We start from the raw sequence: 49,576 nt of genomic DNA, 5'->3' as shown, positions 1-49,576 counted from the left end.
GGTCCTTCACCGTGGTGAGCGAACCGCCCAGTTCGTACATGCCGGGGCGGTAGACAGCCCCCTCAATCTCCACACGGTTGGCAAAGCGGTCGAGTACGGCACCCACCGACACCGAGTCGCCGTCGGCCAGGCTCCAGGACGGATAGGAAGACGCCTGCACACTGAACAGGCTGTTCTCGCGGCCGCTGCGGCGCACCACCGTCACTTCCTTGTTATAGGCATCGCCCGCGAAGCCGCCCGCATAGCCTATCAGGGCCGAAAGGGGTTCGCCGGACTTCATTTCGTAGAACATCGGACGTTTCACACGGCCCTGCACCTGCACCAGCTCTTCATAGGGAGGCACCAGGATGACATCGCCTTCCTCCAGACGGACATCGTCGTTCAGCGCCCCCTTCATCAGGTAGGCATAGACGTCCACCGAGGCCACCTCACGGCCCGCACGCATCACCCGGATGGCACGCAGCGAACCGATGGGCGAAACACCGCCCGCCCGGTAGAGGGCGTGGAACACGGTGGCGAACGACGAAAGGCGGTATGTGCCCGGAACGGCTACCTCGCCCATCACGTTCACCTGGATGGTGCGGATCTGCCCCAGCGTCACCCGTACCTGCGAGGCGGGGCTGTCGCCCGAAACACCCGCATACTTGCGCGAAAGCGTCTCGCGGATGGTACGCTCGGCCTCCGAAATACTCAGCCCGTTCAGATAAACGGGGCCGATCTGGCTCACCATGATGTTGCCTTCCGGAGAGATTTCCTGACGGATGGACGTCTCGTTGGCTCCCCAGATGTCGATGATCACCTCATCACCGGGGCCCAGACGGTAGTTGCTCGGCGTGGCCATATTTTCGTTGGGCTCGAAGGTGAGCTGCCGTCTGCCGAAGAGGTCGTGTCCGTAGATGCGCCGTTCGGGCGGAAGCTGCTGTTGTGTTCCGGTCGAGTCTGCGTAAATCTGCATCCAGGTGGCACTGCTGTCCATGGCGGCCGTGGCCACGAAGTTCTGCACCAGGCGGCGTTCACGCAACCGGCTCTCCGGGCGGGGGGTAGGGTCATTGGGATTGGCCTGCTGGCTTTTCTCGTAATTGTCCTTGATGCGCTGTACCTGCTCGCGCGTCACACCGCGCGACACCAGCATGCGGCCTATCTCCTCGTCGCTCTTGCCGGCCGTCTTCTGCTCCTTCACCAGCGCTATCACCTGGTCGTCACTCATCTGCTGTGCATACAGTGGGGCCGAAAGACCCATGACAAGCAAGGCCAGGCCTAAAATACGAAAGATCTTCTTCATGAAAAAAGTCGGAATAATGATAAATGGTTAATGGTTAATGATAAATGGTTAATGGTAAATCAGGGTTCGCCGATTGCTTCGACAATCAGGCGGACATGCACCGGCATGTAGACGCGGGCATGGGGATTGCAACCGGCCTCCCGAAGACGTTCGCGCAAGTGGGGATAGTAATCGATCCAACTTTGCAGCTTGCGGTGGGCCACCTGGGGATTGAGAGTCGGAAAGTAGCACTGGGCCAGCTCGGTGCGGCCATAGGCACGGATGGTGAAATGTTCCATAAGGCGTTTGCGGTATTTGTTCGTTATGGACATAAAGATACTGAAAATCAGCGAGACAACCATGCCTGCCGGCTACAATAATCAACGATAATCAACCCTAACGGAGGGTAACCTACCGGAACGGATTTTCCGGGAAAAGGAGGTGCTATCTTTGCTTCAGCAAATTGAAAATGGAAAATGGAGAATGGAGAATTATTCATTTCCGCTCCATCACCTGCTTTCAACGAGCTAAAAATTATCAATTATCAATTATCAATTATCAATTCACTATGATTCTCTACAGAAAAGTTCAAATCACCGGCGAGAACCATCCCTGCAAGGGACTGTGGTATGCCCGCCCCGTCATCAACGAGACGCTGGACATCGAAATGCTGTCCAAGCACATGTCGAAACACAACACGCCTTTCTCGCCGGGCGTCATCAAAGGTGTACTGGCCGACATGGTGGCCTGTATCAAGGAACTGATACTGGATGGCAAGAACGTGAAACTGGACGACCTGGCCATCTTCTCGGTGGGCATCGTCAGCGACCACGGCGCCGCCAGTGCGGCCGAGTTCAAGGTGAGCGAGAACGTGGCGGGACTGAAGCTCCGCGCACGCGCCACCGGCGAACTGAGCAACGCCAAAATCAACCTGGAGGCCACGCTGCGCGAGCAGAACGAGTATTCCGTTGAGGGCGGCAGCACGTCCACCACGCCGGGCGGCAATGAAGGCGGTGGAGGCGACGACGGACAGGACGAGAGTCCGCTGTAAGACAGCGGTAAACGGTTAGGGGTGAGTGGTTAGTACCCATTCGGATGAAATACTCACCGCTAACCGTTAGCCACTAATCACTAAATTATTTTTTCAATTCTCAATTTTCAATTCACCAAAAAATGGCTCAAACCAAGAAAAACGTATGGAGCATTGTGCTCAAAGCAATTGTGGCCGTGGCTACTGCCCTGGCCGGAGTGTTCGGTATCTCATCGTGCATCGGAGGATGAGGACCGTTACCCTGATCATTGTCCATTGTTCTGCCACCCCCGAGGGGCAGGACTTTGGTTTTGAGGCCTGCCGCACGGACCACGTGCGGCATCGCCGTTTCTGTGACATCGGCTATCACTTCTACATCACCCGCGACGGCGAAATTCACCGCGGACGGGCACTGGAGCAAGTGGGTGCGCACTGCCGCAACCACAACCGGCACAGCATCGGGGTGTGTTACGAAGGCGGACTGGACCGCCAGGGGCGGCCGAAAGACACCCGTACCCTGGCCCAGAAAGGCAGCCTGCTGGCACTGATGCGCGAACTGAAGCGCCGGTTTCCGAAGGCGCTCATCGTGGGGCATCGTGACCTGGACCCGATGAAGAGCTGTCCCTGTTTTGATGCGGTAAAGGAATATGAATTTTAACCCAAATTACGAACCCTTGGAAGTTAAGAAGTTACAGAAGTTATCACTTCGCTACGCTTCATTAGAAGTTAAAGCCAATAGTTCCGCAAAGGGAAAACATCAGAATTTCTTTCCGAAAACGATATTGAAGAACGTCATCCAGAGTATCTTGAAATCGAAGCCCCAGGAACGGTGTTCCAGATAGAAGAGGTCGTAGCGCAAACGGCGCAACATCTTCTCGATGGTATCGGTATAACCGTTGTAAAGCGTGGCATAGGACGTGACTCCCGGACGGATCTGGAACAGATAACGGTAACGGGGGTCACGCTCCATAATCTGCCTGATGTAGAACTCGCGCTCGGGACGGGGACCGATGAAGGCCATCTGCCCGAGGAATACGTTCCACAGCTGGGGCAGTTCGTCCAGATGATGTTCCCGCAGGAACTTGCCGACTTTCGTCATACGGTCGTCCTTGCTGCCGGCATAAAGGGCCGGACCGGCTTTCTCGGCATCGAGCTTCATACTGCGGAACTTGTAAATATAGAAAGGACGGCCGAAACGCCCGATGCGCTCCTGCTTGAAAATGGCAGGACCGCCGTCTTCGCGCTTCACGGCAATGTAGCAAATCAAAAACAAAGGGGAAAAAACAATCAGCGCCACCATAGCGACCAAACAATCTATCACACGCTTGGTATTGCGCTCGAAACCATTCATGCCGTCGGGGATGAAATGGTCGTCATTTTGAATGTTTTCGAAGTCTATCATAAGTTTTTGTTTAATAATGTAACCTAAATAGCGATGAGGAAGGAGATTGTGGCTCACCACCTCACAACGACCGGTTCCTGCTTCGGCAGGAAGGAAGTACCGGGCACAAAAGCTCCGTCCGTAACAGAGAGGCGCAGAAGCGACTCGCAAAGATGGACGGCATAGCCGGACAAGGCATAGAAAGCTGCATCGCCGTGCGGAGGACAGATGCGGGACAGGTCGTCGAAACGGCCGGCCACGCGAAGCGTCCAGACGTCGTGACGCGGACAGGCATTGCCCTGCCGGAGAAGATCCTGACAGAGAGACAGGCAACGGAGTTCGTCGCTGCTGCCAAGCGCGGCATCGAATGCGGAAAGCGAGGCATAACGGCGGCAGGCCCGACGGACGGTGGCATCGAAACGGCTGTCGAGGAACAGGTAGGAATAGCGGTTCATCACCTCGATACGCTCCAGCGCCGCAACATCGGCAAGCCCCGGCCAGGTACCGTCCGGCTGAAGCCGGGAAGCCCAACGGCAGACAGCATCGGACAGGAGACAGGCCCACTCGTCGTCGTCCCACAAGTCGGGATAGAAATAGCAGGCCAGGCAACGGCAGACGGTGGCTTCGGCCAGCACGCTGTCGGCTTCGGCCGAAACATAGCGGTCCATCAAAGCGGAAACGGCTTCCTGAAACGGCGCGTCGGACACGGCCGGGCAAAGAGGGAAGGCTTCGGACTGAAGGTCGTAGAGGGCGGCCACCAGACGGGCCCTGTCCACCAACGGTAGGTCAGGACGGGACAGACGTTCCTGCAACAGACGGACCAACCTACCGGCCATCCGTGCATGGGCGTGACAGTCGGGGTACACACGACGGGCTGCACCAACCGCCTGAAGACGGCTGACGGCCGCATAAAGCCGGGCATGTGCCTGCAGACGAAGCACGCTGTCGGCCGGTGAAGGCACCGCAGACAGGAGGCGCGGCAAAAGTGCTTGCAAGGACTGTTCGACGGATGACATGGATGGTAGTGGTTAGTGCTGAGCGGTTTGGTTAGTGCTGAGGGGCTCGATGAGCGAGGGGTGGATGGTGGCCAAAGCCACGGCAATGACCCCCTGGACCTCGATGACCACACGACGGTCGCGCGCACCCTTGACCCGCAGGAAGACCCCCTCCTGCCCTTCGAACTCGCCACCGGTGATACGTACGCGCGTACCTTTGGACAAGTTCAGTTCTTCGGGGGTAAAATATAGGAGCTGGTCGCTATAGGTACCCGCCACGGCAATGAAGCGGCGCATCTGCTCGTCGGGGACAATAATCTTCCGGCCCGTGCGACGGTCGGTGATGTACTGCAAATAGGTGACCGTTGACTTGAGCTGCTGGAGACGGGACGGAACCGCATGGACAAACAACAGGTTACGGACTACCGGAACCAGCTGGCGCACCTTACGGCCGTGACGAACCACTTCCCTGTATTGCATGGGAAGAAAGCACCCCATGCCTTCGGACTCCAAAAGCTGCACGGCAACATCCTCCCTGCGATACGTGGCGCGCATGGCATGCCAAACGGCCGCGTTCGCAGCAGGTGCCGGAACGGAAGTTTCCATCAATAAAATTCAGGTTTAAGCATTCTCTTGGGGCTTTGAAAAACAGATAAAAGACTGTTTTCCAATCATTTACAGACATTCTTGCAGAAATATACAACGAAAATAGAGGTGTCTGTTTTATTTGTCAAATACACAATTGAAAAACAATGTATATTATTGACGGGACAAAAGTAGACAAAAAGAATATAATGAACAAATAAAAAACTTTATTTTTTAAGAGACGAACTTAAAAACATACATTTAGGTGACGTACGATACTTTACAAAACAGGACAAAGACATATAAAGAAAAAGCACAAAACAGTCTTTCGCTTACCGCTACTATTGCCTTTCACCATCTTTTAATAAGACAGGAGGCGGCTCGGGATAAAAATTTCACTATCTTTTCATAAAATAGGATACGGTTCGGGATAAAAAATATCTGAAACGAGTTTCAATATTTTGTTCTCCTCTCACCTTTCACTATCTTTGCCGCCGGATTATAACATTCTACTTTTATGAACAAGAACAAATCGCTGATAATAACCGGTATCGTACTGGCTGTGCTGCTGGTGGGAGTAACCGTGCTGCTGGTCATGGAAAAGACGACCAACAAGGAACTGGTACAGGAATTCGAACTGGAAAAGGAAGATCTGGAAAACGAATACACCCGCTTTGCCCAGCAGTATGACGAGCTGAAACTGACCATCTCGAACGACTCGCTGTCCGTGCTGCTGGAGCAGGAACAGCTGAAGACACAACGACTGCTGGAGGAGCTGCGGACGGTAAAAAGCAGCAACGCCTCGGAAATAAGAAGACTGAAGAAGGAGCTGGCCAGCCTGCGAAAGGTGATGATCAGCTACATCAACCAGATAGACTCGCTGAACCAGCTGACGGCCCGCCAGCAGGAAGTGATAAAGGACGTGACGCGGAAATACAACGCTGCCTCGCGCCAGATAAGCAGCCTGGCCGAAGAGAAGAAAAACCTGAACGAAAAGGTAGCCCTGGCCGCCCAGCTGGACGTGACGAACATCCGCATCGAAACGCAGAACAAACGCGGGCGCGAAACGGACAAGGTGAAGAACGTGGTGAAATTCAAGATTGACTTCAGCATCGTGAAGAACATCACGGCACAGACGGGCGAAAAGACCATCTACGTGCGCATCGCCAAGCCGGACAACAGCATATTGACCAAGAGCGACGCCAACACCTTTGAGTACGAGAACCGCAAGCTGACGTACTCCATCAAGAAATACATTGAATATACGGGCGAGGAACAGGCCGTCACCCTGTACTGGAACGTGGAGGAATACCTGTATGCCGGGAAATACCGCGTGGACATCTTTGCCGACGGGGTGATGATCGGTTCGGGGTCGTTCAGCCTGAGATGAAGATAGCGGTTAGTGGTTAACGGTGAGCGGTGAGCAGCCATGCGGGTGGATACTAACCACTTACCGCTAACCACTAACCGCTCACCGTTAACCACTAACCGCTAACCACTAACCACTATTAACTGTAATTGTCGCAAACCTTGTTGTAGGCATCGCTGATGTAGCTGCCCCGATAGCTGCAATAGCCGCCGCTGTAGTGGCTGCAGTTCTTGCAGCACCTGCGGGTGTTGCTGCTCTTTCCCAAAAGGGACAGCAGGAAATAGGCTACAAGAACGATGATGAGCAGCACGACAAAATGGGCAAGCACCCACAAGGTGGCTACAGAACCCAACAGATAGACTGCCGTACAGAGGAAGGCTTTACCCCAGCCTCCCTGCGGAACCACTCCCCTGAAAATCAGAACAATCTGTACAAGCTGGCACACAACAAAGGCTACCAGCACAAACGGTACGGCTGCCTGAAAGAAAAACCCCGACACAAGGCCGCCTACCACCAGACCACCCCAGGAATAGAGTCCCCAGCGCTTGTCGAAAGAGCCGTAGCTGTTGTACTCCGTATCGGCCAGCGTATTGAAATAGCACATGAACTGATTGTAGACCACAAAAGCAAAGATGATAAAATTGATGACGGTCCACAGCCAGCCCACGGTGTCGGGCATACAGAACCAGGTGGCCCGGGTACCCATGAGGGCCAGATAGACCAGCTCGACCACAGTGACCGCCAGAAACAGAATCCAGTTGGCAACATACAGACTGCCTTCCAGGGGTTCCTCGCCCCTGCTCTTGCGGATGAAGAACAACACCAGGGAAAGCCCGGCAATCACAAAGACCATCCACTCGACATCAGCGGAGAAAAGGCCGTCCAACGAAAAGTTGAACAACGGACTATCGGCTTCGGCGGCAGCGGCTACGGGTGTTTCCACCTTCCGGATATAATCGGCACTGACATAGGCAAAACCGTCATCGAAACCGATTTTGGCCCAACCGTCCGCAATTTCGTAGACGTCGACTTTCCCGCCCTTATCGATGGTTCCGATGACGGGAGCACTGGCATCCGCAGCGCTGCGGATATTCAAAAAGGTACTGGCCGTAACCTCGTACTGTGTCTGCGCGCTGCACCACAGGCTGCAGCATACCATAAAAATGATCCATGCAAATGTTCTCATACGTATTCTATTTTAAAGATCAGTCAATTCTTCCGTACATCTTCGGCCGAAGGGGTGATGACAACCGTCATGGGGACTTCGACCAGAGGAATGAGCTTCTCCAGGTCCTCGTTCTTGAGCCGGACACATCCTTCCGTAGCCCGGGTGCCGATGGAGAGGGAATCGTGTGTACCGTGGATGCCAATGCCCTTGTGACCCGGCACGTCGAGCCGGATGAAATGCGGACCGTAGGCCCCCTTTATTTCACCTTTCCCATCACGGAAATCGTGGGTCCAGCTACGGGAATCGTGAATGTCAGAAACGGTGAAGACGCCCTCGGGGGTCTTCATGTCGCCCGGCTTCTGCTTGTCGCCATAATTGAGTCCGCAGGCTATACCGGCCGTGAACAGCTCGGTGCCCTTATAGTCGATGACCCGCAACTTCATCTCCTGCTTGGAGATGAGCATCAGTTTGGCCTGCTGTGCCCGGCGCAGCTGGCCGCCGTAATGAAAACGGCAGGCCAGCCCCGCCAACAAGGCACCGAGAGCCGCACAGGAAAGAGGCAGCAACAGACGTTTCATGACCTCAGTTCAATTTGAAAGCCACAGGAAGTGTATACCTTACACGCACGGGCTTGCCGTTCATCGTACCGGGTTTCCACTTGGGCATACTCATGACTACACGGAGCGCTTCCTTGTCGAGAGCAGGATCGACGCTCTGGACAATCTTGAAATCCGTCAGACTGCCGTCCGTCCCAACAACAAACTGCACACGGACGGTACCCTGGGTACCGTTCTCCTGCGCCGACTTCGGATAATCGATGTTCTTGCTGAGGTAGCGTATCATACCGGACATCCCCCCCTGAGGGAATTGGGGCATCTGGTCCACACGGTCGTACACGCGGTTGTCGGGTGCCGAAGTCACTGCGGCAGCCTGCTGTTTTGCCTTGACATCCACCTGGGTGGAATACAGTTTCTGTCCGTCGCACCAGATTTCGTAACGGTAGGTGCCGGGAGTATAGAAACGGCCGTCGGGATTTCCCCATCCCATCAGCTCGAAGGAACCTTCCTGATGACCGAAATTGATGGTGTGCAGGAAGGTGTAGCCCACCGGTGAAGACTGTCCCCGGACAAGATTGCCATCGGGCTGATAGATCTTCACGCCGAATTCGATTTTTTCCTTATCGGCTGTCTGTTTCTTGAAGTAAACCCGCGAGCGCAGATACTGAATGTCGGAATAAAGCTGCAGACCATATCCGGTGAGTATCTTACCGTTGTCGTCAACATTGGCAAACTGAACCGAACGGATGGTAACCTTATCGGCTGCAGCGACTTCAGGATTCTGCGGTTCGCGCTCGACAACTACGGAACTGCGTGCCTGAGGAGCGGCTCCCGAATAGTTCACCTTGTACTTCTTGCTCCACTGGTTGTAGGTGATGGAACGGATGTCGCCAGACTCGGGCGCATCTTCGGCATAACGGAACACCGGCGTCTCATTTTCCTCGAACGCATAGAGCACCAGTTTCCGCTGACCGGTAGCATTGTCTTTCAGGATAAAGGCAAACTCGGTGAAATGGTCGTAACCATCGTTCAGACGCGGGAAGAGGATACTGTTGGGCTTCACCTCCTTTTGCTTGGCAAACAGCTGCCAGGCTGTGCTGCCTGTCTGCAGGTTGTTCGACTTCAGGTAATCGAAAAGCGCCAGCCTGCACTTGGCTGTAGAGACTGCATCACGGGCTTCGTCATTGCCCCAGACACCGTTCAGCAATTGGAAGTCGGCCGCCTCGAGAATGTAATCGGAAGCGACATAGCCGGATTCTCCACCACTCTTTACATAGGCCCAGCCGTTCTCGTTCGAGAAGGTAATCAGCTCCGAACCATAAGGAAGGGTGGTCTTGCGGTTGTATTCCACATCGGCAACGGCCGACGAACGCAGAAAGAGGTTATCGGCATAGACGTAGTAGCGCGGGGCATCCTTTTCCTTCTTATAGTCCTTGTACCAGTACTCATAGCCACCCCACAACAGCGCAGCCAGCACCAGGAACCAAACCCAGCGGTGACGCTTGGGAGGAGGAGGGGCGGGCTTATCGGTAACACGGAACTGCGAACGATAGAGCAGATGGTCTTCTTCGTAGAACTCGATGGTCCAGGTACCGGTAACAGTGAAGGTGTTGCACGCATCGCCACCGAATCCGCCCAAAGCAACGGTACCCGAAGCTGCCAGACCGACAAATCCATGCCAAGTATAACCGTCGCGTCCGCCCTGGGCCGTCATCAGCATGCCCGACGGAGAGAACAGCTTGTACCAGATATCGGCCTGTCCACCACCACTGCGCAATACCTGATAGGAGATGCGGGGAGTGAGATAGGCCATGTTGGTATAAAGGGGACTGCCGAAACTGGACAAAAGGTTTCCCTTCACATCGCCGTTGGCAAAATCGACCCGCGTGATGCGGATGGAAGGCGAAAAAGAAGGATTGGGACGACGGGGCTGCTGTGGCGAAGGACGTACCGGCTCTTCCCGACGGGGTTCTTCCCGACGAGGCTCTTCCCGACGGGGTTCCTCAATCCGTGGCGCAGGCAACGGATTGGAAGCCAGGTAGTCCGACAAGGACTTACGGAAAGCCTGAAAGGTTTCCAGATCCTTGAGGTACTGACGGCAGATGCCCCGCAGTTCCTTGCTCTGGACGATGATGTCCTTGTTGGCCGCATGCAGTTTGTCGGATCCGGCCAACACATTGACACAGCGCTCCAGCAGATTCTTGTCGTTCCACTCAGCATTGCAGATGCGTAGCAGCAACTGGAGGGCTTCCTGTTCGTCACGACCCAGTTCGCCCCACACACCCAGCAGATAGACGGCTGCCTTGTGCCACTTCTGCAAGTGCTGCTTGAGCAGGATGTTGTTGACAGGTGCAGGCGACGGTGCCGACGGACGTTCGGGCGCGGGACGGGAAGGCTGCGGACGGTTGGCACGGTTGAACTTCTTCATGGCCTCACGGAACTGCTCGAAGGTCTCCTTGTCCTTGGTGTACATGGCCTTGGCTATGCCCCGGAACTCCTTACTCCAGGTTATGATGTCCAGATTGGCAATGTGCAGCTTATCGCAGGCCGAGAGGGTGGCTATCAGGCCCTCGCACTCGGCCACGCTGTCTTCGTCGAACGAACGCTCGCGCCAGAAGTCGGCCAACAGTTCGACAGCTGTCCATTCCTCGACGGACAATTCACTCTGTTTCCCTTTCAGAAATCGGCAAGCTTCGTTCCACTTGCTGACTTTCTGATTCATCATTATTTCGTTCATAAATGTCTTTCGTATATTACTGAAGGATTCGCTACTGACAAAACTTGACAAGAGAGTGTGTCCCAATCTGGAATAAGCCGGAAACTCCGCTTATTTTCAAAATGGACACACCCTCTTGCCGTTTATAAAGTGCGCCTCCGCTTATTCGAGCGTGGCCTTATTGACAATGGCTCTCGACTTGGACAGTTCTTCTTCGCCTTTGACACCGGTAATCTTGAGCTGGAAGTCGAGCACGTCTTTCTCCACAAATGCATTCACATAAAGGATACCCTCGTTGTCGATATTGAACGTTACAGAAATGGGAGTGCCCTTCGGCCAGTCCTTGGTAAGGGTCAGAACATGGTTGTCGATGAGGTTGCAGAACTTGTCTTCTACCACTTCTTCGGTCGCTTCGTTGGTGAAATCGCTCTCAAAGACTTTCATCGACACGCTACGCTGGTTGGGGACACTGGTCGTAAAGGTCACCGTGCGCTTGGCAGGAAGCGAAGTGTTGGCAAAGATGAGGTTCTGCACTTCGTTCTTGTTCACATCGGTACCATAGGTCTTACTGGTGACATTCACCACCACTGCACGGTCGCCCCTCAAAGGAGCCGGCTTGAAGTCGCTTTCGCCTTCCTCGTAATCCTGAATGGCCTGCGAATAGGCGGCATTCATGGCATAGATGGCGGCACCCTTGGCTACGCATTCGTCGGGGTCGGTGAGCTTGGAGTCGCAACCGAATTCGCGGTCCAGGCGTTCCTTGATCTGAGGCATACGGCTACTACCGCCCACCAGCAGATATTCGTCAATGTTGGTATAACCTTTGTTCTGGGCAATTTCAATCACCTTGCGGGTAGCATCGATCGTTTCGTCCAGACGACTCTCGGTCAACGAGTTGAAGAGGTCGCGGTCGATTTCGATGCGGGCCGTCATGCCTTCGTACTGGATGTTGGCCTTGACCGACTGCTTGGCCGTGAGCTGTTTTTTCTTCTGTTCGGCTTCGAGCAGCAGGGTGTATTTCAGTTCGGGAGAATCTTCGAGGCTATAGGAAGTGCCGTTCTGTTCGTTGAAGACACCCAGCATGTATTCGGCCAATGCCGTATCCCAGTCGACACCACCCAAATGGTGGTCACCTCCGGTAGCGATAACCTTGATGGCACCGCCGTTGACGTTGATGATGGTCACGTCGAAGGTACCACCACCCAGGTCGTAAACCAACACGGTCTTCTTCTGGTCGGTCTTCACGCCGTAGGAAATGGCGGCTGCGGTAGGCTCGTTAATGATGGCGAGCACGTTCAGTCCGGCAATTTCACCGGCCTGCTTGGTCTGCATGCGTTCCTTGGTTCCAAAATAAGCGGGACAGGTGATTACCACATCCTTGATGGGTTCGGGGTTATCGCCCAGGTCGTTGGCGTCCTTCACCAGCTTCTTCAGAATAAAGGCCGAGATTTCTGCCGGATCGTAGTGATGGGGCAGTGTATTGGTAGCCTTGTCGAAGCTGCTGTCCACGCCGATTTCGCGTTTTACGAACACTACGGTCTTGCCGGGCTCGGTAGCCAGCATACCTTTGGCTTCCTTGCCGACCACCACATGTTCCTGGTCTTCAAAATAGACTGCAGAAGGCGTGGTAGCGTCACCTTCGAAATTTCTGAGAACGATTGCCTGATCGAATTTGTCCACTTGCGCGATGCAGCTGTAAGTGGTTCCTAAGTCTATGCCGTATACGGCTCTTGTACTATCCATAATGTATTTAATTATTATTTTCGTATTTATAAACGGTTACTATCGCACTCTTGAACACCTTGCCGGTATTGGCGTCGCGGAAACCACCCTGGCGGCATTCGATGATTTTTCCACCCTGCTCTTTCTGACGGGTTGCAACACTCTGCACGGCAGTGTGTTCCTTGGGCAGGTATTCGCTTCCCGCTTCGGGTTCAAAATAGACCATGTCGTATTCGTCGCCGAGCAGATCCTCTATCATGAGTTTGTCGTTCTCGACGGCCCGAATGGCCAGTTCCAACGCATTTTCCTTTCCTTTGAATTCTTCGCGATTCAGGCTTTTATAGGTACCCGATATACGTTCGAAGATCTTGATGATATTCTTCAGGTAGGGTTTGGCTATGTCCGCATAGAAATCACGGCTGCGCTTCTGAAGTTCATCGTGAAGCTCCTTGATGATCTTGTCCTTATACTGGTTTTCATCCAACATTTTCCGGATTTCCTTTATTTCTTTTTCGAGCCCGGCCGAGGGTATGGAAGAAGCTTGTGCGTGCTGCGTCACATCGGCAGCAGGCTCGGCCGGTACCGGCCGTTGTTCCAACGCTTTTTCACGTTCCTGCAACTTCTGTTCCCATTCCTGCAGTTTCTTCTCGCGTTCGGCCAGTGTCTTGCCGCCGTCCTCCCATTGGGCGAGCTTTTCTTTCAATGAGTCATTTTCGGCCTGCAAGGCTTTGCTCTGTTCTTCCAGTTCCTTGCGCTTCGCCTTCAACTCCTTGTTTTCGGCCTTGAATGCGTCCAAAAGACCAGTCAATTCTTCATTCTGAGCCTGCAATGCAGCTGTAGTACCCTGTTCTTCCGGATGATCGTTTTCCGACGGACCTGTAGAATTCTCTCTCTTGTTCCAAAACGGTGCCATACATTTATTATTTAAAGTTACTCTTATTTAAATGTCAATTCTGAGATTTTGCTTATGCGATTCATGAAAATGTTTACATGGTAAAAGATATCTACTTATCTTAAATTTATAGTATTCACATTTAAGATCCAAACAAAATCCTACGAAATCAAACCGCCCCAAATTTATATATTACACCTAAAAAGTCCAACTATTTACTAATTATATTTTTCAATTTCTCCCTATTTTTATCCCATTTGTAACTAAAAACCGTGACAAGTTTAACAGATTCATTTCAGAAATGTTTAGAACCGGATTATCAAAGTCCAATAAACGTCCACGCCAAACACGTACCGTTATTCCCTTTGAAAATCCATACTCATATCCGTCCATAACAGCCCGCCTTTTCTTTTTTTATCGAAAACTGCAAAGATTTCGAGAACTTTTCTATCTTTGCATTGTTGTTTATGCAATCATTGTCGCCGGAAGGCGGCCATCCAAAAGAAATGAAAATAGCAAGGAATGCAATGAAAAAGTTCTTATGTACCACCTTATTAGCCTTAACGGCCTATACAGCAGGCGCGCAGCAGGTGCTGAGTCTGGACAGTTGTCGTGCACTGGCCATGGCCAACAACAAGGAGCTGCTGATAAGCCAGGAAAAAATCAATGCCGCGCATTACCGGAAGAAGGCGGCATTTGCCAACTACCTGCCCAAGCTGGACGCAACGGGCGCCTACATCCGTAACCAGAAAGAAATATCGCTGCTGAGCGACTCGCAGAAGGATGCCTTGTCCAACATCGGCACCAACCTGAGCGGAGCCCTGCAGAACGGGGTGCAGAACATGATTGCCCAGAACCCGGGCCTGCTGCAGAACCCGCAGTTCGTGCAACTGCTGCAGGCCTTCGGGAGTGTGGACCTGGCCGGACCGCTGAACCAGGTGGGCAGTTCGCTGGCCGACGCCCTGCGCACCGACACGCGCAACATGTTTGCCGGCGCCGTCACGCTGACACAACCGCTGTATATGGGCGGAAAGATAAGAGCTTACAACAAAATCACGAAATATGCGGAAGAACTGGCACGCCAGCAACACAGTACCGGCATGCAGGAGGTGATACTGAACACCGACCAGGCCTACTGGCAGGTGGTGTCGCTGGTACACAAGAAAAGGCTGGCCGAAGGTTACCTGGAACTGCTGAAGAAGCTGGAGGGCGACGTGGACAAGATGATCAACGAAGGTGTGGCCACTAAAGCTGACGGCCTGTCGGTGAAGGTGAAGGTGAACGAGGCCGAAATGACACTGACCAAGGTGGACGACGGCCTGAGCCTGTCGCGCATGCTGCTGTGCCAGCTGTGCGGACTGGACCTGACAACGGAAATCGTACTGGAAGACGAACGGGAAGAGAACCTGGGAGAAGCCGGAATAGCCAGCAACCAGGTGAATATGGAAAGCGTATACGCCATCCGTCCGGAAGTGCGCAGCCTGGAGCTGGCCTCCAAAATCTATGACCAGAAGGTGAACGTGACCCGTTCGGAAATGTTACCCTCCATCGCGCTGATGGGAAGCTACATGGCCACCAGCCCGTCGGTGCTGAACAGCTTCGAAAAGAAATTCAAGGGCATGTGGAACGTGGGGGTGATGGTGTCGGTACCCCTGTGGCACTGGGGCGAAGGCATCAACAAGGTGAAGGCTGCCAAGGCGGAGGCCAACATTGCCCGCTTCCAGCTGGCAGAGGCAAAAGAAAAGATACAGCTGCAGGTGAACCAGTCGGCCTTCAAGGTGAACGAGGCTGCCAAGAAGCTGGTGATGGCTGAGAAGAATCTGGAGAAGGCGGACGAGAACCTGCGCTATGCCACCCTGGGATTTGAAGAAGGAGTGATACCGGCCAGCAACGTGCTGGAAGCCCACACGGCCTGGCTCTCGGCCCAGTCGGAAAAGATAGACGCCCAAATCGACGTGAAGCTGACGGACCTCTACCTGAAGAAGGCGACGGGAGAACTTACTTCAGTTGAGAGTGGAGGGTGGAGAGTGGAGAGTGGAAAGTGAATCATTACTAACTCTCAACTCTCAACTCTCAACCCTCAACTCAATAAAACCCTCAACTCAATTGTCAATTATCAATTTTCAATTATAGAAATGGATACAAAATCGCAAAACAGTAACATGCTGCTGGCCTTCCTGACACTGGTAGGCGTCATCGCAGTAGTGGCCCTGGTAGGCTTCTTCATGCTGCACAAAGGGCCGGAAATGGTTCAAGGACAGGCAGACGTCAACGAATACCGCGTATCGAGCAAGGTGCCGGGACGCATTCTGGAATTCCGCGTGAAGGAGGGACAGGCCGTGAAGGCAGGCGACACCCTGGCGCTGCTGGAAGCGCCGGACGTACAGGCCAAGCTGGAACAGGCACAGGCTGCCGAAGCCGCCGCACAGGCACAGAACGAAAAGGCCATCAAAGGGGCACGCCAGGAACAGATTCAGGGTGCCTACGAGATGTGGCAGAAGGCACGTGCGGGCGTGACCATCGCCGAAAAATCGTACAAACGCGTGAAGAACCTGTACGACCAGGGAGTGATGTCGGCACAGAAGCTGGACGAGGTGACGGCACAGCGCGACGCGGCCATCGCAACGGAGAAGGCGGCCAAGTCGCAGTATGACATGGCCCGGAACGGTGCCGAACGCGAGGACAAGGCTGCCGCAGCGGCCCTGGTTCAGCGTGCACGCGGAGCCGTGGCCGAAGTACAGTCGTACATCAAGGAGACATACCTCATTGCCCAGACAGCAGGAGAGGTTTCGGAAATCTTCCCCAAAGTGGGCGAACTGGTAGGCACGGGAGCGCCCATCATGAACATCGCCGTGATGGAGGACATGTGGGTGAGCTTCAACGTACGCGAGGACCTGCTGAAGGGACTGACTGTGGGTACGGAATTCGAAGCCTACGTCCCGGCACTGGACCGTGACATCCGATTGAAAGTGTACTATATGAAGGACCTGGGCACCTATGCCGCCTGGAAAGCCACGAAGACCGCCGGCCAGTTCGACCTGAAGACGTTCGAAGTGAAGGCCAGTCCGCTGGAGAAAGTCGAAGGACTGCGGCCGGGGATGAGCGTGGTGCTGGAAAAATGAAGAATGGGAAAAATGAAGAATGAGGAATGAGGATTACTTCCATTTTTCCATTCTCAATTTTCAATTATCAATTTTCAATTAAATAAATGAACGCAACGAAATACAAAGCCTTGTGGAACGTGATGAAACGCGAGGGGAAACGCCTCGTGTCACGGCCGCTCTACCTGTTCTGCATGGTGGTGGCTCCGCTGTTCTGCTACGTGTTCTTCACCACCCTGATGGACTCAGGGCTGCCGCAGAACATGCCGGTGGGCGTAGTGGACGAAGACATGACGACCACCTCGCGGCAGCTGGTGCGTAACCTCGACGCCTTTGAGCAGACGGCTGTCGTGGCCCACTATCCCAACGTGACCGAGGCACGGCAGGCCATGCAGCGGGGCGACATCTACGGCTTCTACTACATTCCCGACGGTACCACTGCCAAGGCGCAGGCCCAGCGGCAGCCCAAGGTGTCGTTCTACACCAACAACACGCTGCTCATTGCCGGCTCGCTGCTCTACAAGGACATGAAGATGATGAGCGAACTGGCCTCGGGAGCCGCCGCCCGCTCGGTGCTCTACGCCAAGGGAGCGACGGAAGACCAGGCCATGGGATTCCTGCAGCCCATCGTCATCGACACACATCCACTGAACAATCCGTGGATCAACTATTCGGTCTACCTGAACAATACGTTTGCACCGGGCGTACTGATGCTGCTCATTTTCATGGTGACGGTATTTTCCATCGGCGTGGAAATCAAGGACCGCACTGCCCGCCAATGGTTGCGTACCGGCAACAACTCCATTCTGATATCACTGACCGGCAAGCTGCTGCCCCACACGGCCGTCTTCTTCCTGATGGGTATTCTGTACAATGTCTACCTGTACGGTTTTCTGCACTTCCCGTGCCAGAGTGGCATCCTGCCGATGCTCTTTGCCACCCTGTGCCTCGTGCTGGCCTCGCAGGGCATGGGTGTGCTGATGATCGGCACCTTGCCCACACTGCGCCTGGGACTGAGCTTCGCTTCGCTGTGGGGCGTGCTGTCGTTCTCGATGTGCGGCCTGTCGTTCCCGGCCATGGGTATGCACCCCACCCTGCAGGCGCTGGCCAACCTCTTCCCGCTGCGCCACTACTTCCTGATCTACGTGGACCAGGCGCTGAACGGGTATCCGATGATCTATTCGTGGACCAACTACGTAGCCCTGCTGCTGTTCATGATGCTGCCGTTCTTCATTGCCCACCGGCTGAAGGCAGCCCTCATTTACTATAAATACGTACCGTGATGAAAAAGGAAATAACGCTGAGACAACATATCAGAGAAGGTATCTGCGACCTGTTCTACATCTGGAAGCAGGAATTCCGTACGACCTTCCGCGACCAGGGGGTACTGATTTTCTTCATCCTGGTACCGCTGGTCTATCCGCTGATCTACTCGTTTATCTACACCAACGAAACACTGCGCGACGTGCCTGCCGTGGTGGTGGACGACTCACGCAGCACGCTGAGCCGCCAATATGTGCGGATGCTCGACGCCAGCCCCGACATACGCGTGGTGGCCCACTGTGCCGACATGGAGGAAGCCAAGCTGGCCCTGCGCAACCGCGACGCCTACGGCATTGTCTACCTGCCCGAAACCTTCAGCGACGACATTGCCGCCGGACGGCAGACGCAGGTGAGCATCTTCTGCGACATGAGCGGACTGATGTACTACAAGGCCATGCTGAGCGCCAATACGGAGGTGTCGCTCGAGATGAACACGGAAATCAAGATAGCCCGCGCCGGCAACACAACCGACCGCCAGGACGAGATAACGGCCTATCCCATCGAATACAAGGACGTGGCGCTGTACAACCCCACCAACGGATTTGCCGCCTTCCTGATTCCGGCCGTGCTGATACTGATTATCCAACAGACACTGCTGCTGGGCATCGGCCTGTCGGCAGGAACGGCCCGCGAGAAGAACCAGTTCCGCGACCTGGTGCCCATCAACCGCCACTACAACGGCACGCTGCGTATAGTCATGGGCAAGGGGCTGAGCTACTTCCTGGTGTATGCACTGGTGTCGGCCTACGTGCTGTGCGTGGTTCCCTGGCTCTTCAGCCTCAACCAGATAGCCCTGCCGGGCGAACTGATACTGTTCACCCTACCCTACCTGAGCGCCTGCATCTTCTTTGCCATGACGGCCTCCATCGCCATCCGCAACCGCGAGACGTGCATGCTGCTGTTTGTCTTCACCTCGGTACCGCTGCTGTTCCTGTCGGGTATCTCGTGGCCGGGCTCGGCCATTCCACCCTTCTGGCGCTATTTCTCGTACCTGTTCCCGTCGACATTCGGTATCAACGGTTACGTGCGCATCAACAGCATGGGAGCCACACTGAACGAAGTGCAGTGGGAATATCAGGCCCTGTGGCTGCAGACCGGCATCTACTTCCTGACCACCTGCCTAGTGTACCGCTGGCAGATTATCCAAAGCCGCCGGCACGTGATCGAGGCTTACAAGCGGTACAAGGAAAAAGGGACGAAATAACGGGAGACCGACTTCCCTTTGTTTTCAGACACAGACAACGCGGAGTATAGACACATCCCCGGTACAGCAGGAATCGCGTTCATTTTAGACTAATTAACAATATATCCTTTGTATTGTTACGACGGTTACGTAGATTTGTAGAGAATTCAAACTAAAAACTATATTCCATGGAAAAATTAACAAAGCAAGAAGAAGAAGCCATGCTGTACATCTGGAGTCTGGAGTATTGTTGCATCAAGGAAATTCTGGCCAAATATTCGACTCCCAAACCGCCCTACACAACGGTAGCCTCGATTGTGAAAAACCTGGAACGGAAAAAGTACGTGAAAGCGTCGCACGTAGGAAACACCTACTATTACAAACCGCTGATTCCGGAAAGTGAGTACAAGCGGACGTTCATGAGCGGCTTTGTACGCAACTATTTTGCCAATTCGTACAAGGAAATGGTGTCGTTCTTCGCCAAAGAACAGAAAATTTCGGCCGGTGAGCTGAAAGACATCATCGACATGATAGAACAAGGGAAGGAAAAGGACTGATAAATTATAAATGATTTAATGGTAAATGATAAATGGTTAAAAGAGGTCTGCTTACCGCTTATCATTAACCATTTATCATTTACCACTAACCACTCAAACCATGGTCTACTTCCTGAAAATCAATGTGGCGATTGCCTTGTTCTACGCCTTCTACAGGCTGTTCTTCTACAAGGATACGTTCTTCGGCTGGAGACGGACGGCACTGCTGTGTTTCTTTGCCGTATCGGTTGTCGTACCGCTGCTTGACATCCAGAACTGGATAGAGCAACAGGAACCCATGGCAGCCATGGTGGACCTGTATGCATCGGTGGTTCTGCCGGAAATCACTCCGGCCATACAGGAAGGAACAGACTGGAAACAGCTGCTGGCCGGCAGCATGCGTATCGTTTACTGGCTGGTGGTTACCCTGCTGGCGGCGCGCTTCCTTATCCAACTGACAGGCATCATCCGCCTGGCACGCCACTGCCTCACACAGAAGATAGACGAAACCACCGTACACCTGCTTCCCGATGCGGAAGGACCGTTTTCCTTCTTCCACTGGATATTTGTCTGCCCGGATGCACATACCGACGAAGAGCTGAAAGAAATACTGGCACACGAAAAGACCCATGCCTGCCAATGGCACTCCATCGACGTACTGGTCGGCGAACTGGCGTGTATCTTCTGCTGGTTCAATCCGTTTGTCTGGCTCATGAAGCGGGAGATACGGACCAATCTGGAGTATCTGGCCGACGAAAAGGTGCTGGAGACCGGTCACGACTCGCGTACCTACCAATATCACCTATTGGGCCTGGCACACCAGAAGAGCGCGGGTACCCTCTACAACAGCTTCAATGTCCTGCCCCTCAAAAGGCGCATCATGATGATGAACAAACGGCGGACCCGTGCCATCGGAAGGACCAAATATGTAATGTTCTTCCCACTGGCCGCCCTGCTGATGGTTGTGAGCAACATCGAGGCCGTAGCACGTGCCACGCAGAAGATTACAACCGAAGTCATCGAACCGGTCAATCCGGAAGAGTGGAGCCTGTCGAGAGAAAAGATTGTTGTCATGGACGACGAACCGACTCCCATGTTCCGCGAAAAGGAGAAAGACAGCACAGAGGAGGATATTTTCGAAGTCGTGGAAAAAATGCCCCGCTTCAAGGGAGGCACAACGGCCTTGATGCAATACTTGTCCAAAAACATCCATTACCCCACAACAGCCATGGAAGCAGGTAGACAAGGACGCGTCACCGTGCAGTTCATCGTAACCAAGGACGGCAACATCGAACAGGTAAAAATCTTGCGCGGCGTCTCCCCCGAACTGGACACAGAAGCCATCCGCGTCATCAGCAGCATGCCCAAATGGATACCGGGTGAACAACGGGGGAAAAGGGTCAACGTGAAATATACCGTTCCCGTGATGTTCCGCCTGCAATAATCCGCCAGCCACACCCCGAACAAAAAAAACATTCACCACCGGTTACACAGATTGTCACAGATTATAAAACAGCTATGCCAATCCGGGTAATCAGTGGTGAATCAGAAAACGCCTCTATTACTCGGCAGTGAATGGTTATTTCTTTACCTGCACAATTCGTGTGGGTTCCATCTCGATGTTGCGCTTGTCTACCTGACGTACCACGGCAGCAGCCAGCTGCAGGAAGGCACGACCGGTAACGGTATCCGAATCGAGAGCTACGGGCGTACCCTTATCACCGCTCTCGCAGATGCTCTGCACAATGGGAATCTGCCCCAGCAAAGGTACTTTCAATTCCTCGGCCAGCTGCTTGCAGCCATCCTTGCCGAAGATGTAATACTTGTTTTCCGGCAGTTCGGCGGGAGTGAACCATGCCATGTTCTCCACCAGTCCCAGGATGGGTACGTTCACCTTCTCGTTGGTATACATGTCCACGCCCTTACGTGCGTCGGCCAGGGCTACCTGCTGCGGCGTGCTGACGATGACGGCACCCGTAATGGCAAGTGTCTGGAGCAGCGTCAGGTGGATATCGCTCGTGCCCGGAGGAGTGTCGAGGATGAAGTAGTCCAAGTCGCCCCAGTCGGCGTCGCCCACGAGCTGTTTCAGGGCGTTGCTGGCCATACCGCCACGCCACAAGGTAGCCTGTTCGGGGTTGACGAAGAAGCCGATGGAAAGGAGTTTCAGGCCGTACTTCTCGATGGGAATGATGAGGTCGCGGCCGTCGATGCGCTCGGCATAGGGACGGGCGTCTTCCACCTGGAACATCTTGGGGACGGAGGGACCGAAGATATCGGCATCGAGCAGGCCGACCTTGTAGCCCAGCTTCACGAGGGCCACAGCCAGGTTGGCGGCCACGGTGCTCTTGCCCACCCCACCCTTGCCGCTGGAGACGGCGATGACGTTCTTCACACGGGGCAGCATCTTGCCCGGTTCGGGGCGAGCGGCCTGGCGGCTTTCGGTCGTAATCGTCACTTCCACATCGGGCGACACGTAGGTATGGATGGCCGTCTCGGCCGATTTCAGCATGGATTTCATGAAGGGGTCGGTGGGCTTCTCGAAGATGAGCGAGAAGCTGACCTTCATGCCGTCGATGCGCAGGTTGTCAGCCACCATTTCGGCTTCGACAAGGTTCTTGCCGTTGCCCGGATAGCGCACGGTGGCCAGTGCGTCGAGAATGAGTTTCGGATAGAGAGTCATAATATATCTGTTTTTTATTTGCTTGTCTGAAGTCCGCTCCGCTTGCTGCGGTTGTAGCTCCGGTAGTCGTCCAGCTCGATTTCCACGTCGGGCTCGGTGAGCGTCCCTTCGTGCGGCAGGCGGAAGCGGAGGTACTTGATGTTGAGCCCACGGTCCAGCCATTGCTGCTCGTAGTAGGTGCGGATGCCGAGTATCTCGTCGGCCAGGCCGGAATGGTAAAGATCCTCGGTCATCACTTCGACGGGCAAGTGGTTGTGCTCCACCATATACCGGGTGTAGGTGAACATGAAGTTACTGTCCGTCTTGAGGTGTACCAGTCCGCCGTCCACGAGGAATCGGCGGTAGCGTTCCATGAAGTAGGTGGACGTCAGGCGCTTGGTGGCCTTCTTCATCTGCGGGTCGGAGAAGGTGAGCCATATCTCGCTCACCTCGCCCGGTGCGAAGAAGCGGTCGATAATCTCAATCTGGGTACGCAGGAAGGCGACATTGGTCATGCCTGCCTGGAGCGACTCGGTGGCTCCGGTCCACATACGCGCGCCCTTGATGTCCACCCCGATGAAGTTCTTCTCGGGGAAGAGACGGCCCAGGCCTACGGTGTATTCGCCGCGGCCGCAACCCAGTTCGAGCACGATGGGACGGTCGTTCTTGAAGAACCTCTCGCCCCAGTGGCCCTTCATGTCGAAGGGTACATCGTCCACAACCGAATAGGGGTATTCAAACACGTGCGGGTAATCCCGCATATCTGCAAACTTAGCTAATTTTCCTTTTCCCATAATTTAGAAAGTCTCCACCCAGCCGGTGTAGTTGTAAAACAGCCGGTCGGTGAAGATTTGGTGAAACAATGCATATTGGTCGATGCCCGTACAATGGCACACACCCAACCGTTGAGGCAGGTGGTCGACCAGGTAGCGGGCTATCACTTCGTTCTTCCCTGCCCCACACGTGCGGATGTGGAAACCACCCAGCACCAGCCTCAGATTGGCGTCGGGGAAGGTGTCCAGCACCGTGCGGAGAATGTTGGTGATGCCGCGGTGCGAGCAGGCACTCAGCACGGCCACGTCGCTTCCGCGCTTCAGCACCAGCGCCAGTTCGTCGTCGAAACGATCGGGGCGCCGTTCTCCGTCGGCCAGCGTGTAGAAACGGTCGAAGTGGGTATCTTCCTCGTCGGCTATGGGCAGACGGGGAAAGACGAAGACACCCGGCAAGAGTTCCTCCACCTCGTCCACAAAGCGGAAGCGGGTGGTGTCGAGGGTTTCGGGATGCATCAGGCCGTTCTCGCGCTCGTCCTTGAACTTGGGACGCAAGGCTTCGCGCTTGCACACCACCGTGGCTCGTTGGTTCAGCCGCAGGAAATGGTGCAGGCCGCCCGTATGGTCACGATGTCCGTGCGAAAGGACCAGGTAGTCCACCTCGCCCAGGTCGATGCCCATCAGCCGCGCGTTGCGGATGAAAAGGTCGGACGCTCCCGTATCGAACAGCACCTTGCGGCCCCCTACCTCAACAAGCAGGGAAAGCCCGTGCTCTCCCTGCAATCCCTTGCCGTAAACAACGTTCTCGACGAGGGTCGTTATCTGGATGTCTCCGTTCACGCCTGTCATTCTACGATGGTTACCCAGCCATGTACGTCGGGCTCGTCACCATACTGGATGGCGCGCAGCTTGTGATAGAGCTTGGAGCTGATTTCACCCGGCTTGCCGTCTTTTGAGATGACATATGAGCGGTTGTTCTCGGGGTCGTCGATGCGTTGGATGGGGCTGATGACGGCTGCCGTGCCGCAGGCGCCTGCCTCTTCGAACGTGGTGAGTTCCTCTTCGGGGATGGGACGGCGTTCTACTTTCAGGCCCATGTCTTCGGCCAGCTGCATCAGGCTCTTGTTGGTGATGGAGGGCAGAATAGAGGTAGAAAGCGGAGTGATGTATGTATTGTTCTTGATGCCAAAGAAGTTGGCGGCACCACATTCATCCATATACTTCTTTTCCTTGGCGTCTAGGTAGAACTCAGCCGAGTATCCTCCTTCGTGGGCTTCCTTGCTGGCGCGGAGGCTGGCTGCATAGTTGCCACCTACCTTGAACGTACCGGTACCGAGCGGAGCTGCACGGTCGTACTTGCGGGTAATGACGTAGGGAGTGGTGGCAAATCCGCCCTTGAAGTACGGGCCTACGGGAGTGACGAATATCAGGAAGAGGTATTCATTGGAAGGTTTCACACCTACCTGTGCTCCTGTACCAACCAGCAACGGACGGATGTAGAGGGATGCACCGCTCTCATAGGGCGGGATGAAGCGTTCGTTCAGCTTCACTACCTTCAATACGGCCTCACGGAAACGTTCGGTCGACAGCTCGGGCATCAGGATGCCGCGGCAAGTAGATTGCAGGCGGGCAGCGTTCTCTTCCAAGCGGAAGATGCGCACTTTTCCGTCTTTGCCACGGAAGGCTTTCAACCCTTCAAAGGCTTCCTGTCCGTAGTGCAGGCAGGTGGCTGCCATGTGCATGGGGATGGTTTCTTCGCTGCATACTTCCAGCTCTCCCCACTGACCGTTACGATGATAAATTCTCACGTTGTAGTCTGTCTTCATGTATCCGAAGGACAGATTTGACCAATCAATTTCTTTCATATCTTTTGTATTTTGAGTATTCCTATAGTACAACTTGCAACAAAAATACTCTTTATTCTTCACTTTCTTGCTTTTCGGCCAGTATTTTTTCGATTTCCCGGTCGGCTTTCGTCAGTTTGCTCTCGCAGAAGGCGATGATTTCGTTGGCTTCCTTGATTTTTTCGGCCAGCTGGTCAATCTCCAGTTCGTTGTTGTCAATCTGGTTGACAATCTTTTCCAGGCGGGCCATAGCCTGCGAGTAGGTTTCTTTTTTCTTGGGTACGGGCATATCTTGATTGCTATTTGATGTTTTTTACAATGGAGGTGAATGTTCCCTTATGAACCTGCGTCACCAGCACGTCGCCCTCGTGCAGCCGGGAGGCGTCCTTCACGGCACGCCCGTCCTTCAGCGTCAGGCTGTAGCCGCGGGCCAGGAGTTTCTCGGGCGAAGCGTCAGCCAGGCGTTGGTGGAGCAGCTCCAGCCGATGGCGGTGGCGTGCCAGCAGCGTCTCCACGGAGCGGTGCAGGTCTTTGCGGGCGGTGAGCAGCTCCAGCTTGGCGGACGACACGCGGCGGACGGCCGACGCGGGGATGCGGTTGCGGCATTGGTACAGGCGCCGGCGCTCCTGCTCCAGGCGGGCGGTCACACCTTCGTGCAGGCGGACGGCCAGTTCGTTCAGGCGGTCGGCAGCCTCATCCATACGGGCGATGAGGTATTCGGCGGCGGCGGTCGGGGTCTTCACGCGGACGTGGGCCACGGAGTCGAGCACGGTGTCGTCGCGTTCGTGCCCGATGCCGGTGATGATGGGCAGGGGGAACTGGGCGCAGGCGGCGGCCAGCAGGTAGGTGTCGAAGCACGAGAGGTCGGACGTGGCGCCTCCGCCACGGATGATGACCACCACATCAAACTGGTCCACCCGGCTGTTGATGGCATCCAGCGCCTCGAGAATGGATGCCTCCACACGGTCACCCTGCATGGCGGCGGCAAAGAGGGTCACCTGGAAGGTATAGCCACGCGGATTGTGCTCCAGCTGATGGCGGAAGTCGCCATAACCCGCCGCCGTGGGCGAAGAGATGACGGCCACACGCCGGGGCAGCACGGGCATGGGCAACTCCTTGTTCAGCGTCAGCACACCCTCGTCCTCGAGCTGCTTCAGTATCTCGCGGCGGCGGCGTGCCATGTCGCCCAGCGTATAGGTGGGGTCGATGTCATGCACGGTCAGGCTGAAGCCGTAGAGTTCGTGGAAAGAGACGCTGACCTGCACCAGCACCTTGATGCCCGCCTCGAAAGCCTGCCCCGTGCTCTCCTCGAAGTAAGGACGGAGCAGGCGGAAGACGTTGCTCCAGATGACGCCGCGCGCCTTGGCCACGAGGTTGTTGCCCCGCGGGTCCTTCTGCACGAACTCCACGTAGCAATGGCCCGTGGCGGGATGCATGCGCACCTCGCTCAGCTCGGCCTGCACCCAATATTCATCGGGCAGACACTGCTCCAGGCTGCGTCGCACCAGGGCGTTGAGGTCGTATAGGGATAAAGCTTCCGGCATATTCTTTCAAAAAAAGATTACTTTCACAAAAAAAGTTTCAATAGTTGTCATTACAACGAAACTAGTAGTTCCAAGGTAGTTCCATTTTATGAAACTACTGGTTTCATTGAATGAAACCGGTAGATTCATTGAACGAAACCGGTGGTTTCATTGGATGAAACCATTCCGAACCTTCCTAATCATTTATCGGGATGTTGGCGAAGGTATTCCTGATAAGCCTTCCAAAGGTCGGGCACGCCATAACCATAAATATTGTCAGGATAAGCGGCGCGGTCGCCCGAACGGCGTACCAGTTCAATCACCTCTTTGGCCGTCAGCTTGGGGCAGGCCTGCCACAGACAGGCCACCATGCCACACATGATGGGCGAAGCGAACGAAGTACCGTTGGCCTGGCGCAGGTTACCGTCGGTACCCATCACGTCGGCCTTGTAGCCCACAGCCACCACATCGGGCTTGATGCGGCCGTCCGCCGTATTGCCGATGGACGAGAAAGAGGCCAGCACGCCATTCTTGCCCACCGCTCCCACGGTCAGCACGTTGTCGGCATCGCCCGGAGGGGTGATTTTCTTCCACGGACCGGCTCCCGCATTGCCTGCGCTGCATACCAGCACCATACCCTTGTCGGCCACGTGCGAAGCCTGACGCGACATCAGTGCGTAACGGCCGTCCAGCTGGCGGTACTCATAGTTTTTCTGCTTGTCGTCGAATTCATAGTAGCCCAGCGAAGTGTTGATGACGTCCACGCCCACACTGTCGGCAAACTCGACGGCGGCCGACCAGTAGTCCTGCTCCACCAGATTCTCGGAGTAGTCGTCCTCGCTGCGCAACAGCCAGTAGGAAGCCTCGGGAGCAGTACCCACCATCACCTTCGGACGGTTCAGCCCCATGCACGACCACACGGCCATGCCGTGGCTCTGCTCGGCAAAGATGTCGGCACGGGGGTTGACAAAGTCCTTTGTACCCAGCACACGGTTCATATCGAAGGCCGTGATGCGGTCGGCGTTGTGATAACCGGCGTCGATGACGGCGATGGTCATCCCCTGTCCGCGGAAACCCGCCTCGTGCAGCTTGTCGCCATGACTCAGCTGAATCTGTGCAGCACCTGCACCGTAGTAACTTTCAGGATGCTTCTCGGGACGGTTCACCAGCGAATCGCGTTGGGGCGTCACCACCTCCTTGGCAGGGCGCATCCACACCCGTTCGGTGGAGCGTACGAAAGGCAGGGCGGCGATGCGGCCGATGGCCGACGAGTCGTTGCACGACACCGTCACGAAGTTTTCCCACTTGCCCGTCACCACGATGTTCACTCCCTGCTGCCGTATCTTGTCCACGTAGCTGCGGCACACAGGCAGGTCGGTAGAGTCCACCTCCAGCCCCTGGCGGTGGCGGCGTTCCAAAGCCTTCGCAGACAAAAATTCTTCAGGACGTTGCAAGGAGTACTCTGTAGCCGCCTTGTCCTTCAGGCAGATGCGGAACTTCAGCGTATCCTGTTGCGCACCCGCCGACAGGACGGCCAGGGTGCAGACCAATAAACCAATCATTCGTTTCATATCATTTTCAATTATCAATTTTCAACATACATTCCAATTCCCCGTTGCGAAGCGATAAACGCTCCGCCCACCACGCGGCGACCGATATAGAACACCGCCGACTGGCCGGGTGCGATGGCCGACGCCTCTTCCTGGAAGTGCACCAGCAGGCGTCCGTCCTCCAGACGGCTCACCGTGCAGGGAATGGGACGGCTGCGGTAGCGGATGCGCACCGTCAGGCTGTCGCTTCCGAATACCTCCGCCTCGTCCGTCAGGCAGTCCTGCTCGGCCAGCATGTAGCGCGTCTTCAGCTGCTCGGCGTCACCCAGCATCACGGTGTTCTTCTGCGGATTGATTTTCAGCACGTAGGCCGGCTTGCCCAAGGCTATCTCCAGCCCCTTGCGCTGACCGATGGTATAATACGGAAAGCCTTTGTGTTCGCCCAGCTTCACGCCCTCGGCGTTCACAAACCACCCCTTGCCCACCTCGGTATCTATCTCGGGGCTATGCTCGCGCAGGAAGTCACGATAGTCGCCTTTGATGAAACACACTTCCATGCTCTCGCCCTCGTCGGCCTTCAGCGTGTAGCCCTTGTCGCGCAGGTAGTCGCGCACCTTCAGCTTGGTATATTCGCCCAGAGGGAAAAGGCAGCGGCGCAGCACGTCCTGCCCCAGCCGCCACAGGAAGTACGACTGGTCCTTCTTGTCGTCGTCGCCCGCCACGATGTAGCGTTTGCCGTTCCGGTCCTCCAGCCGCGTATAGTGGCCCGTGGCGATGTAGGCACAACCCAAGCGGTCGGCCCACTCCGTCAGGATGCGGAACTTAAACAGCGGGTTGCACATCACACAGGGGTTGGGCGTGCGTCCCGCGCGGTATTCGTCGATAAAATATTGTACGATGGTGCGGCGGAAGCCTTCGCGCTCGTCGGCCACGTGGTGCTCGATGCCCATACTCTCGGCCAGGCGGCGTGCCTCCACCGGCTCGTCGCCCCACACCCACATGGTGAGACCCACAATCTCGTAGCCCTGCTCGCGCAGCATCAGGCACGTGGCGGTACTGTCTATACCGCCGCTCATGCCCACCAAAACTCTCTTTTCAGGTACGTTCATAAACTGTAGTTTCTATTATATGGAAAGCAAAGGTACGTTTTTTTGCCCATTCTTCCGCATCCCCTATTCACAAAATGGTCAAAGCGATGCAGGCACAGGCCTCGGCATCGGCCAGGGCATGGTGGTGGCGCGTCAGGTCGTAACCGCATCGGGCAGCCACCGTCTGCAACTGGTGGTTGGGTAGCTGCTTGCCGAAAGTGCGTCGCGAGGCACGGCAGGTACAATAGAAAGTATAGTCGGGATAGCCCATGCCGAAAGCCTTGAAGGCTGCCCGCAGGCACCCCTCGTCGAAGGGGCTGTTGTGAGCCACCAACGGAAGGCCCTCCAGCCGCGGAGCCACCTCCTGCCAGACGACGGGAAACTCGGGTGCACGGTCGGTATCTTGTCGCGTCAGCCCATGCACCTGCGTATTCCAATAGCTGTAATAGTTGGGAAACGGGCGTATCAACCGGTATATTTTCTCCCTGACCACTCCGTCCCTCACAATGACGATACCCACGCTGCACACGCTGCTCCGTTCGCCGTTGGCTGTCTCGAAATCGATGGCTGCAAAGTCTTTCATCGGAATATTCTCCTCTTTTGTTTCGGGCAAAAATATAAAAATATCCGCACTCTCATCGTTGTAACACAAACGAAATACATCTGTCACACCTTCATAACACATATTTCCGAGCTTTGCACCCGAAAATCAATGAGCAAAACCATTCAAACGATCAAGATGAAGAAAACAATCCTCCTGCTGGCGGCCGCGCTGATGGCCGCGTCCACCCTCTCCGCCCAAAGCGCGGGAAACGATGAAGACGGGAAGAAAATCGACAAGGAAAAGCTGGAAACCAAAGACTACCTGCCCAAGGTGAACGGAACCATCCGTGCCAAGCACGAATACCAGACGGGCATGGGAGCCGGCCGTTTCGAGGTGCGCAACGCACGCGTCAGCCTGACGGGCAACATCCTGCCCATCGTGGCCTACAAGGCGGAAATTGACCTCTCGGACGAAGGACAGATCAAAATGCTCGATGCCTATGCCCGCATCTTCCCTGCCAAGGGACTGACGGTGACGGCCGGACAGATGCGCGTGCCTTTCACCATCGACGCTCACCGCTCACCCCACCAGCAATACTTCGCCAACCGTTCGTTCATCGCCAAACAGGTGGGCAACGTGCGCGACGTGGGCCTTACCTTGGGCTACGAACTGCCCACCACCCTGCCCGTCAAACTGGAAGGAGGACTCTACAACGGCACGGGACTGACCAACCAGAAGGTGTGGCACAAGGAGGTGAACTACTCTGCCAAGGCCGTCGTCCTGCCCACCGAAGGACTGAACCTCACCCTGAGTGTGCAGGGCATCAAGCCCGAAGACGTATGGATGCGCTCCTACGACATCGGCACCTACTATGAGGCAGGCCGCTTCCACATCGAAGGCGAATACCTCTACAAGCAGTATTCGGACAACGCTTTCAAGGACGTGCACTCCGTCGACGCCTTCATCAACTACGACCAGCCTCTGAAGAAAGTCTTCCAGAAGATGTCTTTCCTGGCCCGATACGACATGATGACCGACCAAAGCGACGCCAAGACCCGCGACGAAGCCACAGGTGCCCTGACCATTACCGACTACAAGCGCCACCGACTGACGGGCGGCATCACCTTCAGCCTCAGCAAGGCCTTCCGCACGGACATCCGCCTGAACTACGAGAAATATTTCTACCCCGAAGGCAGCATCGCCAAGGAATCGGAGCAGGACAAGGTGGTGCTGGAACTGATGGTCCGCTTCTGACGAAATGACACTTTGATTTCCCGACCGCCTGAGAATCGCGTATTTCCACCCAAAGGCAAGGCCGTCGCCAAAGAACGAAGTGTTTTTCCGTATCAAGCTATCCATCAGAAGGATAGCAAAATCTTTACATTTGAAATAGAAGAAAACGACCGCCGCCAGAGAAGAAAACAACAGAAATGTGGCACTTTGGCGGCGTAACTATGGACTTCAGCGGCGTAAAGTGGCACTTCAGGAGCAGAGAACATACACTTTTCCGATGCAGAACATACACTTTTCCTGCGGAAAACATACACGCTGACGAGGGGAAACATGCAATGGGAAGCCCACAAACAGACTTCCATCCCACAGAAAAGCCGCATTCAGCCCCGTTTTTCTTTCTATTTCAAGCTCTTTACAAAAGGCACGTGTCAGCAAAAAAGTCCATCCGGCAACCTTTTGCCGATATTCAGCCACAATCTGCGACACTTTGTCCTTTACCGAAACGGCACTTACCTCCTGCTTGACCCTCACTTTTCCGCCCGAAGGCTTGCTTTTTTCAAAAAAAATCCGTATCTTGGACGAAAGAAAAAAACAGCTTATGGCCCAACCTAAACTACCGAACCTATCGGACAACGAACAGGCCCTGCTGTACCAGAAACTGAACCTGTACAACCGGGGCAGAGCCTCCTACAAGGAGGCCGGAGCCTATCTGGTCGTGCTTCCGCGCGAGGGAAAACCGCAGTACACCCTGTGGGTCTACTCTCCCCTGCCCAGCCGCCAGTCCATCTTCTACCTCTGCGACCTCTCGGCCGACGTCCACGAAGCCCTGCGCATGGCCAGCACCCTCTGCTTCTACTCCACCCGCAGCCTGTATCTGACGGAATACAACGCCAAGCGCATGCAGAGCAGAGGCGACGACCTTATCCCCTTCGGCAAATACCGTGGCCACTTCCTGCACGAGATACTGAACATCGACCCTGCCTATCTGGGGTGGATAGCCTACAAGTTCGAACCGCGCATCCCCAAGCAGGCACGTTTCGTGCTCATCGCCCGCATCTACCACTCCGCCTACCTGGACATCCAGCGCCGCAAGATGCACCAAAAGCCCACCGGCTCTTTCCTGGGCAAGGAAGGCGACAGGCTGGAAAACCTGACGCTGAGGGTCACCACCGTGCGCGTGGAAGACAATCCCTACAAGACGCAGGTGCGCAACGGCACGGCCTTCTTCTACGTCCGCCAGCAGCTCCGGCTGAAGGACGCGTCGGGCAACTGCGTCGCGCTGACCGTCAATGCCCACACGGCCAGCCGCCACTCCTGCACGCTACCCGCCACCGAGCACGCCTATCAGGTGGGCGAAACCATAAAAATAGCCTCGGCACGGGTGGCCCGCACCTATATGGTGGGAGCTACACCCTGCACGAGGCTGCATTACGTCAGGCTTCAATAAACGATTATTTCTTCACAAAACTGTCAGGATAGGTCGAACGGTTCACCTGCTGGCCGCCGGCCAGGTCAATCCATGTATCAAACGTACGCTGCCCTTCCTTCAGTACGATGACACGGGCACCGTTGGGCAGGTGGTTGTAAACGGTATTCCCGCCTGTGTAACGTCCGTAGGCCAGCAGGATGCCGTGCCACATCACAGCATAGTCGTTGTCATGGTCGTGGCCCACGAAGACGCCCATCACATCGCCCGCTTCCTTCATGGCGGTGAACATACCCGTATTCAGGGCAGGCGCACAGGCTCTCTCCATACGCGTACCTATCAGAATGGCTCCTTCGCTGGAGGCAGCCTGGTTGTATTCGGGCAGCGGAATGTGGAAGAAAGACAGGGCAGGCAGCGGTTGGCCCCCGTTGGCCTCCGTAAACGCAGCGCTCTGGCGGCGGTAGTTCTCCACCTGGTCGAACGTCAGCCAGTCGTATCCCTTCACATCCTTCAATTTGGAATAGGAATGGGAGTCGAAGAAATAGAGTGCGGCCGCATGGCTTCCCTTGCCGTCGGACGACTGCACCGTCAGGGTATAGTCCGGTGAAGCCTGCTCTCCACGGTCGGGCATCAGACAGCCGGGTACGGAGCGGATAATGTCATACAGCTGTGTACGAGTCATGCCCTGCTCGTCGTCATGGTTTCCGAACGTTACGACAAACGGCACGTTGTGGGCCGCTACCCGTTCGAGCACCGTACGCATTCCCTTGTCGGCCGGCTTGGCATAAATCACGTCGCCTGTCAATACAACCAGGTCGGGACGCTCGGCCTTCAGCACTTCATCAATACGCTCCAGCGCAATGTCCGAAGCCGGATTGCCATACTTGAAATGGACATCGGTAAACTGAACAATCTTGAACTCACCCGCCTTGTTGAACTTCAGGGCGGCATTCTGGGCATGCAGGGTAACGAACCCCATACCCATCAGAAACAGAAAAAACAAAATACGTTTCATGGAGAATTAAACCAAAGATATAAATTAATGAATAATGAATGCTTAATGCCTGATATCTACTCCCTGACCACCAGCACCGTCGCATAGGCCGAAATGCCTTCTTCGCGACCGGTAAAACCAAGTTTCTCGGTTGTGGTAGCCTTGATGGACACATCGTCTACATCCACTCCCATCACACGGGCCAGTGTTTCCTGCATTTCCGGAATATGCACCTTCAGCTTGGGACGCTCGGCGCAGACGGTCGCGTCGATGTTGCCCACCGCATAACCTTTTGTGGCTATCAGCTCCACGGTCTTCTTCAGCAGCACCTTGCTGTCGATGTTCTTGAACTCACCTGCCGTATCGGGAAAATGGTAACCGATGTCGCGCATGTTGGCCGCCCCCAGCAGGGCATCGCAAATGGCATGTATCAGTACGTCGGCATCACTATGCCCCAGCAATCCTTTTTCGTGTTCCAGGCGGATTCCGCCCAACCACAATTCACGGCCTTCCACCAGCTGATGGACATCGAAGCCGAAACCTACTCGTATTTTCATCATTGAGAATTAAGAATTGAAATTATTCAGTCCCTACTCCGGAACTATCGGATATGGAAGTCAAGCAGTTTCTCGTTGCCCAGATAGCCTTCCAGATGTTGCCCTATGCTCACAGGTCCTACCCCCACGGGCGTGCCGGTAAAGAGCAGGTCGCCAATCTTCAGCGTCATGAAGCGGCTGACGTAGGCAATGATGTCGTCCACACGGAACAGCATGTCGGCCGTATTTCCACGCTGAACGGTCTGCCCGTCAATGTCGAGATGGAAATCCAGCCGCTGCACCTCTCCTCCTGCTTCGGCCAGCGGCACAAACCGGCCGATGGCAGCCGACCCGTCGAAGCCCTTGCACAGTTCCCACGGATTGCCCGTCTCGCGGAACCGGCGCTGCATATCGCGGGCGGTAAAGTCAATGCCTACCGTCACCGCATCGTAATAGCGGTGGGCGAAACGCGGAGCAATGCACTTGCCCAGGCGGCAGATGCGCACCACCACTTCAGTCTCATAGTGCACCTCGTTCGAAAAATCGGGAAGGAAAAAAGGTTTGCCGTCCTTCAGGATAGCCGAGTCGGGCTTCAGAAAAATCACCGGCTCCTTGTTTTCCTGCTCATGTCCCAGCTCACGGTTGTGCAGGGCATAGTTCATTCCTACAGCTATAATCTTCATTACTTGATTTCGTTAAAGTTAAGGCGGTTGAACATTACCGCCAGATGGGCATACAGCGAAGTGTTCTGCACGACAATGGACTCCGGCACACGGATGCGGAAAGGCGTAAAGTTCCACACAGCCTTGATGCCGCCCTCCACCATATAGTCCGTTATCTGCTGGGCAATCTCAATGGGCACGGTCAGCACCCCGATGTTCACGTCGTACTCCTGCATCTTCCGACTGAATTCATCGGTATGGAAGATGGGAATGCCGTTCAGCTCCGTACCTACCAGCGCGGGATTGACATCGAAGGCCGCCACAATCTCCAAGCCGAAATGACGCAGACCCGAATCGTGTAGCAAGGCTCCTCCCAGACTACCTACGCCGAACAGGAAAGCCTTGTGCAGATTGGTGAAGCCCAGAAAGTCTTCGAGCACGGCAATCAGCGTATCCACCTCATAACCTACCCGGGTACGTCCCGAGATGTTGACATACGACAAGTCCTTGGCTATCTGCGAAGCGTCGATATTGATTTCCTTGGATATTTGGGTGGAAGAGACGAAGCGTTCCCCTCTCTGTTTCAACAACTTGACATTGGACAGATACCACGGCAAGCGTCGCAGCGTAGGCTCCGGCACCCGCAAAATCTCCCTGTCCTGCAACAAACCGCTCATTGTATTCTCGCTATTATCAGATTTATGAAAGACAAAAGTACATTATTTTTTCCAATGTCTCGCAGGAAGAGTCGAAAAGGTTAACATAATTTCTACGTCGCATTGCAAAACTCACCGTAAAGCTGTACTTTTGACAACAGATTCACCAAAACAATGATTCCTTATGGCAAAAAATACGAAAAACAACGACTGGAAAGACCGCCTGAATGTGGTCTATTCCACCAATCCCGACTTCCGTTACGAAACGGCAGATGAAGAGGAAACTGCCACCCTCCCTCCTGCCCAACAGAAACTGCGGGTACAGCTCGACCGCAAGAACCGTGGCGGGAAGGTTGTAACCCTGATTACCGGCTTCGTCGGTACCGACGACGACCTGAAGGAATTGGGACGAATGCTGAAAAGCAAATGCGGCGTGGGCGGTACGGCCAAAGACGGCGAAATCATCGTACAGGGCGATTTCAAACAGAAGGTGCTGGAACTGCTGAAGAAAGAAGGCTATACTCAAACCAAACCGGTTGGTTAAAAAAAGGCAGGGCGTGCTGACACGCCCTGCCTACAACAAGCTCATTTTCCACATTATCTACCCAACAATTGTACAAGCGCTTCCTCGGCAGGAACGGCCCATCCGTAATCGGCTACCTTAAAGATAGGAGCGGAAGCATCGGGGTTGATTGCGATGATTTTCTTGGCTCCACCAATGGCCGATGTATGTTGAATCTGTCCGCTAATACCGATTGCAATATAAACATCGGGAGAAATGGTGTGTCCCGTCTGTCCGATTTGTAAATGCGCATCCACCAGTCCGGCCTCTACAGCAGCACGCGATCCGGCCACAACAGCGCCAATCCGATCAGCCCACCGGTGAATCAGTTCCAGGGTCTCTTTCTTTTTCACCCCACGGCCTACTCCTATAATAACGCGGCTGTCGTTCAGCGAATCGCCTGAGGTTTCCTCTTCTTCCTCACCCAGTAACCGGATACGTGCATCGGTTGCCAGTGAAGACATGTCATGAAGGACCACCTCACCCGTTTTCCCCCCATCGGGAACCAACGGTGTCATGATACCCGGACGGACCGAAGCCATCTGAGGTCTATGGTATGGTGTCGTGATTGTTGCCATCAGATTACCTCCAAAAGCCGGACGTATCTGCAGCAACAGTCCTTTCTCCGGATCAATGTCCAAACGGGTACAGTCGGCCGTAAGTCCGGTATGAAGCAAGGCGGCCAGCCGGGCAGACAGTCCCCTGCCCCGAGGAGTGGCCCCCACCAGAAGAATGGCAGGATGCAGCCTACGCACCAGTTGTGCCACAGCTTCCGCATAGTTTTCTTCAATAAAAGCCGCCAGCCCGTCCGACTCCAGCAGATGGACCCTGTCAGCTCCATAGGCCACCAATTCCGACGCGACTTCCGACACATGCTTACCGACCAGCACAGCCTCGGTTTTCTGTTGTAACTTCGCAGCCAGTTCCGAAGCCTTTCCCAGCAATTCTTTTGTCACATGAGACAGGCTACCGTTCTCTGTTTCGGCCAGTACCCACACTCCCGCTGCCGGTTCTTCATCTTTCTGTATGCAGCCCACAGCCTCATCCATCATCCATGCACCGACGGGACAAGTCTGCACACACGTTCCACACAGACGGCAATCGGATTCATCCAACCGGGGATATCCGTCCATACTTATCACTCCGAAAGGGCAACTTTCGGCACACAGTCCGCACTGTGTACATATATCTCTTCGTAAATGAAGCGTAAAATTATCATTCATTGTCACTACACTTTATTATTTCTGATGCATACAGGATTCTATCACTTGCATTACCGCCCGACCGTCGGACAGCCATTCCAATGTCTTGTCACTTTGGGGCACTTCCGTCGAAACAACCTTGGTAGGCGAAGCTTGAAGTCCCACGGTAGCGGGATCCAGGTTCAAGTCATACTCGTTCCAACGGACAATCTCCTTGTCACGGGCTGTCCGCCATCCGGCCAATGTAGGAGGATCTACTTCATAATTTTCCTTGCTGACCATCACAGCACAAGGAAAATCGACCTCAAAGTGCTGCCGACGGTCACCCGCCTTCTTCGTAACCCTTATGCCGGAAGCGGAAATGGCGTCGATACTGACCAGTTGGGTAATTTGGGGGATGTCCAGCTGACCGGCCACACCAGGGCCTACTTGAGCCGTATCTCCATCGATGGCCATACGGCCAAAGAACAACAGATCGTAATTCCCGATCCGGCGTACGGTAGCAGCCAGTACTCTACTGGTACACCACGTGTCACTGCCGGCAAATGCCCGAGAAGACAAGAGGACCGCCCGATCGGCTCCATGCTGCAACGCTTCACGCAAAACAGCTTCAGCCGATACCGGCCCCATACTGACCGCCCATACTTCGGCTGCGGTTTTCTTTTTCAGTTCCAAAGCAGCCTGCAAGGCACACAAATCATCTGGATTCGTCTTGCAGAGTGCAGAGGCCCGTTTCAATGTTTTGGTTTCCGGATCAATCCCTACATGAGTGGACTGAGGAACCTGTTTCAAAAAAACAATATACCGTTTCATCATCTTTACTTTATCACAGATATTACACAAACATGGACGTCCCGATTATCAACCGCCTTTCTTGTTCGAACGAGCATCGGCACAGCGCTTCTGAAATTCCAAGGAGAAAGGATCGACCACTCCGAAGCGGTCCGGAGAAAACAGGTCCGGATTGACAAAAGGTTTATCGCCCATTATCAGCTCTGCCGCCAGGCGTCCCATTCCGCCGCCAGCCGCAACCCCGCCACCACAACATCCGGTCACCGTATACAATCCTTTATAGGACTTTATCGGACCGATGATGAACTTGGCATCCGGTACATAGCAGGAAGGCCCGGCCATATAATGGGCTATAGGCAGTGTGTCAATATCTTTCAGATACTTTTTCAACAAGGGAGCACATTCATCGAGCACCGTCCACTCTGCATCCTTATGGAAATCGAAGTCTTCCAGTCTGTCTGTCAGTGTAGAAGGATCGAAAGCCTGGCATTGACTCTCACGCAAACCTACAATCAGTGCCCCTACATCCGACCGGGTGAAAGCCCGGGCATCGGGAATGACCGTAAACGGATGGTTGGCTGGGAACCGTTTCTCATCAATGGAAGTAATCCAGAAATGACTCCGAACAGGTATGAAAGGCAAACCAACCTGTAAAGGCCTCATCAAAAGATTGGCCCATGAACCGGCAGCATTGACAACGACAGATGCAGTCAGTACCTCACCGGACATCAGCTCCACACCTTCTACAGCTCCATCCTTGACCCGTATTTCCTTGACCTTGCAGTTGGAGCGAAGCACCGCCCCCAACTTACGGGCAGCTCTAGCATAACCGGAGCATAAAAGTGCCGAATCGATAAAAGCGTCCGTAGGCATGTATAAAGCCTCGTCTACAGCTTCCGCCTCTATCCAGGGAAGCAATTCTTTCACACGTTCCCGGCCAATCCGTTCATTGGGAATCCCGAAACGTTCCGCCGCTTCTTCCAAGGCTTCCAGTTCCTTCAAGGACGCTTCGGAAGAGGCAATGGTAACGCTGCCGCACATCTGCAGCTCAAGCGATTCTTCCAACAACGCCTCCATCTCATGGATACAGTCATAGGTTTCCTGGACCAGTTCCATCAATGCCGGTTTGGTGCGCGCCCGTGTCAACAGACATGCCGCACGTGACGAAGCCTGCGACGCAATCTCGTTTCCTTCCACCAACAGGATGTTTCCTGCATTCCGCTTTGCCAACTGGTATGCAGTGGCACAGCCCAGCAGTCCGCCTCCTATAATGATAATGTCATAATCCGCTTTCATATTCTTAAATTGCATTATATTGAAAATTCATATAATAATTTACACGTTCTGTCTTCCGGCTCTGCATATACTTCCTGTAAATCAGCACTCCGGCTATGACAAACAGAATCGAGCAGATTCCTCCAACAAAACAAGCGATATGGTTGAACCAGACGAACCACTCCAAATCGATATCCAGCAATTCCTTCACAGAAAGCAAGGACACCGTTCCCAGATACCCGATGAAATCAATCAGGGCGATAAAGAAACCTACATTGCCCTTTATCCTGAAACAGGCAATGAAACGGTCGAAAAATATAGTTTGGAAAGTCAGGTACGCAATATACAGCGACAAGCTTTGTATGAACAGCCAGGTTATCGGTCTGGACACAAACGCTTCGTATTGAAACGAGACATAGGTCATTGTCAGACACCCCGTTATCACCAATACCATCAGAGACAGCAGAGCCTTGATATTACTCCGGCAGAAAATGAACAGGGCAAAAATTCCCAAAATAACGAGTGTAACAATCGTATCGATGCGGGCAAACAGCCAGGACGACTGGTTGCTCATATCCAAAATATTGACCAGAAAATCTTCCTTGATGTCACGCAGAACCAGCAACATGAAATTGCAGGCAAACAGCAGCGACAAAATCGGAGCATACTTCCTGAACAAGGCAACCCGCCCTTTTCCGTCGAGCACCACCCTCTCATTACGCAAAGCTATATCTTCGGCCGTCGGCTGGGGCAACCGCTTCAGCATGTAGCCCGTAAACGCCAGAACAGGAAGTGCCAGACCTCCAATGACAGCCGGCATCCAGAACGGACCGACCTGCATTTCGTTCATGACAAACAACCCAAGACTTTTGGCCAGCCCGGAACTGAACACCATACTCACCCCCAACAGACTGGCCAGAATATCGGTCACTTTCCTGCCTTCGATGAAACTGAAGATAACTCCCCACATGCACCCCAAAGAAAGTCCGTTGACAAACATCGCAACCACATTGTAGGGTGCGCTCAGCAGACCGAACCCGATCAAAGCCGCTTCCGCAAGTATTGCCGAACCGACAAAGAAGCGGAAACGGTTTTCCTTTTTCAGTTCCGAAATGATTTTGATTCCAAAAAACTTGGCAATGACATAACCCAAAATCTGAATGGTCGTTACCGCCACCTTATAATCGGTCCCCAAAAAAGTCAGCCCATCGAAAGAAGCCGCCGTATAAGGTTTGCGCAAAGCATACACCAAAGAATAAGAGAGCAAGGCTGCCCCACCGGCCCAAAGTATCAACAACGTATCGGATAATTGTTTGTTGCCTGTTGTCTGTTTCATGTCTTTAATCTGTTAGTTCATTTTTTCCGGTGCGAAATTAAAGGAGCCACAACTCTGAAAAAATTAATTCATCATGTATAATAAGGCCCGAAAAAGCGCCTCTTATAATGTCATATTTATGTTTCCTTTATGAAACAGATTTGTAAAAACAGACATACGGATGTAACAAGCATTACCTATCTTTGCCCACAAACAACAAGGCTCATGGACAAACTGATACCACTCTACGAACGAATGAAAAAACTCCGTGAATCCGGAGTCAAACTGAAAGATATTTCCGAAAGAACGGATATCGCTTCCAGCGTATTATCCTCCCTCTATTCTTCCGTACTGCCCACCTATATCAACCTCGTCTCGGAAGGCGAAAAGCCGGAAGAAGCACTGGACAAGGCTCTGCAACAAGTCAACAACGTCTCCAAGCGGAAACTGCTGGGATGCCTGGACGAACTGTACGAAAAGGTATGCCACATAGATACGCGGCAATTCCTGAACCGGAACAATGAAAAACCATTCCTTGACGATATCGAAAGGGAAGCCGCCAAATATCTGCCCAATGCAAAAGCTTATACCGGCCTGTATCTGGCCTATAGTTCTTCGTCTTTTTCCAAAGGGCTGAAGGTTGAACCCTACCTGTTCGCCTCCATTTCGGACGGAGACATCCTTCCAAAAGTTTACAGCCAGAATATGGCAGGCGACTATTATGCGGGAATCGGTCTCTTTACACCGTTCCAGATAGGCTATCTGATGTTCAATGAACAAAAGAACATGCAGTTAGCCTTGAAAGTCATCTATCTGCAACTGCCTGCCATCGAATCTCCCCATTTTATCAAAGGCATCTACATAACCCATGACTACAACAGAAACCCCATCGCCCGCCGCATTCTCTTCGTCAGACAGCAGGACGAAATTCCTTTGGAAGAATTCTCCCATCTGTGTACCAAAGTGATTCCCCAGGAAGAGCTTTCGCCGGACGAGCAGGAGTATTATGACTATACCTGCCACCCGGAAGACATTATAAAAAGCATGATGCTGGTTTCGCCGGACAAGAACATAGAAGAGCTGAAACGGGAAAAGAAAATCCTGGAATTCTTATAGAAGATAAAGCACATATAACAGTAAAAGGGGCTGTCCTGGCAATGGAACAGCCCCTTTTCTATATCCTTACACGGACCGGAATTTATTCAGCACGCAAAGTGAAACGCTTGAAGTCTACGATCTTCAGTTCGGGATCGGCTTCCTTCAACACTTCTCTTACGGTCTTCTTTGCATCCATCACATCTTCCTGGTTCAACAGACAAACTTCCTTCAGGAACTTGCCCAGACGACCCTTGGCGATGTTCTGAATCATCTGCTCGGGCAGGTTGGCAGCCTTTTCTGCAGATACGGTCGCAATGATTTCCTTTGCTTTGGCTACATCTTCTGCAGTAATCCAGCCCTTGGCCATGTTGCTTTCCATGTGGTCTTCGCTGTCTACGTGGGCCGGGTTGATACCAGCTTTCTTCAAAGCAGCCTCAACAGCCTTCTGTACCTGCTCAGCCTTGGTCTTCTCGATAGCCACTTCGATTTCCTTCTGCTTGATTTCTTCAGAAACACCGTCTTCGTCGATGGCAATCGGGTTCATGGCGGCAATCTGCATAGCTACCTGCTTGCCCAGCTGCTCGTCTACCTTCTTGTTGAAAGCTACGATGGTGCAGAGTCCGTTTCTGTTCATGTGGTTGTATACCACTGTATCAGCACCTTCTACAGTCATATAGCCGTCGAGTTCCATCTTTTCACCGGTGATACCGCTGCGGTCTGTTACAGCCTGAGCTACGGTTACGTCACCCAGCTGCAAAGCCTTCACTTCGTCCAGCGTCTTGCACTTGTTGGCTACAGCGAGGTCCAGGATGTCCTGAGTCAGTTTCACGAAGTCAGCATTCTGGGCTACGAAGTCAGTCTCACACTTCAAAGCGATGATTACAGCGAAGTCACCTGTAGTCTTAGCCAGTACGCAACCTTCTGAAGCCTCACGGTCGGAACGCTTGGCAGCCACTGCCTGTCCTTTCTCACGGATAATCTTCATTGCCTTGTCGAAATCGCCTTCTGCATCGTTCAAGGCATTCTTGCAATCCATCATACCAGCACCGGTCATTTTGCGGAGCTTGGTTATATCAGCCATTGTTACAGCCATAATTTCTTCAATACTATTTTAAACGTTAATAATACCTTTATCTATAAAGCAGTTGAGAGCTGAGAACAGAGAATTGAGAATTGCTGTTTAATAGTAACTCTCAACTTTCAATTCTCAACTCTCATCTATATGATTTAAGCCTCTTCGTCTTCCTTCATGAAAGCAGCAGCCTTAGATGCGTTGATGGCATCTTCGTCAGACTTGTCCAGTCTAGCCTTGGCAGCTTTCTTCTTGCCCTTGTTAGCAGCAGGAGCTTCGCCGGCAGCTTCCATGTCAACCTTTTCAGCTTTACGCTCTTCCAGACCTTCCTGCATAGCAGCGCAGCAAGCATCCAAGATAACTTCTACTGACTTAGTAGCGTCATCATTTGCCGGAATAACGAAGTCGATGTTTGTAGGATCGGAGTTAGTATCAACGATACCAAATACAGGAATACCCAAACGGTTAGCTTCGCGAACAGCAATATTCTCTTTCATTACGTCGACAACGAACAAAGCAGACGGCAGACGAGTCAGGTCAGCGATAGAGCCCAAAGTCTTGTCCAACTTAGCACGTTGACGGGAGATTTGCAGAATTTCTCTCTTAGAGAGGTTAGAATAAGTACCATCGTTAGTCAACTTGTCGATAGTAGCCATCTTCTTCACAGCCTTACGGATAGTCGGGAAGTTAGTCAACATACCACCCGGCCAGCGCTCGATTACATAAGGCATATTTACAGATGCAGCCTTGTCGGCAACCACCTGCTTAGCTTGTTTTTTAGTAGCAACAAACAGGACTTTCTTTCCTGATTTAGCGATTTGCTTCAAAGCTTCAGCAGCTTCGTCAATTTTAGCAACCGTCTTGTTGAGGTCAATGATATGAATACCATTGCGCTCCATGAAGATATAAGGAGCCATTGCAGGGTTCCACTTTCTTTTCAAGTGACCGAAGTGACAACCGGCTTCCAATAATGTATCAAAATTTGTTCTTGACATTTTGTTTTAATCTTTAAATCGTTTACTTTCTTTTTTGTTTTTTCTAAACCAACCGCCGGGTAGCCTATCCGAATGAAGAGTCCCGGTAGTTTAGATACTAAACGCTTTTTCAGTTGAGAGTTGAGAGGTGAAAGTCGAGAATTAAGCAACTTGTCCGCCCCAACCGTTCTCCAACTCTTAACGTTTACTGAACTGGAATCTACGACGAGCTTTCGGCTGTCCCGGTTTCTTACGTTCAACAGAACGGGGATCGCGGGTCATGAAGCCCTCAGCGCGGAGAGCAGCCTTATCCTCAGCATTGATTTTCACCAACGCGCGAGCGATTGCAAGACGCAATGCCTGAGACTGACCGGTGAAACCGCCACCGCAGAGATTTACTTTGATGTCGTACTTTTCAGCAACACCCAGCTTGTTCAACGGTTGTTTAACTACATACTGAAGAATGCTTGATGGAAAGTACTCTGCGAGGTCTCTCTTGTTAATAGTAATCTTTCCAGTACCTTCGCTTACGAAAATACGTGCAATTGCACTTTTACGTCTGCCTAATGCATTTACTACTTCCATTATCTCTTATTTAAGTGCGTTAATATCAATCATTTTCGGGTTCTGAGCATCATGTTTGTGCTCGTTTCCGGCATATACATACATATTACCCAGCAATTTGGCGCCCAACTTATTTTTAGGCAGCATACCCTTTACTACTTTTCTCAGCAACTTGTCATCACCGTTCGGTTTTGCCTGCAAACGAGCAGGAGTGATTTCTCTCTGACCGCCGGGATAGCCTGTATATGACAGATATACCTTGTCATTCCACTTGTTACCGGTTAATTTTACTTTGTCGGCATTGATAATGATCACATTATCGCCACAATCTACGTGAGGAGTAAAGTTTGGTTTATACTTTCCTCTCAACAGTTTCGCAACTTTTGCGCCCAGACGACCCAATACCTGGTCTGTAGCGTCAACAATGACCCATTCTTTAGTCACTGTAGCTTTGTTTGCAGAAATGGTCTTGTAACTTAAAGTATCCACTCTTAATTGTTTTTTAAAATGTTACTACTAATTGTTTTTTTCTTCACCACCAGCCAACCGCCCCGGACAAAGGTCGATTAACTCGCTATGAATTAATTGCTTATCCTTTTTAGATAATAATCGGCTTGCAAAGGTACGGTTTTTCTGTTAACTGACAAACGATTTGGTCTTTTTTTTGTCTGACAGTCAGAGCGGAAGCCACACCCCCACCAAAAACAATCACCACAGATTTCCCGGATTTTCACAGATATTTTCTGAAACCGGAAGTATTCAGGTTGTTTAATCTGTGAAAATCCGCGCAATCTGTGGTGAAGTCTATTCGGGATACCGTTTCAATCAGAACTCGGCATTACGCGGCGTACGCGGGAAGGGGATGACGTCACGGATGTTGGCCATACCCGTCACGAACAGCAGCAGACGCTCGAAGCCCAGACCGAAACCGGCATGCGGACACGTACCGTATTTACGCGTATCCAGATACCACCACATGTCCTTCATCGGGATGTGGAGCTCGGTGATGCGGGCCATCAGCTTGTCGTAGTTCTCCTCACGCACACTTCCGCCGATGATTTCGCCAATCTGCGGGAACAGTACGTCCGTACCCTGCACGGTCTTTCCATCTTCGTTCTGCTTCATGTAGAAGGCTTTGATTTCTTTCGGATAGTCCGTCATGATGACCGGCTTCTGGAAATGTTCTTCCACCAGGTAGCGTTCGTGCTCGCTGGCCAGGTCGCAACCCCAGTAAACGGGGAATTCGAACTTGTGTCCCTTGGCTACAGCCTCTTCCAGAATCTTGATACCTTCCGTATAGGGCAGGCGTACGAACTCGGTGTCGACCACCTTCTGCAGACGCTCTATCAAACCCTTGTCCACCATCTTGTTCAGGAACTCCAGGTCGTCGGCGCAGTTGTCGAGCGCCCACTTCACACAGAACTTGATGAATTCCTCTTCCAGGTCCATCAGCTCGGCCAGGTCAGCAAAAGCCACTTCAGGCTCTACCATCCAGAACTCGGCCAGGTGGCGCGGCGTATTGGAGTTCTCGGCACGGAACGTCGGGCCGAAGGTATAGATAGCCCCCAGAGCCGTAGCGGCCAGCTCGCCTTCCAGCTGTCCGGAAACGGTCAGACTGGCCTGCTTGCCGAAGAAGTCGTCATCGTAAATGATGGAACCGTTCTCATCCTTCTTCAGGTCGTAGAGGTTCTTGGTAGTCACCTGGAACATCTGGCCCGCACCTTCGCAGTCCGACGCCGTGATGATGGGCGTGTGGAAGTAGAAGAAGCCCTTCTGATGGAAGAAAGTATGGATGGCAATGGCCATATTATGACGGATGCGGAACACGGCTCCGAACGTATTGGTACGCGGACGCAGGTGTGCAATCTCGCGCAGGAACTCCATCGAGTGTCCCTTCTTCTGCAACGGATACGTATTGTCGCAAGTACCCAACACCTCTATCTCACGGGCCTGGATTTCCGCTTTCTGGCCGGCGCCGACCGATTCCGTCAGCACACCGTTCACGCTCAGACAGGCGCCTGTCGTAATATCCTTCAGCAGAGCCTCGTCAAAGTTTTCCAGATCGACTACAATCTGGACATTATTTATTGTAGAACCGTCGTTCAGCGCGATGAAGTTTACCTGTTTGCTACCTCTGCGGGTACGTACCCAGCCTTTCACGTTGACCATAGCGCCGAAGTCTTCACGCTTCAGCAGGTCCACAATCTTTGTTCTACTAATTTTTTCCATAACTATACATCTATATAATATATGATTTATTCAAACGAACCCATCCGCAGGTAGTTCACTTCCTGCTCGGTCAGGTAACGCCAGTCACCGCGACACAGCCCTTTCTTGGTCAGGCCGGCAAAATACACACGGTCCAGTTTCATCACCTTGTATCCCAGCGATTCGAAGATACGACGCACGATACGGTTCTTGCCGGAGTGGATTTCAATGCCCACATCGTCCTTCTTGTTCTCGTCGGTATAGCTGATGGCGTCTGCATGGATTTCGCCGTCTTCCAGCTCAATGCCGGCGGCAATCTGTTCCATGTCGGCCTTCGTCAGGTTCTTGTCCAAATGGACGTGATAGATCTTCTTCTTCAGATACTTCGGATGCGTCAGCTTCGAAGCCAGGTCACCGTCGTTGGTCAGCAGCAGCACACCGGTCGTGTTGCGGTCCAGACGACCTACAGGATAGATGCGCTCCTCACAGGCACCCTTCACCAAGTCCATCACCGTGCGCCGCGCCTGCGGATCGTCCGACGTAGTTACCGTATCCTTCGGCTTGTTCAGCAGCACATAAATCTTGCGCTCGATGCTCACAGCCTGGTCGTGGAACTTCACTTCGTCGCCACGCTTGATCTTCGTACCCAATTCGGTTACCACCTGGCCGTTGACCGAAACCACTCCTGCGGTGATAAATTCGTCAGCCTCACGGCGCGAACATACACCCGCATTCGCCAGGAACTTGTTCAGACGAATCGGTTCGTTCGGGTCTACAAACTGTTCCTTGTATTCTATCTGTTTCTTCTTGCTGTATTTGGCATTCGGATTATAGTCGGCTGTACGCGGACGTTGCGGACGTCCGTAACCGTTACCGCCGAAGTTACCTCTTCCGCCGCCGTTGGCATTGAAACGCGGACGCTGCGGACGTCCTCCCTCTTCGGCATTCGGATTGAACCGCGGACGTTGCGGACGGTCGCCGCCTGCGTTGTACGGACGCTGTCCGTATCCACCCCGCTCGTTATTGGAGTTGAAGCGCGGACGCTGCGGACGGTCACCTCCCTCGGCATTCGGATTGAACCGCGGACGGAAGGAACGGTCATTGTTGCCATACGAACGTTGCGGACGCTGTTCGCCACCCTCCTCGTTATTGTTGAAGCGCGGACGATAACTGTTGCCATACGAACGCTGCGGACGGTCGCCATAGTTGTCGTTTCCGCTGAAGCGCGGACGATAGGAACGGTCGCTGCTATAAGCCTTTTGTGCTCGTCCGCCATTTTCCGTCGCATTGAAGCGCGGACGGTAAGGACGCTCATTGTTATCACGATTGTAGGAAGAACGGCCGAAACCGGCACCCTTGTACTGATTGCCATCACGGTCAGCACCAGCATTTCTTTCTGAACCCGACGCATCGCGCCAGTTGTCATTTTCTGTACTCATTTTCTTTTTTATTCGAATAAAATTAAACTTATCGGCCTCACGGCCTTATTTTTAACGATCAGCGGTTAGGGGTTAGCGGTTAGCAGTGCATTACTGACCACTAACCACTAACCGTTTACCACTATTTACATTCCCGTATAATTGTGCGGAGTGATGGCGCGAAGCTCCTTCTTGATGTCTTCGCCCACGTTCAGCTCCTCGATAAAGTTCTTGATGGATGCCTCCGTAATGGCCTGGTTGGTGCGCGTCAGTGCCTTCAGTGCCTCGTACGGATGCGGATAAGCCTCACGGCGCAGGATGGTCTGGATAGCCTCGGCCACCACACTCCAGCAGTTGTCCAGGTCGGCATAGATGGCCTTTTCGTTGAGCAGCAACTTGCGCAGGCCCTTCAGCGAGCTCTGGATGGCGATGACGATGTGTCCGAACGGCACGCCGATGTTTCTCAACACCGTCGAGTCCGTCAGGTCGCGCTGCAGGCGCGACACGGGCAGCTTCACGGCCAGATGCTCCAACAGGGCATTGGCCACGCCCAGGTTGCCCTCGGCATTCTCGAAGTCGATGGGGTTCACCTTGTGGGGCATCGCGCTGGAGCCCACCTCGCCGGCTTTGATTTTCTGCTTGAAGTACTCCATGGAGATGTATTGCCAGAAGTCGCGGTTCATGTCAATCATGATGGTGTTGATGCGCTTCATGGCGTCGAACACAGCCGACAGGTTGTCGTAGTTCGAAATCTGCGTCGTATATTCCTCGCGCTCCAGTCCCAGTTTCTCGGCCACGAACTTGTTGCCGAACGCCTTCCAGTCGTAGTCGGGATAGGCCACGTGGTGCGCATTGTAGTTACCCGTCGCACCGCCGAACTTGGCCGTCAGCGGGCAGGCCTTCAGCGAAGCCAACTGGCGTTCCAGACGATAGACAAAGACATTGATTTCCTTGCCCAGCCGTGTGGGCGAAGCGGGCTGTCCGTGTGTCTTGGCCAGCATGGGGATGTTGGCCCACTCTTCGGCATACGTGCGCAGCTGTCCGATGAGTTCCTCCAGTTGCGGGTAATATACCTCTTCCAGCGCCTCCTTCACGGAGAGGGGCACCGATGTATTGTTAATGTCCTGCGAAGTCAGTCCGAAGTGGATGAATTCCTTGTACTCCTCCAGTCCGCCCAGCTTGTCAAACTGTTCCTTCAGGAAATATTCCACGGCCTTCACGTCGTGGTTCGTCACGCTTTCGATGTCCTTGATACGTTGCGCATCGGCTTCGGAGAAGTTACGGTAAATGTTTCTCAAGGTCTCGAAGATACCCTTGTCCACGCCCTTCAGTTGCGGCAGCGGCAGTTCACAGAGGGTGATGAAGTACTCCACTTCCACCCGTACACGGTATCTGATCAGTGCAAATTCCGAGAAATAGGCGGCCAAGGCATCCGTCTTGCCCCTATAACGACCGTCAATCGGCGAGATTGCGGTAAGTAAATCCAGTTTCATACGTCGTATTTCTAAAATGATAATTATCAGGCCGCAAAATTACTGCTTTTTTCTGAGTTTCCGGCCTTGGAAACATTTTTTATAACAAGAAGAAATAAAAAAAATGGCAGCAATCTTTCGATCACTACCATCCTCAAAATGTGGGCGTTGACGGATTCGAACCGCCGACCCTCTGCTTGTAAGGCAGATGCTCTGAACCAGCTGAGCTAAACGCCCGTAAGGTAAAAAAGAATTTCAAATAAAGATGTGGGCGTTGACGGATTCGAACCGCCGACCCTCTGCTTGTAAGGCAGATGCTC

At 53.5% G+C, this 49,576-nt stretch carries 47 protein-coding genes, 1 tRNA gene and 1 pseudogene; 14 read left to right on the top strand and 35 right to left on the bottom strand.

Annotated elements, in window-relative coordinates:
- The coding region (locus RDO88_RS11835) for an SLBB domain-containing protein (protein ID WP_307759568.1) at nt 1-1,282 on the bottom strand (1,282 nt) is incomplete at its 3' end.
- Between the two features lie 59 nt (nt 1,283-1,341).
- Nucleotides 1,342-1,560 (bottom strand): DUF4248 domain-containing protein, encoded by a 219-nt coding sequence (locus tag RDO88_RS11830; protein WP_307759567.1) that lies wholly within the window; start codon nt 1,558-1,560, stop codon nt 1,342-1,344.
- A 269-nt stretch (nt 1,561-1,829) separates the two neighbouring features.
- On the opposite strand from RDO88_RS11830, the gene RDO88_RS11825 reads away from it, so the two are divergent.
- The 3 genes from RDO88_RS11825 to RDO88_RS11815 all read left to right on the top strand — a co-directional run bounded on the left by RDO88_RS11825 (nt 1,830) and on the right by RDO88_RS11815 (nt 2,949).
- Nucleotides 1,830-2,312 (top strand): DNA-binding protein, encoded by a 483-nt coding sequence (locus RDO88_RS11825; RefSeq protein WP_307759566.1) that lies wholly within the window; start codon nt 1,830-1,832, stop codon nt 2,310-2,312.
- Between the two features lie 122 nt (nt 2,313-2,434).
- Nucleotides 2,435-2,542 carry a smalltalk protein gene (locus tag RDO88_RS11820; RefSeq protein WP_307759565.1) on the top strand — a complete coding sequence of 36 codons (108 nt, stop codon included), beginning with the start codon at nt 2,435-2,437 and terminating at the stop codon, nt 2,540-2,542.
- Nucleotides 2,539-2,949, top strand: coding sequence for an N-acetylmuramoyl-L-alanine amidase (locus RDO88_RS11815; RefSeq protein ID WP_307759564.1), 411 nt, complete (start codon nt 2,539-2,541; stop codon nt 2,947-2,949). The genes RDO88_RS11820 and RDO88_RS11815 overlap by 4 nt, the downstream gene beginning before the upstream one ends.
- Before the next feature lie 99 nt (nt 2,950-3,048).
- On the opposite strand, the gene RDO88_RS11810 is transcribed toward RDO88_RS11815, so the two are convergent.
- The 3 genes from RDO88_RS11810 to RDO88_RS11800 are packed head-to-tail and all read right to left on the bottom strand — an operon-like array spanning nt 3,049 to nt 5,273.
- The gene (locus RDO88_RS11810; protein ID WP_307759563.1) at nt 3,049-3,693 is read right to left on the bottom strand and encodes a sugar transferase; all 645 of its coding nucleotides are present in this window, start codon (nt 3,691-3,693) and stop codon (nt 3,049-3,051) included.
- 53 nt (nt 3,694-3,746) lie between these two features.
- The gene (locus tag RDO88_RS11805) at nt 3,747-4,688 is read right to left on the bottom strand and encodes a hypothetical protein (RefSeq protein ID WP_307759562.1); all 942 of its coding nucleotides are present in this window, start codon (nt 4,686-4,688) and stop codon (nt 3,747-3,749) included.
- Nucleotides 4,689-4,700: 12 nt separating this feature from the next.
- Complete coding sequence (locus tag RDO88_RS11800) at nt 4,701-5,273, bottom strand: UpxY family transcription antiterminator (RefSeq protein ID WP_307759561.1); 573 nt, start codon at nt 5,271-5,273, stop codon at nt 4,701-4,703.
- A 496-nt stretch (nt 5,274-5,769) separates the two neighbouring features.
- Here RDO88_RS11800 and RDO88_RS11795 point away from each other — a divergent pair, with 496 nt between their 5' ends.
- Nucleotides 5,770-6,642, top strand: coding sequence for a hypothetical protein (locus RDO88_RS11795; RefSeq protein WP_307759560.1), 873 nt, complete (start codon nt 5,770-5,772; stop codon nt 6,640-6,642).
- Nucleotides 6,643-6,760: 118 nt separating this feature from the next.
- Here the strand turns inward: RDO88_RS11795 and RDO88_RS11790 are convergent, their stop codons facing one another.
- The 5 genes from RDO88_RS11790 to RDO88_RS11770 all read right to left on the bottom strand — a co-directional run bounded on the left by RDO88_RS11790 (nt 6,761) and on the right by RDO88_RS11770 (nt 13,697).
- A complete protein-coding gene (locus RDO88_RS11790) occupies nt 6,761-7,807 on the bottom strand; it encodes an SH3 domain-containing protein (RefSeq protein ID WP_307759559.1) in 1,047 nt (348 codons plus the stop codon).
- Between the two features lie 23 nt (nt 7,808-7,830).
- Nucleotides 7,831-8,367 (bottom strand): L,D-transpeptidase family protein, encoded by a 537-nt coding sequence (locus RDO88_RS11785; protein ID WP_307759558.1) that lies wholly within the window; start codon nt 8,365-8,367, stop codon nt 7,831-7,833.
- Nucleotides 8,368-8,371: 4 nt separating this feature from the next.
- Nucleotides 8,372-11,083, bottom strand: coding sequence for a TonB family protein (locus RDO88_RS13565; protein WP_374043947.1), 2,712 nt, complete (start codon nt 11,081-11,083; stop codon nt 8,372-8,374).
- 141 nt (nt 11,084-11,224) lie between these two features.
- Nucleotides 11,225-12,805, bottom strand: coding sequence for an Hsp70 family protein (locus RDO88_RS11775; protein ID WP_307759557.1), 1,581 nt, complete (start codon nt 12,803-12,805; stop codon nt 11,225-11,227).
- 7 nt (nt 12,806-12,812) lie between these two features.
- Complete coding sequence (locus RDO88_RS11770) at nt 12,813-13,697, bottom strand: nucleotide exchange factor GrpE (protein ID WP_307759556.1); 885 nt, start codon at nt 13,695-13,697, stop codon at nt 12,813-12,815.
- A 506-nt stretch (nt 13,698-14,203) separates the two neighbouring features.
- Between RDO88_RS11770 and RDO88_RS11765 the strand changes: the two genes are divergently transcribed.
- The 6 genes and pseudogenes from RDO88_RS11765 to RDO88_RS11740 form a co-directional block, all read left to right on the top strand.
- Nucleotides 14,204-15,721 carry a TolC family protein gene (locus tag RDO88_RS11765; protein ID WP_307759555.1) on the top strand — a complete coding sequence of 506 codons (1,518 nt, stop codon included), beginning with the start codon at nt 14,204-14,206 and terminating at the stop codon, nt 15,719-15,721.
- Between the two features lie 90 nt (nt 15,722-15,811).
- On the top strand, nt 15,812-16,798 hold the full coding sequence (locus RDO88_RS11760) for a biotin/lipoyl-binding protein (RefSeq protein WP_307759554.1): 987 nt from the start codon (nt 15,812-15,814) through the stop codon (nt 16,796-16,798).
- A gap of 86 nt (nt 16,799-16,884) precedes the next feature.
- Nucleotides 16,885-18,060 carry an ABC transporter permease gene (locus RDO88_RS11755; protein ID WP_307759553.1) on the top strand — a complete coding sequence of 392 codons (1,176 nt, stop codon included), beginning with the start codon at nt 16,885-16,887 and terminating at the stop codon, nt 18,058-18,060.
- Complete coding sequence (locus RDO88_RS11750) at nt 18,060-19,304, top strand: ABC transporter permease (protein ID WP_307759552.1); 1,245 nt, start codon at nt 18,060-18,062, stop codon at nt 19,302-19,304. Before RDO88_RS11755 ends, RDO88_RS11750 begins: the two co-directional genes overlap by 1 nt.
- 167 nt (nt 19,305-19,471) lie before the next feature.
- Nucleotides 19,472-19,840, top strand: a complete 369-nt coding sequence (locus RDO88_RS11745; RefSeq protein ID WP_307759551.1) for a BlaI/MecI/CopY family transcriptional regulator — start codon at nt 19,472-19,474, stop codon at nt 19,838-19,840.
- A gap of 100 nt (nt 19,841-19,940) precedes the next feature.
- Nucleotides 19,941-21,257, top strand: a pseudogene (locus tag RDO88_RS11740) (TonB family protein); the annotation flags it as partial.
- 141 nt (nt 21,258-21,398) lie between these two features.
- Here the strand turns inward: RDO88_RS11740 and RDO88_RS11735 are convergent.
- The 9 genes from RDO88_RS11735 to RDO88_RS11695 form a co-directional block, all read right to left on the bottom strand.
- Nucleotides 21,399-22,499 (bottom strand): P-loop NTPase, encoded by a 1,101-nt coding sequence (locus tag RDO88_RS11735; RefSeq protein WP_307759550.1) that lies wholly within the window; start codon nt 22,497-22,499, stop codon nt 21,399-21,401.
- A gap of 14 nt (nt 22,500-22,513) precedes the next feature.
- A complete protein-coding gene (gene trmB, locus RDO88_RS11730; RefSeq protein ID WP_021846926.1) occupies nt 22,514-23,272 on the bottom strand; it encodes a tRNA (guanosine(46)-N7)-methyltransferase TrmB in 759 nt (252 codons plus the stop codon).
- A gap of 3 nt (nt 23,273-23,275) precedes the next feature.
- Nucleotides 23,276-24,097 carry an MBL fold metallo-hydrolase gene (locus RDO88_RS11725; RefSeq protein WP_307759549.1) on the bottom strand — a complete coding sequence of 274 codons (822 nt, stop codon included), beginning with the start codon at nt 24,095-24,097 and terminating at the stop codon, nt 23,276-23,278.
- Nucleotides 24,094-25,146 carry a branched-chain amino acid aminotransferase gene (locus RDO88_RS11720; RefSeq protein WP_307759570.1) on the bottom strand — a complete coding sequence of 351 codons (1,053 nt, stop codon included), beginning with the start codon at nt 25,144-25,146 and terminating at the stop codon, nt 24,094-24,096. The genes RDO88_RS11725 and RDO88_RS11720 overlap by 4 nt, the downstream gene beginning before the upstream one ends.
- A 19-nt stretch (nt 25,147-25,165) precedes the next feature.
- Nucleotides 25,166-25,381: an exodeoxyribonuclease VII small subunit gene (xseB, locus tag RDO88_RS11715; RefSeq protein WP_021846923.1), complete on the bottom strand. Its 216-nt coding sequence runs from the start codon at nt 25,379-25,381 to the stop codon at nt 25,166-25,168.
- 10 nt (nt 25,382-25,391) lie between these two features.
- Nucleotides 25,392-26,636, bottom strand: coding sequence for an exodeoxyribonuclease VII large subunit (gene xseA, locus RDO88_RS11710; protein ID WP_307759548.1), 1,245 nt, complete (start codon nt 26,634-26,636; stop codon nt 25,392-25,394).
- Nucleotides 26,637-26,815: 179 nt separating this feature from the next.
- Nucleotides 26,816-28,186 carry a S8 family serine peptidase gene (locus RDO88_RS11705; RefSeq protein WP_307759547.1) on the bottom strand — a complete coding sequence of 457 codons (1,371 nt, stop codon included), beginning with the start codon at nt 28,184-28,186 and terminating at the stop codon, nt 26,816-26,818.
- Between the two features lie 14 nt (nt 28,187-28,200).
- Nucleotides 28,201-29,274, bottom strand: a complete 1,074-nt coding sequence (gene mnmA, locus RDO88_RS11700; RefSeq protein WP_307759546.1) for a tRNA 2-thiouridine(34) synthase MnmA — start codon at nt 29,272-29,274, stop codon at nt 28,201-28,203.
- A 67-nt stretch (nt 29,275-29,341) separates the two neighbouring features.
- On the bottom strand, nt 29,342-29,836 hold the full coding sequence (locus RDO88_RS11695) for an exonuclease domain-containing protein (protein ID WP_307759545.1): 495 nt from the start codon (nt 29,834-29,836) through the stop codon (nt 29,342-29,344).
- 156 nt (nt 29,837-29,992) lie between these two features.
- Between RDO88_RS11695 and RDO88_RS11690 the strand changes: the two genes are divergently transcribed.
- The gene (locus RDO88_RS11690) at nt 29,993-31,051 is read left to right on the top strand and encodes a porin (RefSeq protein ID WP_307759544.1); all 1,059 of its coding nucleotides are present in this window, start codon (nt 29,993-29,995) and stop codon (nt 31,049-31,051) included.
- 577 nt (nt 31,052-31,628) lie between these two features.
- A complete protein-coding gene (locus tag RDO88_RS11685; protein WP_307759543.1) occupies nt 31,629-32,477 on the top strand; it encodes a hypothetical protein in 849 nt (282 codons plus the stop codon).
- 4 nt (nt 32,478-32,481) lie between these two features.
- Here RDO88_RS11685 and RDO88_RS11680 read toward each other — a convergent pair whose 3' ends face one another.
- From RDO88_RS11680 to RDO88_RS11665, 4 genes are read right to left on the bottom strand one after another with little or no spacing between them, the layout of a single operon-like run.
- Complete coding sequence (locus tag RDO88_RS11680) at nt 32,482-33,471, bottom strand: metallophosphoesterase (protein WP_307759542.1); 990 nt, start codon at nt 33,469-33,471, stop codon at nt 32,482-32,484.
- Between the two features lie 56 nt (nt 33,472-33,527).
- On the bottom strand, nt 33,528-34,007 hold the full coding sequence (gene ispF / locus RDO88_RS11675) for a 2-C-methyl-D-erythritol 2,4-cyclodiphosphate synthase (protein WP_307759569.1): 480 nt from the start codon (nt 34,005-34,007) through the stop codon (nt 33,528-33,530).
- Nucleotides 34,008-34,051: 44 nt separating this feature from the next.
- Nucleotides 34,052-34,669 carry a fumarylacetoacetate hydrolase family protein gene (locus RDO88_RS11670; protein ID WP_307759541.1) on the bottom strand — a complete coding sequence of 206 codons (618 nt, stop codon included), beginning with the start codon at nt 34,667-34,669 and terminating at the stop codon, nt 34,052-34,054.
- On the bottom strand, nt 34,669-35,325 hold the full coding sequence (locus tag RDO88_RS11665) for a redox-sensing transcriptional repressor Rex (protein WP_307759540.1): 657 nt from the start codon (nt 35,323-35,325) through the stop codon (nt 34,669-34,671). The genes RDO88_RS11670 and RDO88_RS11665 overlap by 1 nt, the downstream gene beginning before the upstream one ends.
- A 163-nt stretch (nt 35,326-35,488) precedes the next feature.
- Here RDO88_RS11665 and RDO88_RS11660 point away from each other — a divergent pair, with 163 nt between their 5' ends.
- Complete coding sequence (locus tag RDO88_RS11660) at nt 35,489-35,848, top strand: translation initiation factor (protein WP_307759539.1); 360 nt, start codon at nt 35,489-35,491, stop codon at nt 35,846-35,848.
- Between the two features lie 53 nt (nt 35,849-35,901).
- Here the strand turns inward: RDO88_RS11660 and RDO88_RS11655 are convergent, their stop codons facing one another.
- The 4 genes from RDO88_RS11655 to RDO88_RS11640 are packed head-to-tail and all read right to left on the bottom strand — an operon-like array spanning nt 35,902 to nt 40,471.
- Nucleotides 35,902-37,089 carry an FAD-binding protein gene (locus RDO88_RS11655; RefSeq protein WP_307759538.1) on the bottom strand — a complete coding sequence of 396 codons (1,188 nt, stop codon included), beginning with the start codon at nt 37,087-37,089 and terminating at the stop codon, nt 35,902-35,904.
- 15 nt (nt 37,090-37,104) lie between these two features.
- On the bottom strand, nt 37,105-37,881 hold the full coding sequence (locus RDO88_RS11650) for an electron transfer flavoprotein subunit beta/FixA family protein (RefSeq protein ID WP_307759537.1): 777 nt from the start codon (nt 37,879-37,881) through the stop codon (nt 37,105-37,107).
- Nucleotides 37,882-37,929: 48 nt separating this feature from the next.
- A complete protein-coding gene (locus RDO88_RS11645) occupies nt 37,930-39,156 on the bottom strand; it encodes an FAD-dependent oxidoreductase (RefSeq protein WP_307759536.1) in 1,227 nt (408 codons plus the stop codon).
- Nucleotides 39,157-39,160: 4 nt separating this feature from the next.
- The gene (locus RDO88_RS11640) at nt 39,161-40,471 is read right to left on the bottom strand and encodes a DUF5690 family protein (RefSeq protein WP_307759535.1); all 1,311 of its coding nucleotides are present in this window, start codon (nt 40,469-40,471) and stop codon (nt 39,161-39,163) included.
- A gap of 204 nt (nt 40,472-40,675) precedes the next feature.
- On the opposite strand from RDO88_RS11640, the gene RDO88_RS11635 reads away from it, so the two are divergent.
- A complete protein-coding gene (locus tag RDO88_RS11635) occupies nt 40,676-41,566 on the top strand; it encodes a hypothetical protein (protein WP_307759534.1) in 891 nt (296 codons plus the stop codon).
- Between the two features lie 82 nt (nt 41,567-41,648).
- Here the strand turns inward: RDO88_RS11635 and tsf are convergent, their stop codons facing one another.
- The 8 genes from tsf to RDO88_RS11595 form a co-directional block, all read right to left on the bottom strand.
- Nucleotides 41,649-42,641 (bottom strand): translation elongation factor Ts, encoded by a 993-nt coding sequence (gene tsf / locus RDO88_RS11630; RefSeq protein WP_307759533.1) that lies wholly within the window; start codon nt 42,639-42,641, stop codon nt 41,649-41,651.
- A 134-nt stretch (nt 42,642-42,775) separates the two neighbouring features.
- A complete protein-coding gene (gene rpsB / locus RDO88_RS11625; protein WP_307759532.1) occupies nt 42,776-43,615 on the bottom strand; it encodes a 30S ribosomal protein S2 in 840 nt (279 codons plus the stop codon).
- Between the two features lie 177 nt (nt 43,616-43,792).
- Nucleotides 43,793-44,179 (bottom strand): 30S ribosomal protein S9, encoded by a 387-nt coding sequence (gene rpsI / locus RDO88_RS11620; RefSeq protein ID WP_004288304.1) that lies wholly within the window; start codon nt 44,177-44,179, stop codon nt 43,793-43,795.
- A gap of 6 nt (nt 44,180-44,185) precedes the next feature.
- Nucleotides 44,186-44,647, bottom strand: coding sequence for a 50S ribosomal protein L13 (rplM, locus tag RDO88_RS11615; RefSeq protein WP_117857665.1), 462 nt, complete (start codon nt 44,645-44,647; stop codon nt 44,186-44,188).
- Nucleotides 44,648-44,983: 336 nt separating this feature from the next.
- Entirely contained in the window at nt 44,984-46,387 is a 1,404-nt protein-coding gene (asnS, locus tag RDO88_RS11610; RefSeq protein WP_307759531.1) for an asparagine--tRNA ligase, read from the bottom strand.
- A 26-nt stretch (nt 46,388-46,413) separates the two neighbouring features.
- Nucleotides 46,414-47,805: a pseudouridine synthase gene (locus RDO88_RS11605; RefSeq protein WP_307759530.1), complete on the bottom strand. Its 1,392-nt coding sequence runs from the start codon at nt 47,803-47,805 to the stop codon at nt 46,414-46,416.
- Nucleotides 47,806-47,930: 125 nt separating this feature from the next.
- Entirely contained in the window at nt 47,931-49,277 is a 1,347-nt protein-coding gene (gene purB / locus RDO88_RS11600; protein ID WP_307759529.1) for an adenylosuccinate lyase, read from the bottom strand.
- A 141-nt stretch (nt 49,278-49,418) separates the two neighbouring features.
- A tRNA-Val gene (locus RDO88_RS11595) sits at nt 49,419-49,493 on the bottom strand.
- Nucleotides 49,494-49,576 lie beyond the last annotated feature (83 nt).

The sequence above is a fragment of the uncultured Mediterranea sp. genome, from assembly GCF_902493215.1.
Lineage (GTDB): Bacteria > Bacteroidota > Bacteroidia > Bacteroidales > Bacteroidaceae > Bacteroides.
The sequence above is the reverse complement of the archived record's forward strand: the minus strand, read 5'-3'. Positions and strand labels throughout refer to the sequence as shown.

What these genes read in the sequence shown, in the direction of transcription:
- RDO88_RS11825 (WP_307759566.1), top strand. Translation starts at nt 1,830, where the DNA reads ATGATTCTCTACAGAAAAGTTCAAATCACCGGCGAGAACCATCCCTGC.
- rpsI (WP_004288304.1), bottom strand. Translation starts at nt 44,179, where the DNA reads ATGGAAGTAGTAAATGCATTAGGCAGACGTAAAAGTGCAATTGCACGT.
- RDO88_RS11755 (WP_307759553.1), top strand. Translation starts at nt 16,885, where the DNA reads ATGAACGCAACGAAATACAAAGCCTTGTGGAACGTGATGAAACGCGAG.
- rpsB (WP_307759532.1), bottom strand. Translation starts at nt 43,615, where the DNA reads ATGTCAAGAACAAATTTTGATACATTATTGGAAGCCGGTTGTCACTTC.
- RDO88_RS11665 (WP_307759540.1), bottom strand. Translation starts at nt 35,325, where the DNA reads ATGAGCGGTTTGTTGCAGGACAGGGAGATTTTGCGGGTGCCGGAGCCT.
- RDO88_RS11810 (WP_307759563.1), bottom strand. Translation starts at nt 3,693, where the DNA reads ATGATAGACTTCGAAAACATTCAAAATGACGACCATTTCATCCCCGAC.
- RDO88_RS11725 (WP_307759549.1), bottom strand. Translation starts at nt 24,097, where the DNA reads ATGACAGGCGTGAACGGAGACATCCAGATAACGACCCTCGTCGAGAAC.
- RDO88_RS11660 (WP_307759539.1), top strand. Translation starts at nt 35,489, where the DNA reads ATGGCAAAAAATACGAAAAACAACGACTGGAAAGACCGCCTGAATGTG.
- RDO88_RS11815 (WP_307759564.1), top strand. Translation starts at nt 2,539, where the DNA reads ATGAGGACCGTTACCCTGATCATTGTCCATTGTTCTGCCACCCCCGAG.
- RDO88_RS11645 (WP_307759536.1), bottom strand. Translation starts at nt 39,156, where the DNA reads ATGAAAGCGGATTATGACATTATCATTATAGGAGGCGGACTGCTGGGC.
- tsf (WP_307759533.1), bottom strand. Translation starts at nt 42,641, where the DNA reads ATGGCTGTAACAATGGCTGATATAACCAAGCTCCGCAAAATGACCGGT.
- RDO88_RS11635 (WP_307759534.1), top strand. Translation starts at nt 40,676, where the DNA reads ATGGACAAACTGATACCACTCTACGAACGAATGAAAAAACTCCGTGAA.
- RDO88_RS11795 (WP_307759560.1), top strand. Translation starts at nt 5,770, where the DNA reads ATGAACAAGAACAAATCGCTGATAATAACCGGTATCGTACTGGCTGTG.
- trmB (WP_021846926.1), bottom strand. Translation starts at nt 23,272, where the DNA reads ATGGGAAAAGGAAAATTAGCTAAGTTTGCAGATATGCGGGATTACCCG.
- RDO88_RS11785 (WP_307759558.1), bottom strand. Translation starts at nt 8,367, where the DNA reads ATGAAACGTCTGTTGCTGCCTCTTTCCTGTGCGGCTCTCGGTGCCTTG.
- RDO88_RS11650 (WP_307759537.1), bottom strand. Translation starts at nt 37,881, where the DNA reads ATGAAACGGTATATTGTTTTTTTGAAACAGGTTCCTCAGTCCACTCAT.
- RDO88_RS11790 (WP_307759559.1), bottom strand. Translation starts at nt 7,807, where the DNA reads ATGAGAACATTTGCATGGATCATTTTTATGGTATGCTGCAGCCTGTGG.
- RDO88_RS11605 (WP_307759530.1), bottom strand. Translation starts at nt 47,805, where the DNA reads ATGAGTACAGAAAATGACAACTGGCGCGATGCGTCGGGTTCAGAAAGA.
- RDO88_RS11695 (WP_307759545.1), bottom strand. Translation starts at nt 29,836, where the DNA reads ATGAAAGACTTTGCAGCCATCGATTTCGAGACAGCCAACGGCGAACGG.
- asnS (WP_307759531.1), bottom strand. Translation starts at nt 46,387, where the DNA reads ATGGAAAAAATTAGTAGAACAAAGATTGTGGACCTGCTGAAGCGTGAA.
- RDO88_RS11745 (WP_307759551.1), top strand. Translation starts at nt 19,472, where the DNA reads ATGGAAAAATTAACAAAGCAAGAAGAAGAAGCCATGCTGTACATCTGG.
- RDO88_RS11820 (WP_307759565.1), top strand. Translation starts at nt 2,435, where the DNA reads ATGGCTCAAACCAAGAAAAACGTATGGAGCATTGTGCTCAAAGCAATT.
- xseB (WP_021846923.1), bottom strand. Translation starts at nt 25,381, where the DNA reads ATGCCCGTACCCAAGAAAAAAGAAACCTACTCGCAGGCTATGGCCCGC.
- RDO88_RS11705 (WP_307759547.1), bottom strand. Translation starts at nt 28,186, where the DNA reads ATGAAACGAATGATTGGTTTATTGGTCTGCACCCTGGCCGTCCTGTCG.
- RDO88_RS11640 (WP_307759535.1), bottom strand. Translation starts at nt 40,471, where the DNA reads ATGAAACAGACAACAGGCAACAAACAATTATCCGATACGTTGTTGATA.
- mnmA (WP_307759546.1), bottom strand. Translation starts at nt 29,274, where the DNA reads ATGAACGTACCTGAAAAGAGAGTTTTGGTGGGCATGAGCGGCGGTATA.
- RDO88_RS11765 (WP_307759555.1), top strand. Translation starts at nt 14,204, where the DNA reads ATGAAAAAGTTCTTATGTACCACCTTATTAGCCTTAACGGCCTATACA.
- xseA (WP_307759548.1), bottom strand. Translation starts at nt 26,636, where the DNA reads ATGCCGGAAGCTTTATCCCTATACGACCTCAACGCCCTGGTGCGACGC.
- RDO88_RS11670 (WP_307759541.1), bottom strand. Translation starts at nt 34,669, where the DNA reads ATGAAGATTATAGCTGTAGGAATGAACTATGCCCTGCACAACCGTGAG.
- RDO88_RS11760 (WP_307759554.1), top strand. Translation starts at nt 15,812, where the DNA reads ATGGATACAAAATCGCAAAACAGTAACATGCTGCTGGCCTTCCTGACA.
- RDO88_RS11680 (WP_307759542.1), bottom strand. Translation starts at nt 33,471, where the DNA reads ATGAAACGTATTTTGTTTTTTCTGTTTCTGATGGGTATGGGGTTCGTT.
- RDO88_RS11685 (WP_307759543.1), top strand. Translation starts at nt 31,629, where the DNA reads ATGGCCCAACCTAAACTACCGAACCTATCGGACAACGAACAGGCCCTG.
- RDO88_RS11800 (WP_307759561.1), bottom strand. Translation starts at nt 5,273, where the DNA reads ATGGAAACTTCCGTTCCGGCACCTGCTGCGAACGCGGCCGTTTGGCAT.
- RDO88_RS11735 (WP_307759550.1), bottom strand. Translation starts at nt 22,499, where the DNA reads ATGACTCTCTATCCGAAACTCATTCTCGACGCACTGGCCACCGTGCGC.
- ispF (WP_307759569.1), bottom strand. Translation starts at nt 34,007, where the DNA reads ATGAAAATACGAGTAGGTTTCGGCTTCGATGTCCATCAGCTGGTGGAA.
- RDO88_RS11805 (WP_307759562.1), bottom strand. Translation starts at nt 4,688, where the DNA reads ATGTCATCCGTCGAACAGTCCTTGCAAGCACTTTTGCCGCGCCTCCTG.
- RDO88_RS11690 (WP_307759544.1), top strand. Translation starts at nt 29,993, where the DNA reads ATGAAGAAAACAATCCTCCTGCTGGCGGCCGCGCTGATGGCCGCGTCC.
- RDO88_RS11750 (WP_307759552.1), top strand. Translation starts at nt 18,060, where the DNA reads ATGAAAAAGGAAATAACGCTGAGACAACATATCAGAGAAGGTATCTGC.
- RDO88_RS11775 (WP_307759557.1), bottom strand. Translation starts at nt 12,805, where the DNA reads ATGGATAGTACAAGAGCCGTATACGGCATAGACTTAGGAACCACTTAC.
- RDO88_RS11770 (WP_307759556.1), bottom strand. Translation starts at nt 13,697, where the DNA reads ATGGCACCGTTTTGGAACAAGAGAGAGAATTCTACAGGTCCGTCGGAA.
- RDO88_RS11655 (WP_307759538.1), bottom strand. Translation starts at nt 37,089, where the DNA reads ATGAATGATAATTTTACGCTTCATTTACGAAGAGATATATGTACACAG.
- RDO88_RS13565 (WP_374043947.1), bottom strand. Translation starts at nt 11,083, where the DNA reads ATGAACGAAATAATGATGAATCAGAAAGTCAGCAAGTGGAACGAAGCT.
- RDO88_RS11830 (WP_307759567.1), bottom strand. Translation starts at nt 1,560, where the DNA reads ATGGAACATTTCACCATCCGTGCCTATGGCCGCACCGAGCTGGCCCAG.
- purB (WP_307759529.1), bottom strand. Translation starts at nt 49,277, where the DNA reads ATGAAACTGGATTTACTTACCGCAATCTCGCCGATTGACGGTCGTTAT.